Raw genomic sequence first — 56,849 nt, forward strand, 5'->3', positions numbered from 1 at the left:
GTCGGCGGCGGGGGTGAGCAGGGAGGCGAGGACGACGGCGTCCTCGATGGCCTGGCAGGCGCCCTGGCCCTGGAAGGGGCACATCGCGTGGGCGGCGTCGCCGAGGAGGGCGACCCGGCCGTGGTGGTGGGCGGGCAGCGGGTCGGCGAGGTCCCAGACGTCGTGGCGCAGGACGCGTTCGGGCTCGGCCAGGGCGAACAGCTGCGGTACGGGGGCGCACCAGTCGCCGAACCTGCGCAGGAGTTCGGCCCGTTCGTCCCCGTCGGCGGCCCGCTCGCCGGCCGGGGCGAGGGCGGCGCCGTAGACGTAGACCCGGCCGTCGGCGAGCGGGACGACTCCGGCGAGCCGGCCGCGGCCCCACACCTCGCCGACGGCGGCCGGGCGGCGGTCGGGGGTGACGACGGCGCGCCAGGTGGTGAAGCCGCTGTAGCGGGGGCCGGGGTGGCGGGGGAAGAGCAGGGCCCGGGTCGCGGAGCGGATGCCGTCGGCGGCGACGACCAGGTCGGCGGTCTCCTCCCCGTCGGCGGTGCGCAGGACGGTGGGTTCGGTGGCGCTGCCGGGGGTGACGAGGGTGGCGGGCGAGCCGGTGCGGACGGTGTCCTCCGGGAGTGCGTCGACCAGGGCGGCGATGACGTCGGCGCGGGCGACGGCGGCGATGGTGTCGCCGAAGCAGGCCTCGAAGGCCGTGGTGTCGAGGCGGGCGAGCCAGCGGCCGGAGGGGTGGCGCAGGCCGACGGCGGGGTGCGGGGCGGCGAGGGCGCGCAGGCGCGCGCCGACGCCGAGCCGGTCGAGGGAGCGCAGGGCGTTGGGGGCGAGGGCGAGCCCGGCGCCGACGGGTTCGAGGGATTCGGCGCGTTCGTGGACGCGTACGGGGATGCCCTGCCGGTGGAGGGCGAGGGCGGCGGTGAGGCCGCCGATGCCGCCGCCGATGACGATCGCCTGGTGCAGGCCCATGAGGGGGCTCCTCTTCTCGCGCGACCCGGGCACTACAGGTGTAGTGTCCGATGTCCTGCACGCTACTACATGTGTAGTGAGCCGTAAACTACGGCTGTAGTGAGTTGGGGGAGCCCGACTGGAAAGGCCATGATCGGACCCATGACACCCCCGCGCCCGACCCTGATCGCCGACGCCGCCATCGACCTGATCGCCGACGCCGGCCTGCGCGGGCTCACCCACCGCGCCGTGGACGACGCGTCCGGCCTGCCCGCTGGCTCGACCTCCAACCTCGCCCGGACCAGGGCCGCCCTGCTGGAGCTCGTGCTCACCCGGATCGTCGAGCGGGAGACCGCCGACTTCCCGGTCCTCGCCGAGGGCGAACTGCCGCGGGCCGCCGTCCCGCCGCGCGAACTGCTGGCCGAGGTCGGCGCCGAGGTGCTCTTCCGGGCGCTCACGGAGGGCCGCCGGCTCACCCTGGCCCGCCTGGAACTCGCCCTGGAGGCCACCCGCAGGCCCGAACTGCGCACCCTCTACGACCGCCTGGGCGCGCGCTTCGCCCAGCGCGCCGCCGAGCTGCTCGCCGCCTCCGGCTCGGGCGACCCCACGGGGGACGCCCGCCGGTTGATCCGCTGGTGCGACGGCGTGCTGTTCAACGCCACGGCCGGCAGCGGGCACTGGCACGTGCCGATGCCGGAGGAGCTGCGCGAGGAGATCGACCGCTACCTCGCCGTGCTGCTCGACCGGTAGGACCGGTGGGACCCGGTAGGGCCGGGGCCCGGGGGTGCCCGCCTATACTCCCTCTGCCCGATCAGGCAGGGGGAAGAAATGCTGAACACGCTCGACGTCGCGGTACTGGTGGTGGTCGGGGTGGCGCTGCTGGTGCGGCTGGCGACGCTGCCGGTGCTGGTCCGTGCCCAAGCGGCAACGCGCCGCCGGGCGTTGGCGGCCGCCGGCGCGGACCCGGCCGGAGGTGCGCGGGGCGGCACCGGCGCGACGATCGGCGAACTGACGGTGGGTCTGCTGACCGCCGTGGGAGTGCTGGCCGTCCTGCGCGCCTGGAGCAGTGTCCTCTTCGAGGGGCTGGGGCGGTCGTTCGACGTCTACAACGCGCGGTACCTCACGATCGTCTCGCACCTGCCCCTCCACTCGGCGCGGACCTGGTACATCACCTCCTTCGTCGTCTGCCTGCTGCTCTGGCTTCTGCTCTGGTGCCTGACCCAGCGCAACCTGTGGACCGTCGGCATGCCGCCTCGGCTGTGGCGGTCCGGCCGGGCCCGGGCCCAGATCGCCGGCCTGCTCGCCCTCCGCGCGGTGCTCGCCGTGTTCCTCCTGCCGGTCGGGCTGATCGTCGCCGCGCTGGTGTTCCAGGCCGTCGCTGTGGCGGCGAGCCGCCGGGCCAGGCCGGTCGGCGCGGAGGCGGTGCGCGCCGAAGAGGCCCGAGTGGCCCAGGCCGCCCAGGCGGTCCAGGCGTTCCCGGCGTCGCCGAACCCGTACGTGCCCACCGCGCCGGCGCGGGCGCCGTACGTCCCGCCGCAGACGCCGTACGCCCCGCCTCAGGCCCCGTACGTCCCCACGCAGTTCGCGCAGCCCGCCCCTCCGGTGCCGGCTGCCCCGGCCGCCCCGCCGGTGCTGCCGAGGCCGCCCGTCGGCAGCCCCCTCGGCGCTCACGAGCCCCGCACGATCGGCGGCTACCAGCTCCTCGGCCGGATCGGCTCCGGCGGCATGGGCACGGTCTACCTCGCCCAGCGCCAGGGCTCCGCCACCCAGGTCGCGCTCAAGACCATCAACCTCGAACTCCTCGACGACGCCGACCTGTTGCGCCGCTTCCAGCGCGAGTCCGAGGTGCTGGCGATGGTCCCCGGCGCCTACACCGCCCGGGTGCTCGACACCGGTGTGGACTCCGGACGCCCGTACCTGGCCATGGAGTTGCTGGACGGCCGCCCGCTGGACGCCCACCTGCGCGAGCAGGGGCCGATCCGCTCCGCCGAGGCGCTGCGGGCCCTCGCGCTGGCGCTGGCCGTGGCGCTGTCCGGGGTGCACCGGCTGGGGCTCGTCCACCGGGACCTCAAGCCCGCCAACATCATGCTGACCACGGCCGGTCCGCGCCTGCTGGACTTCGGCATCGCGGCGATCGTGGACGGCACCCGGCTGACCGCCACCGGCGGCGGGCCGGGCACCCTGACGTACATGGCGCCGGAGCAGTTCGGCGAGGAGCGGGTCGGTACGGCGGCCGATGTGTGGGCCTGGGCGTGCTGCGTGGTGTGCGCGGCGCACGGCGCCAGCCCGTTCGCGGCGACCAACACGGGAGCGGTGATCCGCCGGATCGTGGAGACCGGGCCCGAACCCGCGGCGCTGGCGGCGGTCCAGGCCCTCGACCCGGCGCTCGCCGCCGTCGTCACCCGCGCGCTGGCCATGGCCCCCGAGCAGCGCCCGGCGGACGGTACGGCCCTGCTGGCGGCGCTGGCGGCGGCCCAGCCGACGGCGCCGGACCCGGCGGCCGTCCACGACCAGATCACCCGGGGCTGGCAGACCCTCGCGCTGTAGCGGCGGCGACGGGCCCGGCGCCGGTGGCTCCGGAAGGGAGAGTGCGGCCTCAGCCGTCGGAGGTTGCCCGCCCGGCGACGAGCCGGGCGCAGTCGTCCACCGAGGCCCTCGAGGTGTCGACGACCAGGTCGTACGTGACGCCCTCGTGCACCAGCGAGGCCTGCGCGGCGGCCATCCCGGCCGCCCGGTCGCCGCGGGCGGCCTCCCGCTTCGCGGCCACCGCCGGATCGCAGCGCACCCCGACCCAGAGCACGTCCAGGCCCTCCAGCGCCGACCGCCACCGGGCCTGCGAAGCGGCGCCGCCGAGGAACACCTCGTCCACCACGATCCGGGCCCCGGCCCGGGCCATCGCCGCGACCCCGAGCGTCCAGGCGGCGTCCAGGGTGGCGAAGACCGGGCCGACCTCGACCGTCCCGTCCCCGTCCTCCAGCCCGCCGATGCCCTCGCCGCCGGTGCGCAGCGACGGCGGCAGCGCCTCGACCATGGTGTCCGCGCCGAGGTGCAGCCAGGGGTCCGGCAGCAGCTCCTGCAGGCGCAGGGCGATGCTCGACTTGCCGGAGCTGGACCCGCCGTTGAGAACGATCACATGCATGCGCGGAGCCTACGGCCGCACACCCCGCGACGTCGCGGCGTTATCCCGGGGGTGCCAGAGGGGTGCAGCCGTGGACCGCACGGCCCCGACCGCCCCCCATCAACGCCGCCCCCATCAACGCCGCCCCCCACCGCCGAAGCCCCGGGCTACGCCGCCCCCGCCGCGAAGGCCGCCGCCGCGGCGGTGAAGGAGGCGGCCACCGCCGGTGCGCCCGCCCAGTGCAGGTGCAGGTAGGAGGCGTGCACGTTGCCGCTCGCGAAGCCCTCGGTGCGGGGGCCGGTCGGCAGGCGCCAGCCCCAGGCGGGGAGTTCGCCCGCGCCGGGCTCGCAGACCGTGCGGTGGAACTCGTGGCCGCGCAGCCTGGTGCCGGCCGGGGCCAGCGGGGAGTCGTGCAGGGCGACCGCCTCCCGGTAGCCGAGGGTGAGGCGTTCGGTCATCCGGGCGTCGGTGGGCAGCACGCCGCACATCGGCAGGCCGTCCAACTCCCGTCCCAGGTAGAGCAGTCCGGCGCACTCGGCGGCGACCGGCCCGCCCGCGGCGGCGAACGCGGCGATGGCGGCGCGCAGCGGGGCGTTGCCGCTCAGCTCGCGGACGTACAGCTCGGGGAAGCCGCCGCCGATGACCAGGCCGGCCGTTCCGGCGGGCAGCGAGGAGGCGTGCAGCGGGTCGAACGGGACCACCTCCGCGCCCGCCGCGCCGAGCAGTTCGGCGTTCTCGGCGTACGAGAAGGAGAAGGCCGCGCCGCCCGCCACCGCGATCCGGGGCCGGCCGGCCACCGGGGTGACCTCGGCCGACGGGTCCCAGGGTTCGGCGTCCAGGTCCGGTGCCGTCCGGGCGAGTTCGAGCAGGGCGTCCAAGTCGACCGAGGAGGCGACCAGTTCACCCATGTCGGCGACCGCCCGGAGGGCCTCCGCCGAGCGTTCCACCGCCGGGATCAGCCCGAGGTGGCGGGAGGGTGTGGCGACCGCCGTCGAGCGGCGCAGCGCGCCCAGCACCGGCACGCCGGAGCCCTCCTCCAGGGCCTCGCGCAGCAGGTGCTCGTGCCGGTCGGAGGCGACCCGGTTGAGGATCACCCCGGCGAGCCGCACCTGCGGGTCCCAGGAGGCGAAGCCGTGCACCAGCGCGGCCACCGAGCGGGACTGCGAGGAGCCGTCCACGACCAGCACCACCGGCGCCCGCAGCAGCTTGGCGACGTGCGCCGTGGAGGCCAGTTCGCCGCGCCCGGAGGCCCCGTCGAACAGGCCCATGACCCCCTCGACGACGGCGACGTCCGCCCCCGCCGCGCCGTGCAGGAACAGCGGCGCGATCCGCTCCGGCCCGCACATGAAGGCGTCCAGGTTGCGGCCCGGGCGCCCGGCGGCGAGCGCGTGGTAGCCCGGGTCGATGTAGTCGGGGCCGACCTTGTGCGGCGACACCGCCAGCCCGCGCGCGGCGAGCGCCGCGATCAGGCCGGTGGCGACGGTGGTCTTGCCGGCGCCCGAGGAGGGCGCGGCGACGACGAGGCGGGGGATGTTGCTCAACGGTCTACCACTCGATACCGCGCTGGCCCTTGCGGCCGGCGTCCATGGGGTGCTTGACCTTGGTCATCTCGGTGACCAGGTCGGCGAAGCCGGTCAGCGCCTCGGGCGCGTACCGGCCGGTGATGACGACGTGCTGGCTGCCCGGGCGGTCCTTGAGCACGGCGACCACCTCGTCCGGGTCGACCCACCCCCAGTGCATCGGGTAGGTGAACTCGTCGAGCACGTAGAAGCGGTAGGTCTCGGCCGCGAGGTCGCGCTTGACCTGCTCCCAGCCCTCCTTGGCCGCCTCCTCGCTGGACATCTCCTGCTCGGCGGAGCGCTGGATCCAGGACCAGCCGGAGCCCATCTTGTGCCAGTCGACGGTGCCGCCCTCGCCGGAGGCGCCGAGCACGCGCAGCGCGTTCTCCTCGCCGACCTTCCACTTGGCGGACTTCACGAACTGGAACACCCCGACCGGCCAGCCCTGGTTCCAGGCCCGCAGCGCCATGCCGAACGCGGCCGTGGACTTGCCCTTGCCGGGGCCGGTGTGCACGGCGGTGATCGGCAGCGTGCGGCGCTGACGGGTCGTCAGGCCGTCGTCGGGGACGCTCTCGGGGACTCCCTTGGGCATGTCGGCTCAGGCCGCCTTTCGCATCGAAGTGGTCGAACGGTTCGCGGAGCGGTCCGCGGCGCGGTTCTCGCGGACGAGCGAGGCCACGCCCTCGGCGCGCAGCTCGTCCAGGCTGACGGCGGTGCCGCCGAGCAGCCCGGCCAGGGTGCGGGCCAGGCCCAGGCGGACCGGGCCGGACTCGCAGTCCAGCACCACGCTGGCCGTGCCCTGCGCCGCGAACAGCGCGGCCGCGCGGCGCGACTGGGCGAGCGCGTCCCGCCCGCCGGTGGCCCGGCCGTCGGTCACCACGACCAGCAGCGGGCGCCGGCTCGGGTCGCGCAGCCGCTCCACCCGCAGCACCTCGTGGGCGCGCAGCAGGCCGGCGGCCAGCGGGGTCCGCCCGCCGGTGGGCAGTGACTCCAGCCGGGTCGCGCCGACCTCCACCGAGGAGGTGGGCGGCAGTGCCAGCTCGGCGCCCGAGCCCCGGAAGGTGATCATGCCGATCTTGTCGCGGCGCTGGTAGGCGTCCATCAGCAGCGACAGCACCGCACCCTTGACGGCGGTCATCCGCTGCCGGGCGGCCATCGAGCCGGAGGCGTCCACCACGAACAGCACCAGGTTGGACTCCCGTCCCTGGCGCACCTGTTCGCGGAAGTCGTCCTTGTGCACCACCAGCGCCCGCCCGCTGCGCCCGCGCGCGGCCTGGTGCGGAGCGGCGGCCTGGAGGGTCGCGGTCAGGTGCAGCCGGGCGAGCGCGCCCTGCGGGCGGCGGGCGCGGATGGTGTGCCCGCCGGTGGTCTCGGCGGGGGAGCGGCGGCCCTGGGCGCCGTGCCCGGTGCCCTTCACGGTGAACAGCCGCGTCCGGTACGGGTCGCCGGCCGCGACCGGCGCCGACTCCCGCGCGGGGGCCGGATGTTGGGCCGGTACGGGCGGCTGTGCGGGTGCCTCGGGGCCATCGGAGGCGGGGTCCTCGGGGGAGGGCGCCTCGGGTGCCTCGGGGCCGCCGTCGGACGGCTCGGGCGCGCCGCCGCCGTCGGGGCCGCCCCCGTCCGGGCCGCCCTCCGGCCCGTCACCGTCTCCGTCGTCGCTGCCGCCACCGTCGCCGTCCGGGCCGGGCCCGTCGTCCTCGGGCTCCGGCTCCTCCTGCTGGGCGTGCTCCTCCAGCGTCCGGTCCAGCTGCTCCTCGTCCAGCCCGGGCGCGTCGAAGGGGTTGCGGCGACGGCGGTGCGGCAGTGCCAGCTGGGCGGCCTTGCGGACGTCCTCCTCCAGCACCTCGGTGCGCCCGTCCCAGGCGGCCAGCGCGACGGCGGTGCGGGCCATCACGATGTCCGCGCGCAGCCCGTCCACCTCGAACGCGGCGCACACGGCGGTGATCTGACGCAGCGCCACATCGGTCAGCTCGACCTTGGGCAGCAACTCCCGTGCGGCGGTGATGCGTTCGGCGAGCGCCCGCTCCTCCTCGGCGAACCGCGCGGCGAAGCCGGCCGGGTCCGCGTCGTACCCGAGCCGGCGGCGGACCACCTCGGCGCGCTCGGCCGGGTCCCGGGTGGCGGCGATCTCGACGGTCAGCCCGAACCGGTCGAGCAGCTGCGGCCGCAGCTCGCCCTCCTCCGGGTTCATGGTGCCGACCAGCAGGAACCGGGCCGCGTGCCGCACCGACACGCCCTCGCGCTCGACGTACGAGCGGCCCATCGCGGCGGCGTCCAGCAGCAGGTCCACCACGTGGTCCTGGAGCAGGTTCACCTCGTCGATGTAGAGCACGCCGCGGTGCGCCCGGGCGAGCAGTCCGGGCTCGTAGGCCTTGACGCCCTCGGCCAGCGCCCGCTCCAGGTCGAGCGAGCCGACGATCCGGTCCTCGGCCACGCCGACCGGCAACTCGACCAGCTGGGAGGGCCGTTCGGAGGAGGACGGGGAGTCGTGCGGCCCGTCCGGGCACTGCGGGTCGGGCGCGGCCGGGTCGCAGGCGAAGCGGCAGTCGTCCACGGTGGCGATGGACGGCAGCAGGCCGGCCAGCGCGCGCACCATGGTCGACTTCGCGGTGCCCTTCTCGCCGCGCACCAGCACGCCGCCCACGGCCGGGGAGACCGCGTTCAGCAGCAGTCCGAGCCGCAGGTCGGCCATGCCGACGATCGCGGTGAACGGATAGCGGACGTCACTCATGCCGTACCCCAGTCCTGTCGTGCCTGACTCTGTGATCGTGCCCGGCCCTGCTGCCCCGCCCGGTTCGGCGGTCCTGCCCAGCCCTGCGTCCGTGTCCGGCTCATGCGTCACTCCCAGGGGCCCCGGGCGGGAGGAACGGCAGTGATCCGGCCGCCGGCACCCCGCCCTCGATCAGCTTCCACAGCGCGTCGGTGTCCGCGTGCTCCTCGATCAGGTCGCCCAGCCGGTCCAGCCGGGCCTCGCGCGCCGCGGCGAAGGAGGTGTCCGGCGCCGGGACGAACGCCCGGCCGGACAACTCGGCGACCTCGCGCAGGAGTTCGCGGCGGAACCCGTCGTTCTCCAGCGCGCCGTGCCAGGTGGTGCCCCAGACCGGGCCGACCCGGCAGCCGTCCAGGAAGGGACTGCCCCCCTCCACGGTCACCACCCCGTGGTGGATCTCGTAGCCCTCGACCCGCTGCCCGAACGCCTCGCCGACCGGCCGCGCCAGCACCTTCTCGACGCCGAACCGCACCCGTGTCGGCAGCAGGCCGAGGCCGTCGACGGCGCCCGCCTTCGACTCGACCTCGTCCACGATCGAGTGCGCCAGCATCTGGTAGCCGCCGCAGACCCCGAGGACCGGCAGTCCGGCCGCCACCCGCGCCTTCAGGGCCGGCTCCAGGCCGCGCTCGCGCAGCCAGGCGAGGTCCGCGACGGTGGCCCGGGTGCCGGGCAGCACCACCAGGTCGGCGTCGGCCAGCTCCTCCGGCCTGGTCGCCCAGCGGACCAGCACGCCCGGCTCCTGCGCGAGCGCGTCCATGTCGGTGAAGTTGGACAGCCGGGGGAAGCGCACCACGGCCACCCGCAGCACGTCCGCGCCGAGCGGCCCGGGCCCGTCCGCCCGGTCCGCCACGGTGGACAGGTCCAGCGAGTCCTCGGCGTCCAGCCAGAGCCCGGGCAGCATCGGCAGCGTGCCCAGCACCGGACGGCCGGTCAGCTCGTGCAGCATCTCCAGCCCGGGCGCCAGCAGCCGCGCGTCGCCGCGGAACTTGTTGACGAACCAGCCCGCCACGTGCCGCTGGTCCTCCGCCGACAGCAGCGCCAGCGTCCCGTACATCGCCGCGAAGACCCCGCCGCGGTCGATGTCCCCGACCACCACCACCGGCAGGGCGGCGGCCGTGGCCAGGCCCATGTTGGCGATGTCGCGGTCGCGCAGGTTGATCTCGGCGGGCGATCCCGCGCCCTCGCAGACCACCACGTCGTAGCGGCCGCGCAGGTCGGCCAGGCACTCCAGGGCGCGCTCCAGCAGGACGGGCTTGCGCTCGCGGTAGTCCAGCGCGCCGACCTCGGCCACCGGCCGGCCGAGCAGCACCACCTGGCTGCGGCCGTCCGCGCCCGGCTTGAGCAGCACCGGGTTCATCGCCGCCTCCGGCTCCACCCGGGCGGCCTGCGCCTGCATCGCCTGGGCGCGGCCGATCTCGGCGCCGTCGGCGGTGACGAAGGAGTTGAGCGACATGTTCTGCGCCTTGAACGGCGCGACCCGTACGCCCTGGCGGGCGAGCCACCGGCAGATCCCGGCCGTCACCACGCTCTTGCCCGCGTCCGAGGTCGTCCCCGCGACCAGCAGTGCGTTGCTCATGCCCGTCCCCTCTTCTTCAGCAGTGCCCGCAGCAGGACGTGCCCCGCGACCGTCGTACCCAGCGCCAGTGCGCCCACCCGCCGGGAGAGCGCGCAGGCCCGCTCGATGTCGTCCACTGTCACCGGCCGCAGCTCCGCGCCCAGGACGGGCCGGTGCTCCACCCGCTCGCCGTACCGCAGCGTGCCGCCCAGTCGGGCGCCCACCGCGCCGGCGAACGCCGATTCGGCCTGGCCCGCGTTCGGGCTCGGGTGCGCGGAGCCGTCGCGCCGCCAGACCCGCCAGGCGGTCCGGGGCTCGGGGGCGGCGGCCACGGTCAGCAGCGCCGTCAGCCGGGCGCCCGGCCAGCCCGCCACGTCGTCCAGCCGGGCGGAGGCCCAGCCGAACCGGGCGTAGCGGGGCGAGCGGTGGCCGACCATGGCGTCCAGGGTGTTCACGGCGCGGAAGGCCAGCAGGCCGGGGGTGCCGGCCAGGGCGCCCCAGGTCAGCGCGTTCACCACGGCGTCGGCGGTGTTCTCGGCCACCGACTCGACCACCGCCCGGGCGATCTGCTGCCCGTCCAGGGCGCTCGGGTCCCGCCCGCACAGGTGCGGCAGCCGCTCCCGGGCGGCGGCGAGGTCGCCGGCGGCCAGCGAGCGGCCGATGGTGCGGGCCTCCCGGGTCAGCGAGGTGCCGCCGAGCACCGTCCAGGTCGCGGCCGCCGCCAGCGCCGCCCGGCCCAGCGGGCGCCGGCCCACCGTACGGTCCAGGGCGAACGCGCCCGCCGCGACCGCGCCCACGCACAGCGCGGTGTACCCGGCCCCGGCGGCGCGGTCGTCGCGCCACAGCCGCCGCTCCAGCCGGGTCGCGGCGCTGCCGAAGAAGGCCACCGGGTGGCCCCGGCGGGGGTCGGCGAAGCGGGCGTCGGCGGCGTAGCCCGCGGCGGCGCCGAGCGCGAACACGGCGGCTCGGGTCAGCGGGCGCGGAGCGGGGGAAGGCGCGCGCGGGGTCATCGGCCGCACGGCGGAGGGCAGCTCGGAGTCCGGCCGGGCGGGGCAGCCTGCATCGCGTGCGTGTCCTCACTCAGGGTCCGCGCCCTGGATCGACGTGACGGCGGCGAGAGTCTCCTGGCTTCCGGGTCGAACGCACCCCCGGAGCCTTCCAGCGGCCGTGGACGGCCCGCCGTGGCGATGTTCCGAGCGTGCTCCCCGGTGACAGTGGCGGGACCGCGCCGGACTTCCACCGGCTTCCTCTCCATGCCTCCGTTTGGCCCCAGGATCCCATCACGGGCCCGAACCGGGAGTCAACCGAGGTCACGGAGGGGTTGGTCACACGGGGACGCCGCTGACGCCCGGTCGGATCGCCCGGCGCGGCCCCGCCCCGACCCCCGCCACCGGCACCCCCTGAGTACCGCCCTGAGCACCCCGGGAGCGCCCGCCGGGTGACCCGGACGGCCCAGCCCGGTGGCCGGTCGGGCGGAGCGCCGGTGAACTGGGGCTCGAACACCGTCCGGTCCGTGAAGAACGTCCGTGAACAACGTCCGTGAACGACGTCCGTGAACAACAGAGCGGGGAGCGAGATGCGTTGGGGAACCGCCGCCGTCGTGGCGGCCGCCGCGGTGGGGGCCGCCGTGCTGGTGGTCGGCCGCCGGGCCTCCGAGCGGATGGTCCGTCCGGTGACCGCCGTCCAGGAGTCCGGGCCGGTCCAGGTCCGCGCCCTCGCCGCCGGCCGGGTCACCTTCACCCGCGGCCCCGCGAGCCTGCGCCCCGGCCGCTGGGCGGTGGAGTGGGCGGACGGCGGGCACGCGGTCGTCGAGGAGGTGCTGCACGCGGACGAACAGGGCGTCACCCGCCGACTGGTCCGCGCCGACCGGGGCACCCTCGCCCCCGGCACCGAGGTCCGCTTCACCCCGCGGGTCCACCTCGGCGACCCCACCGAGGCGCTCGGCCTCGCCTTCGCCGACACCACCGCCGACGGCGAGCTCGGCGCCCTCCCCGCCTGGCGGCTCGACGGCAAGCGCGGCACCTGGGTGATCCTGGCGCACGGCCCCGGCGACGACCGCCGGCAGACCCTCCCGGTGCTCCCCGTCCTCGACCGGCTCGGCCTGCCCGCCCTCGCCGTCACCTACCGCGGCGACCGGGGCGCCCCCGCCTCCCCGGACGGGCTCAGCCACTTCGGCGAGACCGAGTGGCGCGACATCGAGGCGGCGGTACGGCTGGCGCTCGACAGCGGCGCGGGCAAGGTGATCCTGTACGGCTGGTCCGTCGGCGCGACCATCGTGCTGCAGACCGTGGCCCGCTCCGCCTGGTCGCACGCCGTCCGCGGTCTGATCCTCGACTCGCCCGTGCTCGACCTGCCCGCCTCCGCCCGCCGGGACGCCGCCCGGGCCGGCTTCCAGGGCGTCGCCGCCGAGCTCGGCGCCCTCGCCGCCGAGGGCCGCACCGGGGTCGACCTCGCCGACTTCGGCCGCATCGCCGACGGCACCGACCTGCGGGTGCCGACCCTCCTCCTGCACAGCCCCGAGGACCGGATCGCGCCCTTCGGCGCCGCCGAGAAGCTGGCCGCCGCCCGCCGCGACGTGGTGAGCCTCCAGCCCTTCCCCGGCGCCGACCACGCCACCCTCTGGAACACCGCCCCCGACCGCTACACCGAACTCCTCCGCCGCTGGCTCACCCCGCTGCTCTAGGGCCTGTCTTCGGGCTCCCGTCGTTCGCCCCGCAGAGGCGAGTCCGAAGACCGGCCCTGGCCCCTCAACCACCCCCCCTGTGCGCGAGGGCGTTTTCGGCTGGTCCCCGCCGCTTTTCCCGGTGCGATTCCCCCCGTCCGAGAATGAACGTTCCTCCCATTCCTCCGGGCCCGCGTGAAAAGTCGGCCCGGCCGACTTCCGGTGCAGCTCGATCCCGATCACGCCGCCCGCCATCCGTCCGGATTCGGGCTGGACAGTCCCGCCGGGCGTCGCCGGGCCGAAACGCCCCCGTACGGGCCCCTCGGCTGTCAGGAGCAATATTTGGCCCGGCCCCTTACCCCCCCACCCGTACGCACGGTGACCGCCCGAGCATTCCCGGCAACCGGGCCGCCCCCTGTGGCATGGGCAGGTCACACGTTTCCGGCCAGGCGGTTTGCCGTTGTTGCCCGATCTTGCGGAGGTGCCACCGGCGGTCGCCCGGTCGTACGGACAACCGGATGTGACAGAAGGCCGGTACAAGGGGAAGACTGCTCGACGTGACGTCTCGGAACCCGCGCGACCGTGATGCCCCGCTCCCGCCGACGATCGGTACCGGTGCGACGGTGACCCGTCTCCCCGGAACGGCCCAACGGCCCGCCGGTGGCAGGCCGGGCGGGGCGGGAGTCCCCCGTAACGCAGTACCCCGGCGACGAGGGCCCGCTCCGGCTCCCGGGCGGGGCAGGGTTCCCGTGCCGGAGGGCTTTCCGGCACCCTCCGAGCTGGCGCCGCTGGCCCGCCGGATGCTGGTGGACGCCGTCCGGGTCGCCCGCTGGGCCGGTGAGCTGGCCGAGGTCGACAAGCGCGGCGAGCTGCTCCCGGACGACGCCCGCGCGGCGGGCCGGGCCCTGGCCATGACGGTCGGTGCCGCCGCCAAGGCCTGGGGGCAGGCGCTGCTGGTGGGCCTGGTGGAGGCCCGGGACGGCGGAGCCGGCCCCGGCTGGCGCCTGCACGCCTGGGAGCACGACGACGAGGCCGTGGTGCGCGGCTGGTCGGCGCTGTTCGACGCCTGGACCCTGCTCGCCCCGGTGCCGCCCGCGGCGCTGCGCGGCGTCTTCGCCGTCCTGGCCGGGCAGGCCGTGGACCAGGCCCCGCAGCTGCTGTCCTTCCTGCACCTGGTGGACGGCCCGGTCGCCGAGAGCGAGCTGCTGGAGCTGCTGCGCCGCGGCCTGGACGAGCGCCGGGTCGGCACCGGCCTCGGCGGACCCGGCCTGTCGCCGGTGCCGCACGCGGCCTCGGCCGTCTCCGCCGTCCGCGGCACCTGCCGTGCGCCGCAGATCGACACCCCGGCCGCGCCCTCGGACGTGGCCGCCGTCCTGGACTGGATGCTGGACGGCCTGGCGGCCGTCGGCGCCCTGGTGCGCAGGAACGACGCCGCGGAGCTGTCGCCGCTCGGCCACTGGGCGGTGCGGGCGAAGCTGGAGGAGATCTGCACGGTCGCGCAGACCGCGGCCGGGCACATCGAGCAGAGCGCCTTCGAGCTGCTGAACGCCTGCGCGGACTACTCGCCGGGCCCGGCCCGCGCCGAGTTCCGGGCCTGGGTCGCGGCCCGGCCGGCCGACCGGGCGGTGGGCGAGCTGCTGGACGCCGCCCAGGGCGACGACGCGCTGGTGCGCGGGCTGGCCTTCGAGGCGCTGCGGGTGGCCGGCGGACCGGCCGAGCAGGCGGTGCGCGCGGCGGTGGACGAGCCGGTGCTGCGCCCGTACGCGCTGCTGTGGCTGGCGGAGCGCGCGGACGAGGGCGTCGCCCCGGCGGACGTGCTGGGCGCGGAGGACGCGGCTTGGCTCTGGGTGGACACCGCGGCCGCGGTGCTCGACCACGGCGAGACCGAGCTGCTGGTGGGCCACGTCGAGGGCGCCGCGGCGGGCGACCCGGTCCGGCTGTTCGCCCGGGCCCGGCAGTCCGGCCACCCGCGGGCGGCCTCGGTGCTGACGGCGGTCTCGAGCGTGCACCCGGACCCGGGCGTGGCCCGGGCGGCCCGCCGCTCGGCGTTCAGCGTGCACACCGGCGGCGCCTGAGCCGCACAGGCGCACGGGAACACGGGCGCACAGGAACACGGAAACACGGAGACACGGAAAGGGCCCGGAACCACCAGGTTCCGGGCCCTTCCCCATGCCGGTCGTGGGACGGCTCAGCCGAGCCGCGACTCCGCCCGCCGGGCGCGGACGTCGCCGACCTTCTGCCCCACCTTGCGGCGGATGACCAGCAGCGGCGCCATCGCGGCGAGCGTGATCTGGGCGAACGCGCCGACGTGCATCAGGCTGTCGCCGCCGGGCAGCCCGGTCGCCCAGGCGGCCAGGCAGCCGATCGCGACGACGACCCAGCAGAGCGTGGCGGTGGCCAGCAGCCCCTGCGGCTTCGGGTACTCGATCCGGCTGACCATCAGGTACGCGGCGCCGAAGATGGCGAGCAGACCGGGCAGGAACGGCGGGTCGAGCAGCACGATGGCGATCACCGTCATCGCGCCCATCGGGCAGGGCATGCCCTGGAACACCCCGGGCCGCATCTTGACGGCCGAGAAGCGGGCCAGCCGCAGGACCACCGCGAGCAGTACGGTCAGCGCGATCAGCGCCGACAGCTTGCTGTTGGAACCCGGGGAGACCATGCCCCAGACCGCGACGAAGTAGGCCGGTGCGATGCCGAAGCTGATCAGGTCCGCGAGGTTGTCCAGTTCCGCTCCGAGGGCGGAGGAGCGCAGCTTGCGCGCCACCAGCCCGTCGAAGAGGTCGCACATCGAGCCGATCAGCAGCAGCGTGACCGCGGTGGCGGCGCTGTGCCGGTCCGGAGCGGCGTCCGGGTTGGTGATGTGCGGGACCAGGACCCCGGTGGTGATCGAGTAGATCGCCAGGAAGCCGCAGACGGCGTTCCCCAGGGTCAGGAAGTCGGCCGTGGACAGGTGCTGGGGAGAGCGCGGGGCACGCAGCTCGCGGTCCCGTGCCCAGCGGCGGCGGCGCAGGGCCGTCTCCTCGTCGTCCAGGCCGACGATTGTCTCAGGATCAGTCACGGTCAAGGCGCGTCACCCCGGCTGTGGTCTTCTGGCCGACCTCGACGCCGACCTCGACGCCGGCCGGCAGGTAGGTGTCGACGCGGGACCCGAACCGGATCAGACCGATCCGGTCGCCCTGCTCGACCTTGGTTCCGGCGTCCACGTACGGCACGATGCGGCGGGCCACGGCCCCCGCGATCTGGACCATCTCGATGTCGCCGAGCTCGGTGTCGAAGTGCCAGACGACCCGCTCGTTCTGGTCGCTGTCCTTGTTGAACGCGGGGACGAAGCCGCCCGCGACGTGCTCGACCGACGTCACGGTGCCCGGCAGGGGCGCGCGGTTGACGTGGACGTTCAGCGGGCTCATGAAGATCGCGACCCGGGTGCGGCCGTCCGGCCAGGCGTCGATGCTCTGCACCACGCCGTCGGCGGGGGAGATCACTCTGCCCGTGCCGATCTCACGCTCGGGGTCGCGGAAGAACCACAGCATGCCCGCGCCGAGGGCGCAGGCGGGTACCGCAGCCAGGGCCCACTTGCCGCTGCGCCGGGTGAGGGCGGTGGTCACGGCGGCCGTGGCGAGGGTGGGGACGAACCAGGGGGTGGCTCCGCGCGCGATGGTCACGCGGGGTCGCCGACCGGCCGTCGGGGCTGCGAGGGCATCGCGGTCCGTGACGGAGGTGTGAGGGGACGGGCTGATGGGCATCGAAGACCTTTGTCGCGGGGGATCATGGCCGCTGGACGGGGGCCACCGCGGAATCGGTAATAGAGGGACGGCTTGCTGTCCCGGTGGATGCTATCGGGAGCAGACGGTGGGTGGGCAACCCGCCTGCTCGTTCACGTGTCCGGTGGCGGCGCGTGTGCGCGTCCACTCCTACGACCGTAGCTCGGCCCGGTCCGGTTCCCAAGGGACCCGACAGGGCTGGTGACTCTTGTCTCAACGGGTGCGCGGACGGAACCCGGCGGACGAAACGGCCGTAGCGGCCGGAAGCGGGTGTGCGGAAGCGGCCGCAGGGCGCGTCGTTGCAGCTGTACGCCCTGCGGCCGCTTCCGGCGGGCCGTGCCGGACCCAGGCGGACCAGGCCGGGCCCGTGACGGGGCACGGCCCCGCGCCGGGACGGGCCCGCACGCCCGTCGACCGGCGGTTCGAGGGGGCCGCCCGGCGACGGGGTGCGTCGGCGGGCGGCCCGGGGGTCAGTCGGCGATCCGGTACTCCTCGAGGAGCCGGCGCCCGACGATCATCTTCTGGATCTCCGCAGTACCTTCACCGATGAGCAGCATCGGGGCCTCGCGGTAGAGGCGCTCGATCTCGTACTCCTTCGAGAAGCCGTAGCCGCCGTGGATGCGGAAGGCGTCCTCGACGACCTCCTTGCAGTACTCGGAGGCGAGGTACTTGGCCATGCCGGCCTCGAGGTCGTTGCGCTCGCCGCCGTCCTTCTTGCGGGCGGCCATGACCATCATCTGGTGGGCGGCCTCGACCTTGGTGGCCATCTCGGCGAGCTTGAACTGGATCGCCTGGTGCTCGGCGATCTTCTTGCCGAAGGTGGAGCGCTGCTGGGCGTAGGCGATGCCGAGCTCGAAGGCGCGGCGGGCGACGCCGCAGCCGCGGGCGGCGACGTTGACGCGGCCGACCTCGACGCCGTCCATCATCTGGTAGAAGCCGCGGCCCGGGACGCCGCCGAGGACGCGGTTCGCCGGGACGCGGACGTCCTGGAGGACCAGCTCGGTGGTGTCGACGCCCTTGTAGCCCATCTTCTCGATCTTGCCGGGCACGGTCAGGCCGGGAACCGAGGGGTTCGGGCCGAAACCGGCCTCCTTCTCGATCAGGAAGGTGGTCATGTTCTTGTACGGGCTGCTGCCGCCCTCGTCGGTCTTGCAGAGGACCGCGACCAGGGTGGAGGTGCCGCCGTTGGTGAGCCACATCTTCTGGCCGTTGAGGACGTAGAACTCGCCGTCCTTGACGCCCTTGGTGGAGATGGCCGAAACGTCGGAGCCGAGGCCCGGCTCGGACATCGAGAAGGCGCCGCGGATCTCGCCGGCCGCCATCCTCGGCAGGAAGTGGTCCTTCTGCTCCTGGGTGCCGTGGGCGTTGATCATGTGCGCCACGATGAAGTGGGTGTTCACGATGCCGGAGACCGACATCCAGCCGCGGGCGATCTCCTCGACCACCAGGGCGTAGGTGAGCAGCGACTCGCCGAGGCCGCCGTACTCCTCGGGGATGGTGAGGCCGAACAGGCCGAGCTGCTTCATCCCCTCGACGATGGCGGTCGGGTACTCGTCCTTGTGCTCCAGCTCGGTCGCGACCGGAATGATCTCCTTGTCGACGAAATCCCGCACGGTGGCGAGGATGTCCCGCTGGATCTCGGTGAGGCCGTCGGTCTGTGCGAGGCGTCCCATCGTGCGGCTCCGAAAGGTCTGAGGGTCTGCGGAAAAGTCGGGGAATCCCCCGGGGGGGGGATTGCGGGGGCCCTGCCGGCGTGGCTGCGGCAGCAGGGCCCCCGGGCCGGGTGGGGCGCGGCCGATGACGGCGGCCTGCCCGTCCGGGGTCTCTCGAGGGGCCCGCGGTGAAAAGCGGGCCCCTATAGAGGGGAGGGGCTCAGGAGAGCGGGGTCGGGCGGCCGGGCTGCTCGCCGCCGCGCTCCTCGGTGTACGTCGCGGTCGGCACCATCACCTTGCGGCGGAAGACGCAGACGACCGTGCCGTCCTGCTTGTACCCCTTGGTCTCGACGTACACGATGCCGCGGTCGTCCTTGGACTTGGACGGCCACTTGTCGAGCACGGTGGTCTCGCCGTAGATCGTGTCGCCGTGGAAGGTCGGCGCGATGTGGCGCAGCGACTCGATCTCCAGGTTGGCGATCGCCTTGCCGGAGACGTCCGGGACGGACATGCCGAGCAGCAGCGAGTAGACGTAGTTGCCCACCACGACGTTCCTGCCGAAGTCGGTCGTCTTCCCGGCGTAGTTGGTGTCCAGGTGGAGCGGGTGGTGGTTCATGGTGAGCAGGCAGAAGAGGTGGTCGTCGTACTCGGTGACCGTCTTGCCGGGCCAGTGCTTGTAGACCGCGCCGACCTCGAACTCCTCGTAGGTGCGTCCGAACTGCATGGCTGCTCAGGCCTCCGGGATCTCGAACTTGGTGGTGCGCTGCAGGCCCGCGGCCCGGCCCTTGCCGGCGACGACCAGCGCCATCTTGCGGCTGGCCTCGTCGATCATCTCGTCGCCGAGCATCGCGGAGCCCTTGGCGCCGCCCGCCTCGGAGGTGCAGTAGTCGTACGCGTCGAGGATCAGCTCGGCGTGGTCGTAGTCCTCCTGCGAGGGCGAGTAGATCTCGTTCGCGGCGGCGACCTGGTCCGGGTGGAGCACCCACTTGCCGTCGAAGCCGAGGGCGGCCGAGCGGCGGGCGACCTCGCGGTAGCCCTCCTGGTTGCGGATCTGGAGGTAGGGGCCGTCGATCGCCTGGAGGTCGTTGGCGCGGGCGGCCATCAGGATGCGCATCAGGATGTAGTGGTAGGCGTCGGCGCCGTAGCCGGGCGGCTGCTCGCCGACCACCAGCGACTTCATGTTGATGGAGGCCATGAAGTCGGCGGGGCCGAAGATGATGGTCTCCAGCCGGGGCGAGGCCTCGGCGATGGCGTCGACGTTGATCAGGCCCTTGGCGTTCTCGATCTGCGCCTCGATGCCGATCCGGCCGACCTCGAAGCCCATGGTCTTCTCGATCTGGGTGAGCAGCAGGTCGAGCGCCTTGACCTGCTCGGCGTCCTGCACCTTCGGCAGCATGATGCAGTCGAGGTTGGGGCCGGCGCCCTCGACCACGGTGATCACGTCGCGGTAGGTCCAGTGGGTGGTCCAGTCGTTGACGCGCACGACGCGGGTCTTGCCGCCCCAGTCGCCGTTGTTGAGGGCGTCGACGATGTTGTGGCGGGCGCTCTCCTTGACCAGCGGGGCGCAGGCGTCCTCCAGGTCGAGGAAGACCTGGTCGGCCGGCAGGCCCTGGGCCTTCTCCAGGAAGCGCGGGTTGCTGCCCGGTACGGCGAGGCAGGAGCGGCGCGGGCGCAGTCGGTTGACAGCAGTCATCAGAATCGAGGGTTCCTTCCCAGTGGTCAGCTGGTCAGCTGGTCAGTTCGTGGCCGCGGTCGGTGCGGACGTCCACGGCTGGAGCTTGTTGGCCAGCCGGATCTCGTCCACGATCCGGCCGATGATGGTGGTGATGCCGAAGTCCTTCGGGGTGAACACGGCGGCGACGCCGGCGGCCTTGAGGGCCTCGCCGTCCGCTGCCGGGATGATGCCACCCACGATCACCGGGACATCCTCCACCCCGGCGCGGCGCAGCCGCTTCAGGACGTCGGGCACCAGCTCGCTGTGCGCGCCGGAGAGGATGGACAGGCCCACGCAGTGGACGTCCTCCGCGACGGCGGCGGAGACGATCTGCTCCGGGGTCAGCCGGATGCCCTGGTAGACCACCTCGAACCCGGCGTCGCGGGCCCGGACGGCGATCTGCTCGGCGCCGTTGGAGTGCCCGTCCAGGCCGGGCTTGCCGACCAGCAGGCGCAGCTTGCCGGCACCCAGCTCCGCGGCGGTCGCGGCGACCGCGGCGCGGACCTGCTCCAGCTCGCCGCCGGGCTCGGCGGCCACCGCGACGGGGGCGCCGCCGACGCCGGTGGGCGCCCGGTACTCGCCGAAGACCTCGCGCAGGGCGAAGGCCCACTCGCCGGTGGTGACGCCGGCCCGGGCGCAGGCGAGCGTGGCCGGCATCAGGTTGGCCTCGGTGGCGGCGACGGCCTTGAGCTCGGCCAGCGACGACTGGACGGCGGCCTCGTCGCGCTCGGCGCGCCAGGCCTCCAGGGCGGCGAGCACGGACTGCTCGGAGGCCGGGTCGACGACCATGATCGCGGTGTCGAGGTCGGCGGTGAGCGGGCTCGGCTCGGTGGTGTCGAAGCAGTTGACCCCGATGATCTTGTCCTCGCCGGACTCGATCCGGGCCCGGCGGGCGGCGTGCGAGGCGACCAGGTTGGACTTCAGGTAGCCGGACTCGACGGCCGGGATCACCCCGCCCATCTCCAGCACCTTGGCGATCTCCGCCTCGGCGCCGGCCAGCAGCTCCTCGGTCTTGGCCTCGATCACCTGGGAGCCGTTGAAGATGTCGCCGTACTCCAGCAGGTCCGACTCGTACGCCAGCACCTGCTGGATGCGCAGCGACCACTGCTGGTCCCAGGGCCGGGGCAGGCCGAGCGCCTCGTTCCAGGCGGGCAGCTGGACGGCCCGCGCGCGGGCGTCCTTGGAGAGGGTGACGGCCAGCATCTCCAGGACGATCCGCTGGACGTTGTTCTCCGGCTGGGCCTCGGTCAGGCCGAGCGAGTTGACCTGGACGCCGTACCGGAAGCGGCGCTGCTTGGGGTCGGTGACGCCGTAGCGCTCCAGGGTGACCTTCTCCCACAGCCGGGCGAAGGCGCGCATCTTGCACATCTCCTCGACGAAGCGCACGCCGGCGTTCACGAAGAAGGAGATCCGGGCGACCACCTCGCCCATCCGCTCGGCCGGCACCTGGCCGGAGTCGCGCACGGCGTCGAGCACCGAGATGGCGGTGCACATCGCGTAGGCGATCTCCTGGACGGGCGTCGCCCCGGCCTCCTGCAGGTGGTAGCTGCAGATGTTGATCGGGTTCCACTTGGGGATGCTGCCGACCGTGTAGGCGATCATGTCGGTGATCAGCCGCACCGACGGGCCGGGCGGGAAGACGTGCGTCCCGCGGGACAGGTACTCCTTGACGATGTCGTTCTGGGTGGTGCCGGTGAGCGTGGCGATGTCCGCGCCCTGCTCCTCGGCGACCACCTGGTAGAGCGCCAGCAGCCACATCGCGGTGGCGTTGATCGTCATGGAGGTGTTGGTCCGTTCGAGCGGGATGCCGTCGAACAGGGTGCGCATGTCGCCGACGTGCCCGACCGGGACGCCGACCCGGCCGACCTCGCCGCGGGCGAGGACGTGGTCGGAGTCGTAGCCGGTCTGGGTCGGCAGGTCGAAGGCGACGGACAGGCCGGTCTGGCCCTTCGCCAGGTTCCGCCGGTAGAGCGCGTTGGAGTCGCTCGCGGTGGAGTGGCCGGCGTAGGTGCGCATCAGCCAGGGGCGGTCGCGCTTCCGGGGCTCGGTCATCAGATGTTCCTGAAACGGTTGATGGCGTCGAGGTGCTTGGCGCGGAACTCCGCGTCGTGCACGCCCAGGCCCTCCTCGGGGGCCAGGCAGAGCACGCCGACCTTGCCCTGGTGCCTGTTGTGGTGCACGTCCAGGGCGGCCTGGCCGGTCTCCTCCAGGGAGTAGACCTTGGAGAGGGTCGGGTGGATCTTCCCCTTGGCGATCAGGCGGTTGGCCTCGAAGGCCTCGCGGTAGTTGGCGAAGTGCGAGCCGACGATCCGCTTGAGCGACATCCACAGGTACCGGTTGTCGTACTGGTGCATGTAGCCGGAGGTGGAGGCGCAGGTGACGATGGTGCCGCCCTTGCGGGTGACGTACACCGAGGCGCCGAAGGTCTCCCGGCCCGGGTGCTCGAAGACGATGTCCACGTCCTCGCCGCCGGTGAACTCGCGGATCTTCGCGCCGAGGCGCTTCCACTCGCGCGGGTCCTGGTTGTTCTCGTCCTTCCAGAACCGGTAGCCCTCGGCGGAGCGGTCGATGATCGCCTCGGCGCCCATGGCGCGGCAGATCTCGGCCTTCTGGTCGCTGGAGACCACGCAGATCGGGGTGGCGCCGCCGGCCAGCGCGTACTGGGTGGCGTACGAGCCGAGGCCGCCGCTGGCGCCCCAGATCAGCACGTTGTCGCCCTGCTTCATACCGGCGCCGTTGCGCGAGACCAGCTGGCGGTACGCGGTGGAGTTGACCAGGCCGGGGGAGGCGGCCTCCTCCCAGGTGAGGTGCCGGGGCTTGGGCAGCAGCTGGTTGGTCTTCACCAGGGCCAGCTGCGCCAGGCCGCCGAAGTTGGTCTCGAAGCCCCAGATGCGCTGCTCCGGGTCCATCATCGTGTCGTTGTGGCCGTCCGCGGACTCCAGCTCGACCGAGAGGCAGTGCGCGACGACCTCGTCGCCGGGCTTCCAGGCGTTGACCCCGGCGCCGGTGCGCAGCACCACGCCGGCCAGGTCGGAGCCGACCACGTGGTACGGCAGGTCGTGGCGCTTGGTCAGCGGCGACAGCCGGCCGTACCGCTCCAGGAAGCCGAAGGTGGAGACCGGCTCGAAGATCGAGCTCCAGACGGTGTTGTAGTTCACCGCGCTGGCCATGACGGCGACCAGGGCCTCGCCCGGGCCCAGCTCGGGCAGGGCGACCTCGTCGAGGTGAAGGGACTTGCGGGGGTCCTTGTCGCGGCTCGCGAGGCCCGCGAACATCTGCTCGTCGTCCTTGTGGAGCGTCACCGCCCGGTAGGACTCGGGGAGCTTGATCGCCGCGAAGTCCGCCGACGTGCTGTCGGTGCTGAGGATCGCGTCGAGGATTTCCTGCATGGCTGCCTCCGAAGGCGTACCTGTGCGAGGGTCACAGGGCGTCTGGGGGAGCCGGGAGCGGACACCGGCTTCGCTGAGGTGGGTGGTGGGCGGGTCAGACGGGGCACCCGGGGTGGACCGGGCCGTTCTGGCTCTCTGCTCCCGGGGTGTGGGAACGCCGGACGACGGCGCGCCGAGGTGGGGAGCCGCGGCGCCGCGACTGGTGAGTAACAAGGTAGTGGCACCCTGTGCCACTCGTAAAGACACCGGGTGCCAGGAATTCCAGTCGGTTCAGAGGCCGCGTGACGCGCGTTGCGCGGGCATGCGAAAGGCCCGCGCCGACATCCCGGCGCGGGCCCTCGATACCGCTCTGACCTGCGTGAATACTGGGTCTACGACTCCCGGGAGCCACTCAGCGCGGCCCGGATGCTGTCCACCACGACGTCCAGCGGAGCGTCCGTCCGGGCGACTGTGATGAGCACCTCACCTCCGGGACTGGCACTCAGTGCGCTCTCGACCCCGGCGTCCCCCGGGGTCCCGTTGGCACCCGGTGCCACCACCGATCCCCGCCTCCTGGCACCCGGGGCACTGGAGGCCCAGAAGGTCCGCCGGATCACCTCGAAGGAGTGGTCCAGCTGCGCCTCCACGTCGCCCCGGCCGCCGGCCCGCAGCCAGCGCCGCAGCACGTGGTTGTGCGCCGCGACCACCGCCGCCGCCGAGACCTCGGCCAGCATCGAGTCGTCCTCGCCGCCGCGCTGCCAGCCGGACGGGATGGACTCGCCGGTGTCGAAACGGCCCAGCAGGTAACGGGTGAACAGCCGCTCGTAGCGGGCCACCACGGCGATCTCCCGCTCGCGCAGTGCCGGGACCTGACGGATCAGCTGGTACCGCGCCACCGACACCCCCGGGGTGGAGGCGTACATCCGCAGCACCTCCTTGATGCCGCGGCAGACCACGTCCAGCGGGTGCTCCTCCGGCTCCGCGCTGGCCAGCAGGTCGGCCACCCGCACCAGGGTGTCGTCGTGGTCCGGGAAGATCGCCTCCTCCTTGGACCGGAAGTACCGGAAGAAGGTGCGCCGGGCCACCCCGGCGGCGGCCGCGATCTGGTCGACCGTGGTCTCCTCGTAGCCCTGCGAGGCGAACAGCTCCATCGCGGCCGTGGCCAGGTCCTGGCGCATCTGCTGGCGCTGCGCCGCCGCCCGGCGGCTGCCCGGCCCGCCCTCCGGCCCGGTGCCCCCGGTCGAGGGGCTGGTCCGGTCGGCGCCGCCGTGCGGCCCGGCGGGGTGCTGCGGGGAGGTTGACTGAACCCGATCCATGTCCGGAACGCTACACGGCCCGGACGGCGCGCCCGCGGCCCTTCCCCGCCGCACCGGCACCACCGGTCCGGTCACGGCCGGGCGGGGCCAGCGGGAGGTCGCCGTCCCGGGGCTCCAGGCGGGGCGCGGGGAGGCCGCGGAGCCCGGTGGCGGCGCGGCGTGCGGTCCGGCCGGGGGTGGCTCGTACGGCAGCTCGTACGGGCCGCCCCCGGCCTGCGGGGTGGTCACCGGCGCGCGTGGTCGCGGAAGCCGCGGCCGGTCTTGCGGCCCAGGCAGCCCGCCGCGACCAGGTGCTCCAGCAGCGGCGCGGCCGCCAGACCGGGCTCGCGGAACTCCTGGTGCAGCACCCGCTCGATCGTCAGCGAGACGTCCAGGCCGACCACGTCCAGCAGCTCGAACGGGCCCATCGGGTAGCCGCAGCCCAGCTTCATCGCGGTGTCGATGTCGTCCACCGTCGCGTAGTGCTCCTGGAGCATCCGCACCGCGTCGTTCAGGTAGGGGAAGAGCAGCGCGTTGACGATGAAGCCGGCCCGGTCGCCGCACTCCACCGGGTGCTTGCGGACCTTCGCGGTCAGCTCCAGCACCGTCGCGGTGACGTCCGGCGCGGTCAGCACGGTGGAGACCACCTCGACCAGCTTCATCGCCGGGGCCGGGTTGAAGAAGTGCATGCCGATCACGTCCTGCGGCCGCGAGGTGGCGGTCGCGCAGCTGATCACCGGCAGCGAGGAGGTGGTGGTGGCGAGCACCGCGCCCGGCCGGACGATCTTGTCCAGGGTGGCGAACAGCTCGCGCTTGACCGCCAGGTCCTCGGCGACCGCCTCGACCACCAGGTCCACCTCGGCCAGCTCGGTGTACTGGCCGACCGGGGTGACCAGCGCCAGCGCGGCGTCCCGCGCCTGCGCGGACAGCCGGCCCTTGGCCACCGAGCGCTCCAGCGACCTCGCCAGCTGCGCCTTGGCCGCCTCGGCCTTCTCCTGGCTGCGGGCGGCCAGCAGCACCGGGTGCCCGGCCTTGGCGAACACCTCGGCGATGCCGGTGGCCATCGTCCCGGAGCCGCAGACGCCGACGGTGCGCACCTCCCGGCCCGGCACCTTCGGCAGGGCCGGCCCGGTCGCCGCGTCCACGGCGCGGGACGAGCCCGGCGCCTCGTAGGTGTAGAAGCCGCGGCCGGTCTTGCGGCCCAGCAGCCCGGCCGCGACCAGCTGGCCGAGGATCGGGGCCGGTGCGTGCAGGCGGTCCCGGGACTGCTCGTACATCGCCTCCAGCACGGTGCGCGCGGTGTCGACGCCGATCAGGTCGAGCAGCGCCAGCGGGCCCATCGGCAGGCCGCAGCCGAGCCGCATCGCGGCGTCGATGTCCTCCCGGGAGGCGTACTTGGACTCGAACATCGCGGCGGCCTGGTTCAGGTAGGCGAACAGCAGGCCGTTCACCACGAAGCCGGCCCGGTCGCCGGCCGCCACCGGCTCCTTGCCGAGGTCGCGGGCGAAGGCGGCGGCGTCCTCGGCGGTCCGCGGGGAGGTCAGCACCGTGCGGACCACCTCGACCAGCTTCATGCCGTGCACCGGGTTGAAGAAGTGCAGGCCGAGCACCCGCTCCGGACGGGCGGTCGCGGCGGCGATCCGGGTCACCGACAGCGCGGTGGTGCCGGTGGCCAGCACGGTGCCCTCCGGGCAGATCCGGTCCAGCTCGGCGAAGACCTCCCGCTTCAGCTCCAGCTGCTCGGGGACCTCCTCGATCACCAGGTCCGCCCCGGCGGCGGCCGCGAGCTCGTGGCCGACCGAGATCCGGGCCAGCAGCCCGGTGCGCTCCTCGGCGGTGAGCCGCTCCCGGCCGACCGCGTGGGCGGTGGCCTCCTCGATCCGGGCCAGCGCCCGGGCGGCCGAGTCCTCGGTGGCCTCGATGCCGATCACCCGGCGGCCGCTCTTGGCGACGGCCACCGCGACGCCGGCACCCATCGTGCCGAGGCCGACGACGGCGACAGTGGGGAAGGGACGCTCCATCTGTCCTGTACTCCTAGTCATGAAGGGCCCGCGCGTGCTCCGGCGGGCACGCCGCCGCGCCCGTACGCCGGGGGCGGCCGCCGCCGGAGGAGGGTCCACGCGCGAGGGCTGGGGAGATGACGGGGTGTCGGCACACCGGGGCGGGGGCCGGTCCGCTCCGGCCCGATCGCGGGTGTGCCGTGGTGCTCAGGCGCTCGAAGGTGAAGGAGACGGCCCTGATACGAGGAGGAACCCGGCCCGCCGCGATCCGCGGCACCGGCCGGTGAAGGTGAAGGCGCACCGCGCGGGCGCCGGAGAAGCGGCGACCGCGGCCTGCCGCCGGTGCGGCTCCCGAAGCCCGGCGGTGGTGCGTGCCCGGCCACTGTAGCGAAGCTACTGGCGAGTAGGAAGAGGGCGGGGACGGAAAACCGTTCGGGGCCGCGGGCGTTCGCCGCCCCGGTGCCCGCCGACCTGCCCGCCGACGTGCCCGCCGACGTGCCCGCCGACGTGCCCGCCCCGAACGGGTGAACGGGTGAACGGGGGCGCCCGCAGGACCACCCGATAGGGGAGTTACCCGACCCCGACCGGCGGGGCAGCATGACGGCATGACCACCGGAACCGCCGCCGTCGACCCCACCGCGCCCGGGCCCGCCGAGCCGCCCGTCACCGCCGAACGGCTTGCCGCCGCCGCGGTGGCGGCCGTCGCGCTGCCACCGCGCGAGGAGCGGGCCGCCCGGGCGGCGCAGGCCGTCGACCGGCTGCGCACCGAGGCCGTCGAGGCGGTGGCCGTCACCTGGGTGGACAACGCGGGCATCACCCGGGTCAAGGCCGTGCCGCTCGGCGGCCTGCTGCACGCCGCGCAGTGGGGCGTCGGCACCGCGCCCTGCTTCGACGTCTTCCTCGCCGACGACGCGATCACCACCAGCCCGATCATCGGCGGCCCCACCGGGGACCTCAGGCTCTACCCGGACCTCGACCGGATCGTCCCGCTGGCCGCCCAGCCCGGCTGGGCCTGGGCCCCGGGGGACAGGTACACCCAGGCCGGCGCCCCGCACCCCGGCTGCCAGCGGCTGTTCGCCCGCCGGGCCCGGGCCGTGGCGGCCGCGCGCGGCCTGAGCCTCAAGGCGGGCATCGAGGTCGAGTGGACGGTCGCCCTGGCCGGCGCCCCGGGGGAGGAGCCGCAGTACCCGACGCACGGCCCGGCGTACGGGATGCACCGGGTCACCGACCTCTCCGACTACCTGCGGGACGTCCTGCGCGCCCTCGGCCGGCAGGGCCTGAGCGTCCTCCAGATCCACCCCGAGTACTCCCCGGGCCAGTTCGAGGTCTCGGTCGCCCCCGAGGACCCGGTCGCCGCCGCCGACACCTCCGTCCTGGTCCGGCACACCGTCCGGGCCGTCTCCGCCCGGCACGGCCTGCGGGTCTCCTTCGCCCCGGTGGTGGAGGCCGGCGCCGTCGGCAACGGCGGGCACCTGCACGTCAGCCTCTGGCGCGACGGGCGCAACCTCGGCCACGGCGGCCCCGGCCCGCACGGCCTGACGGCCGAGGCCGAGGGCTTCCTCGCCGGGGTGCTCGACGCGCTGCCCGAACTGCTGGTGCTGGGCTGCTCCAGCCCGGCCGGGTACCTGCGGCTGGTGCCCTCGCACTGGGCGGGCGCCTACCAGTGCTGGGGCCTGGAGAACCGGGAGGCCGCGCTGCGCCTGGTGACGGGCTCCACCGGGGAGCGGTCCGCCGCCGCCAACGCCGAGGTCAAGTGCTTCGACGCGAGCGCCAACCCGTACCTGGCGGTCGGCGGGGTGATCGCGGCCGGCCTCGCCGGGCTGGAGCAACGCCGCGCGCTGCCACCGGAGTTCACCGGCGATCCGGCGGCCGCCGAGCCCGGCACGGTGCCCCGGCTGCCGGCCTCCCCGGCCGAGGCGATCGCCGCGTACGAGCGCTCGGCGGTGCTGCGCGAGGCCCTCGGCGAGCCGCTCTACCAGGCGGTGCTGGCGGTGCGCCGGGCGGAGCGGGAGCAGTACGCGGCCGTCCCGCCCGAGGAGTTGGTCGCGGCCACCCGCTGGCGGTACTGAGCGGTGGCCCGGCCGGAGGGGCCCGCGCTGGTCGACCACCACTGCCACAGCGTGGTGGCGGCCGAGCTCGCCGACGACGCCCTGGCCGGGCTGCTCACCGAGTCCGACCGCCCGCCCGCGCCCGGCTGTTCGCCCTTCGACAGCGCGCTGGGCCTCGCGGTGCGGCGCTGGTGCCCGCCCGTGCTCGGCCTGCCGGCGCACGCCCCGGTCGCCGACTACCTGGCCCGGCGGCGGGAGTTGGGCGCGGCCGGGGCCACCGGGCGGCTGCTGGCGGCGGCCGGGCTGGACACCTGCCTGGTGGACACCGGGCTGACGACCGCCGCGGGCCACGAGCTGCTGCCGCCGGCCGAACTCGCCGGGGCCACCGGGGCGTCGGTGCGCGAGGTGGTCCGGCTGGAGTCGGTCGCCGCGGCGGTGACGGCCGGCGCCGGGGACTGGCCGGGGGCCGTCGCGCAGGCGCTCGGGTCGGCCGCCGCCGGGGCCGTCGCGGTCAAGTCGGTGCTCGCCTACCGGCACGGGCTGGCGGCCCCCGCCGAACGCCCCGCCACCGCGGCCGTGGTGGCCGCGGCCGGCGCCCATCTGCGCGCCGGGCGGGGCCGGCTGACGGATCCGGTGCTGCTGCACCACCTGCTCTGGACGGCCGTGGACGTCTGCGCCGAGCTCGGCCTGCCGCTCCAACTCCACACCGGCTTCGGCGATCCGGACCTCACCCTGCACCGGGCCGACCCGTCGCTGCTGACGGACTTCGTGCGGGCCGCCGAGCCCAGTGGCGTCCCGCTGGTGCTGCTGCACGGCTACCCGTACCACCGGCAGGCCGCCTGGCTGGCCCAGGCCTTCCCGACGGTGTACACCGACCTCGGGCTGACGGCCTCCTACACCGGGCCGCGGGTGGCCGCGGTGCTGGGCGAGATGCTGGAGCTGGCCCCGTTCGGAAAATTGCTGTTCTCCACCGACGCCTACGGGCTGCCCGAACTCTTTCTGGTGGGGACCTGTCAGTTCCGGTACGGACTGGGCGCGGTGCTGGCGGACTGGCGGGCCGACGGCGCCTGTTCCGCGGCCGACGCCGAGCGGGTGGCGGGCCTGGTCGCGGGCGGCAACGCGCGTCGGTTGTACGCGTTGTAGCGGCGCGATCCGCGCTGGTGGCCGAGGTTCCGAGGGGTGTGGCCGCACGTCGGCGAACCATCACTTTTTAACACTCTTGACCTCTGTTTCCCTGTTGACCCCCGAACGGTCGCATCCCGGTTTCTGGTTCAGATGTGACGATTAGATGACTACCTCTTGCGCTTATAAGCAAATATTCATTAGCGTCCCGGTCATTCCCAAGCGCACCTGCCACCGCAGCTGCCGCCTTGACGACTCGGGAGGCCAACCCTCATGCGTGTTCCTCGGATCAGCGGTACCCGGTACGCGGCAGTGGGCGTCGTGCTCGCCACTGCCGGCGCCCTCGCGCTGCCGGCCGGCACCGCCGTCGCGGCCCCCGCGGCCGACCCGACGACCGGTCCGGTGATGAGCTACGTCGTCAACACCAAGGCCAACCACGGTCAGGTGCAGAAGGTCGAGAAGGCCATCACCGGCCTCGGCGGCACGGTGGTCCAGTCGTACGAGCAGGTCGGCGTCGTGGTCGCCCGCTCGAACGACACCAAGTTCGCCGAGAAGCTGCGCCTGGCCAAGGGCGTCGACTCGGTCGGTGCCAGCCGCACCAAGGGCATCCAGGCCTCCGACCAGGGCAAGGCCGACGTCGCCGCCGAGCCGGCCGCCGCGGCCGCCCCGGGCCAGGAGCCCTACGACGCCTACCAGTGGGACATGCGTCAGATCGGTGCCGACAAGGCCCACAAGATCTCGCTCGGCAGCCGCAACGTCACCGTCGGCGTCCTGGACTCCGGCATCGACGCCACCCACGAGGACCTGGCCGCCAACGTGGACGCCTCGCAGTCGGTCTCCTGCATCGACGGCAAGACGAACACCGACTGGAAGGCCTGGCAGCCGACCACCAGCGACCACGGCACCCACGTGGCCGGCACCATCGGCGCCGCCAAGAACGGCAAGGGCATCGTCGGTGTCGCGCCGAACGTCAAGCTGGCCGCCGTCAAGGTCGTCGACGACGGCGGGTTCATCTACCCGGAGAACGCGGTCTGCGGCTTCGTCTGGGCCGGCGAGCACGGCTTCAAGGTGACCAACAACAGCTACTTCGTCGACCCGTGGATGTTCAACTGCAAGACGGACAAGGACCAGGCCGCCATCTCGGACGCCGTCCGCAAGGCCGTCGCCTTCTCGCAGCGCAAGGGCGTCCTCAACGTCGCCGCCGCCGGTAACGAGAACCTCGACCTGGCGCACAAGACCGTCGACGTGGCCAGCCCGGACGACACCACCCCCGCCTCCCGCCCGGTCACCAACGACTGCCTGTCGCTGCCGACCGAGCTGCCCGGCGTCGTCGCCGTCTCCGCGGTGGGCTCCGAGGGTGTCAAGGCGTACTACTCCAGCTACGGCAAGGGCGTCGTCTCCGTCACCGCGCCCGGTGGCGACCGCCGCTTCCAGCTCCCGGACACCCCCGACAAGGACGGCCGCATCCTGTCCACCATCCCCGGTGGCAAGTACGGCTACATGCAGGGCACCTCGATGGCCACCCCGCACGTCGCCGGCGTGGTCGCGCTGCTCGCCAGCACCTTCCCGTGGGCCAGCCCGGACGAGCTGACCGAGATGCTGACCAGCCACGCCGAGTCCGTCCCGTGCCCGAAGGGCGAGTTCAACCCGGGCGGCGCCGGTGCCTGGAAGGCCACCTGCGAGGGCACCACGAACGACAACGGCTTCTACGGCGCCGGCCTGGTCAACGCCGAGAAGGCGGTCCAGTGGTGGCGCTGACGCGCTGACCGCGGACAGCACTGAACAGTAGAACCGGGGAGCGGGCCCACAGGGTCCGCTCCCTGGTCGCGTTCCCACCCGTCGGCGTTCCGGCCGCGTCGGGCCCGAACCCGGCTAGCCCTCGTCGGCGTACTGCTCCCAGGCCGTCTCCACCGACGGCTTGCCGTGCAGGTCCGGTACGTCCCGCAGCCAGGCCGGCCGCCCGGCCCTGGTCCGGGCCGCCCGCCGCCGCTCCGCCTCGCGCAGCTGCTCGGGCGTGGCGAAGCCCTCCGGCAGCCACTCCTCGGAGAGCACCACCCGGGCGGCGAGGTGGGCGACGTAGGCGTGCCGGACGGCGTCCACCGAGTCGAAGCCGGGCTCGCCGGCCAGCCACTCGTCCGGGACGAGCGCCGCCACCTCCTCCAGCAGCGGCACGGTGACCAGCGGCCCGAGCTCCTCGTCGGCCAGCCGGACGTCCGGGGCCGAGCCGCCGAGCGCGTGCGCGCTGAGGTCGTACCGCTTGCCGACCGAGGCCTCTGCCCCCGCCCAGCGGTGGTGGAAGATCAGCGCGGCGCCGTTGTCGATCAGCCAGAGCCGCCCGTGCCAGACCACCAGGTTGGGGTTGTGCACGGTGCGGTCGACGTTGCCGGTCAGGGCGTCCAGCCAGACCACCCGGCCGGCCTCGGCCGAGTCCACCGTGATCATCCCCGGCCGGAAGTCCCGCGCGCCGGGCAGCAGGTCCATCCCGAGGTTGACCCCGGCGCTGGCCTTGAGCATGTCCTGGATCTCGGCGTCCGGTTCGTCCGCGGCGACGGCCGGGTCGAAGTCCACCAGCCGCAGCTCCGGCACCCGCAGGCCCAGCCGCCGGGCCAGCTCACCGACGATGACCTCGGCGATCAGCGCCTTGCGGCCCTGCGCGGCCCCGGTGAACTTGACCACGTACGTGCCTAGGTCGTCGGTCTCCACCACGCCCGGAACGGAGCCGCCGGCCCGCAGCGGGTCGACGTAGCGCACAGCAGTCACCAGATCGAGCACACCGGCCACCCTATCCCGCCGCGTCGCGGGCGGGACCCTGTGATTGGCTTGCCGGACAGAGCGGTTCCCACCACATGAGGAGAGCAAGGTCATGGGACAGGTGCAGGCCACCACCGAGCGGGTCTACGACGCCGCGCCCGAGCGGGTGTACGAGGCGCTGGCCGACTACCAGGTGACCCGCCCGAAGCTGCTGCCCGCGCAGTACAGCGAGTACGAGGTGCGGGTCGGCGGCACCGGTGCCGGCACCCAGGTGCACTGGAAGCTCCAGGCCACCGAGAAGCGGGTGCGCGACTGCCTCTTCACCGTCTCCGCGCCCGAGCCCGACCAGCTGGTCGAGAAGGACGCCAACTCCAGCATGGTGATCACCTGGACCGTCTCGGCCGTCGGCGAGGGCCGCGCCAAGGTCACCGTGACCGCCACCTGGCAGGGCGCCACCGGCATCGGCGGCTTCTTCGAGCGCACCTTCGCCCCGAAGGGCCTGAACCGGATCCACGACCAGGTGCTGGCCAACCTGGCCGCCGAGGTCCGCTGAGGCCCACCGAGGTCCACTGAGGTCCACTGAGGTCCACTTGGGCCGCCGGGACCGCCACGGTCCGCTGGCCCCGCGGATTCGCCAACCGCGCGATTCGCGCGCGTAGATCCATCGAACCGCTCGAATCGCCCGGGGATTCGAGCGGTTCGGTCTCCCGTACGAGCCGAAAGCCGTACGGGTGGCCGAACCGCCACCTGCGGGTGACGGGGGCCGCCCGGCACCGGTGGGCCACCCTAGGCTCGCCGCCGTGCATATGACGATCCTTCACATTTCCCAACCGGTGGACGGCGGGGTCGCCCGCGTCGTCGCCGATCTGGTCCGGGGCCAGCGGGAGGCCGGCCACCGGGTGCTGGTCGCCTGCCCGCGCGGCGGGCGGCTGGCCGCGGAGGCCGCCGCGGTGGGCGCGCTGGTCCAGGACTGGCCCGCCCGGCGCCCGCCCGGCCCGGGCACCCCCGCCGAGGCCTGGCGGCTGCGCCGGATCGTCCGGGCGGCCGCGCCCGACGTGGTCCACCTGCACAGCGCCAAGGCCGGGTTGGCCGGGCGGCTCGCGGTGCACGGCACGGTGCCGACCGTCTTCCAACCGCACGCCTGGTCCTTCGCCGCCGTCGACGGCGCGCTGGCCGCCGCCACGCTGCGCTGGGAGCGCTTCGCCACCCGCTGGTCGCACCGGCTGCTGTGCGTCAGCGTCCAGGAGCGGGCCGACGGCGTGGCGGCCGGGCTGCACGCCGACTGGGCGGTGGTGCCCAACGGCGTGGACGTGCGCCACTACGCGCCCGCCGACCGCCGCGCCGCCCGGATCGCGCTCGGCCTGGACCTGGAGGCCCCGCTCGCGGTGTGCGTCGGGCGGCTGTGCCGGCAGAAGGGCCAGGACGTGCTGCTGGCCGCCTGGCCGGAGGTGCTGCGCCGGGTGCCGCGGGCCCGGCTGGCCCTGGTCGGCGGCGGGCCGGAGGAGCAGCGGGTCGCGGAGCTGGTCCGGCAGACCGCCGAGCCCGCCCGGATCCGGCTGGTCGGGGACGTGCCGGACCCGCGCCCGTGGCTGGCGGCGGCCGACCTGGTGGTGCTGCCGTCACGCTGGGAGGGCATGGCGCTGGCCCCGCTGGAGGCGATGGCGGCCGCCCGTCCGGTGCTGCTGACCGACGTGCCCGGTGCCCGGGAGTGCCTGCCGCCGTCCGAGCTGGCGCACGCGGTGGTCCCGCCCGAGGACGCGCGGGCCCTCGCCACCCGTATGGGGGACGCGCTGTCAGATCCGATCGAATGCGAGCGGCGCGGCGCCCGGTTGCGCGAGCACGTGGTGGGCCGGCACGACGTGCGCACCGTGGTCGAACAGGTTGACGTCCTCTACCGCCACCTGCTGGGCGCGGGACCGGCGGCGGGGCGGCGCCGGGCCCGTGTCCCAGAGCGGATCTGATCGTTTCACATGCCGTGAATGCCCGCCGTTTCCGGCGTTGTCGTATTCGCACCCTCGGCCGGATAGGGAGGCGAGGCGTCAAATCCGAAATACCTATTAATAGGCGGCTGGAATGAATCGGCAAGTCAACTTCCGGCCTGTACCGCCCGGTTCTGTATTGTCGGATTTTGCCTGCTTCGTTCGGATTTCATGTCGGGAATTCACGGCTGGGCCCCTCGCGACCGACTTCTTCGTGACCAGTTCCTTTGCGATCGGCCCCGCCGCCGGACATCCGGAAGCCGCGAGCGGCAGCAGGTGCTGTCAGGACCGCGCCCACCGGGCCGGGACGGCCGCCCCGCGCCAACCGGTGCCGGGGCACCGTCACCCCGGGCACACAGCAGGGGAGATCGTGCGCTGATGACCATTGACCACGAGAGTGTGCCGCGATCGAGCGGACCCCTGTCCGGCCCCCGCCGGCCCGGCACCGGGCTGCTCGACCGGCCGGCGGGGGCGGCGCACCTCCGGACGGTCCCGCCGCAGCACCGGTCCCGTGGGACGGTCCGCTCCCGGCTGGCCCTGTCACTCGCCCTGGTCCAGGCCGACGTCATCGCGCTGTGCTCCGCCGGCGGCATCGCCAACCGCGCCTTCGACCCGGCCGCCCCGCTCGACCCGCTGCTCGGCGTCCCCGCCGTCCTGCCCCTGCTGCTCCTGCTCAACCTGGCCGGCGGCCTCTACCGCCCCCGGCTCACCCTGTCCGTCCTGGACGAACTGCCCGCGCTGTCCGCCCGGGCCGTGGTCGCCACCGCCTTCGCCGTCACCCTGTCCGGCGGCCTCGGCGGCCACTGGCCCGACTGCGGCCCGGCCAGCCCGGCCCGGCTCACCGTCCTGCTCGGCGCCCAGCTGCTGATCGTGGCCGTCGGCCGCGCCGTCCTCTACCACCTGGTCCGGCGGATCCGCCGCAGTCGCCCCAGCCCCGTCCTGGTGCTCGGCGCCGGCCGGCTCGGCCGCCGGGTCGCCGCCGCCCTCCGCGCGCACGGCGAGTACGGGATGCGCCCGGTCGGCTTCCTCGACGCGGACCCGCCGCTGCTGCCCGGCGACACCGACCTGCCCGTGCTCGGCGGCCGCGAGGCACTGGAGCGCGAGGTGCGCCGGCACGGCGTCCAGCACGTGATCGCCACCGCCGGCGCCGCCGACGAGGCCGAGACCGCCGCCACCCTGCGCGACGCCGCCCGGCTCGGCTGCCAGGTCTGGCTGGTGCCCGCGCTACGCGAGTACGGCTCGCTGCCCGCCGCCCCGATCACCGGCGGCGACCACCTGTGGGGCTTCCCCTGCCTGCGGCTCGGCAGCCCCGCGATGCGCCGCCCCGGCTGGGCCGCCAAGCGCGCCCTGGACGTCACCGCCGCCGCGGTCGGCCTGCTGCTGCTCGCCCCCGTCCTGGTGCTCTGCGCCCTCGCCGTCCGCTTCGACACCGGCCCCGGCGTGCTCTTCCGCCAGCAGCGCACCGGCCTGGACGGCCGGGTCTTCACCGTCCTCAAGTTCCGCACCCTGCGCCCGAGCAACGAGCACGAGTCCGCCACCCGCTGGAACATCTCCCAGGACCACCGGATGGGCGCCGTCGGCCGGCTGCTGCGCAAGAGCTCGCTGGACGAGCTGCCCCAGCTGTGGAACGTCCTGCGCGGCGACATGAGCCTGGTCGGCCCGCGCCCCGAACGGCCGTACTTCGTCATGCGGTTCGGCCAGGCCTACCCCGAGTACGCGGACCGCCACCGCGTCCCGGTCGGCCTCACCGGCCTGGCCCAGGTCAACGGCCTGCGCGGGGACACCTCCATCGAGGACCGGGCCCGCTTCGACAACCGCTACATCGAGAGCTGGAGCCTCTGGCAGGACGTCAAGATCCTGTGCCGCACCGCGGCCCTGATGCTCCACCCGGACGGGAGCTGACCCCTTCGTGGCCCTGACCCTCCCCGCCTTCCCCCGCCCGGCCTTACGGGCGGCCCTACCCGCGCTCACCGAGCGCACCAGCCCGCTGGCCGCCGCCACCGTCCTGCTGGTCTGCGTGCCCACCGGGGAGAAGGACGTCGCCGCCGCCGTCCACGTCACCGCCGCCGACCTCGCCTCGCTGGCCCTGGTCGCCCTCACCGCGCTCAACCTGCTGCGCGGGCGGCTGCCCGCGGTCAGCCGCACCACCTGCGCGCTGTTCGGCGGGATCGTGGTCGCCGCCGCCGTCGCCACCCTCGGCTCGACCGACCCGGCCGCCAGCGTCACCGGCTTCGTCCGGCTCGCCCAGGTGTTCGTCCTGGTCCCCGCCGCCGTCCTCTGCGCCCTGCGCGACCGCACCGACCAGCGCCTGGTGCTCGGCTCCTTCGTGCTCGCCGCGCTGGTCCAGGGCGTGGTCGGCGCGAAGCAGTACCTCACCCACACCGGCGCCTCCTACACCGGCCAGCCGATCCGGGCCGTCGGCACCTTCGGCGCGCTCGACATCATGGCGATGTCCAGCGTGGTCAGCTTCGGCCTGCTCGCCGCCCTCGCCCTGGCCCTCGGGGAGCGGGGATCCGGGGGAAACGCCCGGCTGCGCCGCGCGATGTTCGCCGCCGCCGCCTTCCTCGCCTTCCCGCTGGCCGTCTCCTTCAGCCGGGGCAGCTGGATCGCCACCGGCCTCGCCGCCACCGTCCTGCTGCTGCGCGTCGACGCCCGGCTGCTGCTGCGCGGAGCCGTCCTCGGCCTGGCCGCCGCGGTCGTCCTGGTCGGCGGCCTCGGCCTCGGCGGCTCCGGCGTCACCAAGCGGCTCAGCTCGATCGGCTCCGTCTCCGCCGCCCCCGACCAGTCCGTCTCCGACCGGTACGACCTGTGGTCCACCGCCGGACGGATCTGGCAGGACCACCCCGTGCACGGCGCCGGCCCCAAGGCCTTCCAGCAGCTGCGCGACAGCCATGCCCCGCTGCGGCTGTCCTCCGGCAGCGACGCCGCCGACGCCACCATCGGCTTCCAGCGCGAACCGCTGCTCTCCCCGCACAACATGTACTTCCTGGTGCTCAGCGAGCAGGGCCTGATCGGCATCACCGCCTACGCCGCGCTCTTCCTCGCCCTGCTGATCGGCTGCCTGCGCCACCGCCGCGGCCCCGGGCTCGCCGCCCTCGCCCTGCTCACCTGGGTCCTGGTCGACTTCCTGTACTCCGACATCGGCGGCACCACCACCGTGCTGACCTCCGTCGTCCTCGGCCTCGCCGCCCGCGCGGCCGCACAGCACCCCGGGCACCCCGCCGCCGGTCCGGCGACCACCGGAGCGGCCCGGTGACCACCGACCGGCCCGCCGCCGTCGCCTCCCCCCTCCCCGCCCCCCGCGGCGCCCCCGGCGGGGACCCGTCCGCCGGGCCCCACCCGGCCCCCCGGCGCGGCTTCCTCGCCAAGGCCTTCGGCATCACCGCCGTGCTCAGCGCCGCCGGCTCCGGCCTCGGCCTGCTGCGCGACCTCCTGCTGGCCCGCTACTTCGGCGCCAACCAGGGCACCGACGCCTTCCTGGTCGCCTGGACCGTCCCCGAGACCGCCGCGCCGCTGCTGATCGAGGACGCCATGTCCTTCCTCATGGTGCCCGCGTTCGCCCTCGCCCTGGTGCTGCGCGAGGAGGACCCGGACGCCCCCGACCCGGTCCGCCAACTGGTCCGCGCCACCCTGCCCTGGCTGCTGCTCGCGCTCAGCGGCCTCGCCCTGGCCGTCGCCCTGGGCGCCCCGGAACTGGTCGACCTGCTCGCCCCCGGCCTCACCGACCCCGGCCTGGCCGTCACCTGCACCCGGATCACCGCGGTCACCGTGCTGCCCTTCGGAGTGGCCGGCTACCTGGCCGCCGCGCTGCGCGCCCACCACCGCTTCACCGCCCCGGCCGGCATCTACGTCGCCTACAACCTCGGCATCCTCGCCGTCCTGCTCTGCCTCCACTCCTACCTCGGCGTGCGCTCCGCCGCCCTCGGCGTCGCGGGCGGCAGCCTGCTGATGGCCGGTCTGCTGGTCGGCCCGTTCCTGCGCCGGCTGCGCCAGGGCCCGCCCGGCACCGGCCGGGGCCGCCGCTCGCGCCGGGCCCTGGTGCTGATGCCGCTCGCCCTGCTGCCGGTGGCCGCCTTCACGCTCACCCGGCAGTCCCAGGTCTTCGTCGAGCGCTACCTCGGCTCGGCCCTGCCGCCCGGCACCATCTCGCACCTCAACTACGCCGCCAAGGTCTCCCAGCTCGCCATGACGGCGGGCCTGCTGATCTGCACCGTCACCTTCCCGCTGGTCGCCCGGGCGCTGGCCGCCGGGGACCTCACCGCCGCCCGCGACCGGGTGGAGAAGGACCTCGGCCAGGCGGCGGCCGTCGTCCTGTTCGGCACCGCCTTCCTGATGGCCTGCGCCCCCTCGGTGGTCTCGCTGCTGTTCGAGCGCGGCGCCTTCGGCCCGCACGACACCGCCGCCACCGCCGACGTCATCCGGGTGTACAGCTTCGGCCTGCCCGCCCAGGCGCTGATCGGCGTGATGGTCCGCCCGTACTTCTCGCTGCGCCCGGTGGTCCGCCGGGCCGACGACCCGGGCGCCGAGGACGGCCGCCGGCTGCTGGACTGGTACCCGGCCGCCGCGATGGTGCTCGGCCTCGGCGTCACCGTCGCCACCGGCCTGCTCGCCACGCCCCGCTTCGGCGCCCTGGGACTGGCCGCCGGCAACGCGGCCGGGATCACCGCCGCCGCCGCACTGCTGCTGCACGGCCTGGTGCTGCGCGGCATCCCGCTGCGGCTGCACCGGGTGCTCGGCGGCCACGGCCGGCTGGTGGCCGCCGCCGCCGGGGCCACCGTGCTCGGCACCGCCGCCGCCGGGCTGGCCGCCGACCCCCTGCTGTCGACCCTCCTCGGGGGCCTCACCGTGGCGCTGGCCTTCGCGGCCCTCGGCACCGGGCTCGGCGCCCGCGAGGTGCGCGGCCCGGTCCTCGCCCTCGCCCGGGCCCTGGGGCCCGTCCGGAACCCGCCAACCGCCGCCGAAGAAGGGAAGCGTCCCGATGGACAATGAACGGGGAACCGTCCGTTCGGCCCGGGCCGGCCTCCAGAGCGCACCGCCGGACCGGGCACGACCGCCCAGGAGCCGCCACCCGCTCGGCGCACCGCCGGTCCCCGGCTCCGCCTCGCCGTGGATCCTGATGTACCACTCGGTGGCGGTCGAGCAGGAGGACCCCTACCGGCTCACCGTCAGCCCCGAGCGGTTCGCCGAACAGATCGGCTGGCTGTACCGGAGCGGCCGGCGCGGCGTCTCCGTCCGCGAGCTGATGCGGGCCCACGCCCTCGGCCGGGACGACAGGCTGGTCGGCCTGACCTTCGACGACGGCTACGCCGACATCGCCCGGTACGCGGTGCCGACCCTCCAGGCGTACGGCTTCACCGCCACCGCGTACGTGGTCGCCGACCTGCTCGGCCGGGACAACGGCTGGGACACCGAGGGCCCGCGCAAGCGGCTGCTCACCGTCCAGGAGGTCACCGGGCTCGCCGGCGCCGGCTGGGAGATCGGCTCGCACGGCCTCGGCCACCGGGCGCTGCCCGGCCTGCCGCCCGAGGCCCTCGCCGTCCAGGCCCGGGAGAGCCGGCGCCTGCTGGAGGAGGCCGTCGGCGGCCCGGTCACCGGCTTCTGCTACCCGTACGGCGCCGTCGACCTGCCCGCCGCCCTGGCCGTGCGCGACGCCGGGTACGACCACGCCTGCGCCATCGCGCACTCCCCGCTCACCGGCCGCTTCGCCCTGCCCCGCTGCTACGTCGGCGACCGCGACGGCGCCTGGCGGCTGCGCGCCAAGCAGGGCCGGCACCGGTTGCGGGACGCCGTCACCGGGCTGCGCCACGCCCGCCGGGAGCCCCGGCCATGAGGGTGCTGCACATCGTCACCGGCCTGGCCGCCGGCGGCGCCGAGCGCCAACTGCACCTGCTGCTGCGGCACCTGCCGGCGCACCAGCAGTGCGAGGTGCTCGCCCTGACCAACCCCGGCACGGTCGCCGAGGCGCTGCGCGCCGACGGCGTCACCGTCCACCACCTCGGCATGCGCGGCAACCGGGACCTCGGCGCGCTGCCCCGGCTGGTCCGGCTGGTCCGGGCCGGCCGCTACGACCTGGTGCACACCCACCTGTACCGGGCCCAGCTGTACGGCCGGACGGCCGCCCGGCTGGCCGGGGTGCGCGCGGTGGTCTCCACCGAGCACTCGCTGCACGCCGGGGTGATCGAGGGCCGCCCGGTCACCCGGGGCGTCAAGGGCCTCTACCTGGCGGCCGAACGGCTCGGCAGCACCACCGTCGCGGTCTCCCGCCAGGTCGCCCAGACACTGCGCTCCTGGGGCGTCCCACCGGCCCGGATCGAGCTGATCCCGAACGGCATCGACACCTCCCGCTACCGCCTCCCGCCCGCCGAACGGGCCGCCGTCCGCCGCCGGCTGCGGGCCGAGCTCGGGCTGCCGTACGGGGGCTGGGTGGTCGGCGGGGTGGGCCGGCTGGTGCCCGGCAAGCGCTTCGAGGTGCTGGTCGAGGCGCTCGCCGAGCTCGACCCGGCCACCCGGCTGGTGCTGGTCGGCGAGGGTCCGGAGCGCGCCGCGCTGGAGCGCCGGGCCGCCGAACTCGGCGTGCGGGACCGGCTGGTGCTCACCGGGGAGCGCGACGACGTCCCCGAACTGCTGGCCGCCCTGGACGTGCTGGCCGCCCCCTCCACCGCGGAGACCTTCGGCCTCGGCGTCCTGGAGGGCCTCGCGGCCGGGCTGCCGGTGCGCTACAGCGCCTGCCCGGCGCTCGACGAACTGCCGCCCAGGGCCGCCCCGCAGGCCCGCCGCGTCCCCTCCGAGCCCGCCGCCTACGCCGCCGCGCTGCGCGACCTGCGGCCGCTCAGCGGGCACACCGCCGACCCGCTGCCGCACCCCCCGGCCGTCGGCCACTACGACATCGTCCGGGTCGCCGCCGACCTGGGCGCCCTCTACGACCGGCTGGCCCGCGTCTGACCGCCCGCCACCGCCGGAACCGCCGTACCAGACCCAAGGAGCAACACCCATGACCACACCGCGCCGAAGCGCCCGCCGCCTGGTCCGCCGCTGGTGGCCGGTGGTGCTCGCGGTTCCGCTGGGCGCCGCGGTCGGCGCCGGGTACGCCGTCGCCGCGGACCCGTCGTACGCCGCGAACGCCTACGTCCTCGTGGTCGCGCAGAACCCCGGGGAGGCCGCGATCGCGACCAACTTCGCCCAGGCGTACGGCCGGCTGGCCGGGCAGCCGCAGGTGCTCGGGGTGGCGGCCGCCGAGACCGGCCACACCCGGTCCGAGCTGGAGGCCCTGGTGCACGGGACGACCTCCCCGGACGCCCCGATGATCGAGATCACCGGGACCGGGGAGCGCCCCCAGGAGGCCGCCCGGACGGCCGACGCGGTGGCCCGCTCGCTGGTCGCCTTCGCCAACACCAGCAGCAAGGACACCAACGTCCGGCTGGTGACGCTCTCCCCGGCCGCCGCGCCGGACAGGCCGACCACGCCGTCCGGGAAGCTGGACGTCGCGGTCGGCGGCGCGACCGGGCTGCTGCTGGGCGCGCTGGTGATGATGACCCGGCGCCGGGGTGCCCCGGCGGCGCCGGAGGCCGTCGAGAGCCCCGCGACGCCGCAGGAGCCGCAGGTGCCGCAGGTGCCGCGGGCCGCGCGGGTGCCGCAGGCCCCCGCCGCGTCCGCGCCGGTGGCCGTCCCGACGACCCCGCGCCCGCGCCGCGAGGAGCCGGCCGGGGCCGGGACCGAGCCCAAGCCCGACGCCGGCCCCAAGGCCGCGCCCAAGACCGAGGCCGAGCCCAAGGCCGAGCCCAAGGCCGGGACCAAGAGCGTGAAGGCCCCGGTGAAGGCCCCGGAGAAGGCCGAGAAGAAGCCCGCTGGGAAGCCCGTCGGGAAGGCCGACACGCAGGCCGCCGCCGAGCCCCCGGCGGCGGAGCAGCCCCCGGCCGAGGCGCCGGCCCCGGCCACCACTGAGCAGGCCCCGGTCGGGGGCGGTCGATGAGCACCGAGACCCGCAGAGGCGGCCTGCCCGCCCAGGCGACGGCGCCGGCCTGGACCACCGAGCTGCGCTGCGAGGACGACGCCCTGGACGCCCTCGCTGAGGAGTGGGACGACCTGGCCGCCCGCTGCCGGACCGCCACCTTCTTCCAGGCCGCGGACTGGCAGCGCTCCTGGTGGCGCCACTACGGCCGCCCCGGCGGCCTGCTCGTGGTGCTGGTCCGCCGGGACGGCCGGCTGGTCGGCGCGGGCGCCTTCGTGCGCCGCGGCGGGCCGCTCGGCGGCCTGACCGGCCTCGGCGGCGGGTTGGTCGACTACACCGACGTCCTGCTCGACGACGAGTGCGCCGACCGGGCCGCCGCCGAGTTCGCCGCCGCGCTCCCGCTCACCCGCCCCTGGCACTGGCTGGAGCTGCGCGAGGTGCACCCCGAGGCGGCGGTGCACCGGGTGTACGGGCACTGGCGCGGCAGCCGCCGCCGCTACCAGGACTCGCTCTGCCAGTACCTGCCGGCCGTCCCGATGGACCGGCTGCTCAAGCGGGTGCCCGGCAAGACCGCCCAGCGCAGCCGGGTGAAGCTCCGCAAGATCGCCGAGGCCGGGGTGGAGGTCCGCTCGACCCCGGTGGCGGAGGTGCCGCAGGCGCTGGACGCGATGCTGCGGCTGCACTTCCTGCAGTGGCAGGCGCGCGGCGTCACGCCCGAGCACCGCACCGAGCGGTTCGCCCGGCACCTGGCCGAGTCCAGCACCGGACTGGTCGCCGCCGGCCGGGCCGCCGTCCACCAGTTCCACCTAGACGGCCAGCTGGTCGCGGTCAACCTGCTGCTGCTCTGCCCGTCCTTCGGCGGGCTGTACATGTACGGGGCGCACCCGGTGCTGCGCGAGCGGCTGGACATCGCCGGACTGCTGTTCAGCGCGGCGCTGGACGAGACGGTCGGCGCCGGCGTCCCGCTGCTCGGCCTGCTGCGCGGCCAGGAGCCGTACAAGCAGCGCTGGCGGCCGGACCAGCTGGCCAACCAGCGGCTGCTGCTCGGCCCGGCGGGGGCGGCACCAGCGGCCGCCGTCCGGGCCGGGGCGGTGCGCGCCCGGCAGGCGGCGGCGCACCAGCTGCGCACCCGCTTCCCCCGCCTCAAGGAGGCGCTGCTGGCCCGCCGCCGCAGCTGACCGCTCAGTGCCGGGCGTGCCGCGCGCCGCCCGTCGGTTTGTGCGTCGGCTTGGGGGCCGTCGGACGGGTCGACGGGCTCGCCGCCCGGCTCGGGGTGGCGCCACCCCCGGGTACGGCGGGGGCGGCGGGTACGGCGGGCGCGTCCGGCGGGTCCTCCGGAGCCGGTGCCGGGGCGGTGGGCGGCGCCGGCACCCCTTCCGGCGCCGGGGCCCCCTTCGAACCGGACATCAGCTGCTTGAACGTCGTCGCCGAGCGGGGATTGCGGTCGCACTCGAAGAAGCCGTGCGGACAGTAGTCGGTGACGGTCTGGTAGGCGGTGTCGTGGGTGCGGATCCAGTCGACCATCCGGCGCACGTACTCGGGGTTGTCGCCGTTGCGGAACAGCCCCCACTCCGGGTAGGAGACCGGCTTGCCGCGCTTGGCGGCGAACTCCACCTGGTCCTGGAGGCCGTATGGCTCGCGCACGTAGTCGTCGAAGGTGCCGCCGGCGGGCTGGTCGTAGCTGTCCATGCCGATGATGTCGACCACGTCGTCGCCGGGGTAGCACTTGGTCCACGGGACGGCGTCCAGGCCCCGGCTGGGGGCGAAGTCGAAGCGGAAGCGCTGGCCGGGCACCGAGCGCATCACCCCGACGATCCGCCGCCAGTACGCCTTCCACGCAGACGGGTCGGGCTTGCAGCGGTGGGTGTAGGTGGTGCCGTTCATCTCCCAGCCGAGCGTGAGCACGGTGTCCGCGCCGCCCAGCGCGACCAGCCGGCGCGCGAGCTTGAGGAAGTGCGCGTCGAAGTCCCCGCGCTCCCCCTGGGCGAGCAGCCTGGCGACCTCGCCGTCCGGCACGTTCGCCTCGTTGGGCACCAGCATCGGCACGCCGAGCACCAGCAGCCGGGACGGGTCGGCCTGCCGCCACTGCGACCAGAGGCCGAGCACCATCGCCTCGCCCTCGATGTCGCTCCAGTCGTTGCCCGCCAGATAGGTGTGGCCGACCTGCATGTTCGCGTCGCCGAGCCACTGCGCGTACTGGCGGATCTGCGGGATGTGGTTGTCCCAGGAGCCGACGAAGGCGCCGAACGGCGGCTCGTGGTTCGGCCGCTGGACCGGAGGGCGGGGGGCCGCGCCGCGCGGCTCGACGGCGTCCGAGGAGAGGGTGTGCCGTTCGGTCTGGCTGAACGGCGTCCCCGCCGGGACGCTGGCCGTGGCCATCAGCAGCAGGGTGGCGGCGGCCAGCGTCAGGCGGCCGATTCGCATGGTGCTCTCCTCCGGACGTCGCGTGGGCGGGGCGCACGGTCTCGGCGTGGACGGACCGTGACGCCCCGCTGGCCGACAGTAGGCCCGAAGGGGGATGAAAAAGCCGAATGTCACCCTAAAGTGGGCGCCATTCGAACGCCGTCTGCCGCAACGACCGGCGGCCGGTGCTCAGGTATCAGATCTGTAACGGTCCGGCCGGGCCCGTCCGGCCCGCTCCGGCGGACCCGGCGGAGCGGCCACGGCCCCGACGGCGCAGGTGGGCGGGCGGGCGCGCGGGGCCCGGTGGACGCCCGGCGGGGCCCGGCGGCGGCGGAACCGGGCTGACTCGCGTACCCGGTGAAAGGTACGCTCCGGCCGTGTCCTGGAAGCCTCTGCGTGTACTGACCCCCCGCTCGATCCTGCCTGCCTCGGCGGTGGTGCTGGTCCTTGCGGCCGGGGCGGCGGCGCACGCGAACAAGCCGGTGCCGTTCGGCGACCGGGTCGCGGGGCCGGGCGACGCGGGGGCGACGCCGGTGAACTCCGAGTCGCTCGGCTCGGCCGACCTCGACCTGCGGGTGGGCCCGGGCCTGGAGGCCTTCCACCAGCAGACCGGCGAGCAGGCCTGGTCCTACCGCCGCGAGGGCGTCGAGGCGCTCTACCTGGCGATGGCCGGCGACAACGCGATCGTGGTCTGGGACGACGGCATGGTCACCTCGGTGCGCCCCGGCGACCACGAGGTGCGCTGGCACCGGGTGGTGCCCGGCCTGGCCGACTGGCTGCACGGCGACGGCGAGCCCGGCGCCGACAAGCGGACCGACGCCCAGCGCAAGGCGCTCGCCAAGCAGCGGGCCGCGGCCGCGCTGCACACCGTCCAGCGGGACGGCTCGCCCTGGCTGGCCCTGGTCACCCCGAACCTCACCATGGGCCTGCGCGACGCCGACGGCGACCTGCGCTACAACGACAAGCCCTCCGGCGGCTGCGTCTACGACCCGCTGCGCGCCGTCCACACCGACTACGCCGTGCTGATCCCGCGCACCTGCACCAACAGCGGCGGGCAGGCCGTCTCCGGCGGCATCACCGGCTACCGGCTGGACAGCAACGGCTGGTCGACGAGCACCGGCCCGACGGCCACGGTCAAGGTGCTGGACCGCAGCCGGGTGGAGATCACCGACGGCCCGGTCGTCCCGCCCCGGGTGTTCGACACCAAGGCGGCCGCGCCCGAGACGGCCTGCGGCAGTGTGGGGGCGCCGTTCGCGGCGGTCCGGCCGCAGGGCGGCTGCGCGGCGGACCCGGCCGCCGGCCAGGACCCGGCCGGGAACCCGGCCCCGGACGCCCCGGCGGCCGCCGGAGCCCCCGCGGGGGACCAGCCGGCCGGGCAGCCCCAGTAGCCGGGACGGCCCCCGGTCGGTGGGCCGGCGGGCCGGTGGATACCCCTGGGCGGTACTTCCCCGGGGGCGGTACGGGGCCCGGTAGACTTGCCGCCATGGCTATCTTCTCCGGGCAATAGCGGGCGGCGGCGCCGCGAGGGCCGCGCCGACCGCCGATGAAGCCCCCCTCATGCCAACCCGGCCCCGGGTCCGTCGCACCCGGCCGCCCGCCCACGTCCCAGGAGTAGTCCCCAGCCATGATTTCCGCCAACGCCCTCGAACTGCGTGCCGGTGCCCGGATCCTGATCGAGTCCGCGAGCTTCAAGGTCGCCGCCGGTGACCGGATCGGCCTGGTCGGCCGCAACGGCGCCGGCAAGACGACGCTCACCAAGGTGCTGGCCGGCGAGGGCCTGCCGGCCGCCGGAACCGTCACCCGTTCGGGCGAGGTCGGCTACCTCCCGCAGGACCCGCGCACCGGCGACCTGGACGTCCTCGCCAAGGACCGCATCCTGTCCGCCCGCGGCCTCGACACCGTGCTGAGGAAGATGCGCGAGAACGAGGACCGGATGGCCAACGGCCAGGGCGCCACCCGGGACAACGCGATGAAGAAGTACGCCCGGCTGGAGACCGAGTTCCTCACCAAGGGCGGGTACGCCGCCGAGGCCGAGGCCGCCACCATCGCCGCCGCGCTGGGCCTGCCGGACCGCATCCTCGCCCAGCCGCTGCACACCCTCTCCGGTGGTCAGCGCCGCCGCGTCGAGCTCGCCCGGATCCTCTTCTCGGACTCCGACGTGCTGCTGCTCGACGAGCCCACCAACCACCTGGACGCGGACTCGATCGTCTGGCTGCGGGACTTCCTGAAGACGTACAAGGGTGGCTTCATCGTCATCTCGCACGACGTCGACCTGGTCGAGACGGTCGTCAACAAGGTCTTCTACCTGGACGCCAACCGCTCCGCCATCGACGTCTACAACATGGGCTGGAAGCAGTACCAGCAGCAGCGCGAGGACGACGAGAAGCGCCGCAAGCGCGAGCGGGCCAACGCCGAGAAGAAGGCCGCGACCCTGAACGCGCAGGCCGACAAGATGCGCGCCAAGGCGACCAAGACGGTGGCCGCGCAGAACATGGCCCGCCGCGCCGACAAGCTGCTCTCCGGCCTGGAGCAGGTCCGGGTGAACGACAAGGTCGCCAAGCTGCGCTTCCCCGACCCGGCCCCCTGCGGCAAGACCCCGCTGACCGCCAGCGGCCTGTCCAAGTCCTACGGCTCGCTGGAGATCTTCACCGACGTCGACCTGGCGATCGACCGGGGCTCCCGGGTCGTCGTGCTGGGCTTCAACGGCGCCGGCAAGACCACCCTGCTGCGGATGCTGGCCGGGGTGGAGGCGCCGGACACCGGCGAGGTGATCCCGGGCCACGGCCTGAAGATCGGCTACTACGCCCAGGAGCACGAGACGCTCGACCCGGACCGCAGCGTCCTGGAGAACATGCGCTCGGCCGCGCCGGACACCGACCTGGTGCAGATCCGCAAGATCCTCGGCTCCTTCCTGTTCTCCGGGGACGACGTGGACAAGCCGGCCGGGGTGCTCTCCGGTGGTGAGAAGACCCGTCTGGCGCTGGCCACCCTGGTGGTCTCCTCCGCCAACGTGCTGCTGCTCGACGAGCCCACCAACAACCTCGACCCGGCCAGCCGCGAGGAGATCCTGGGCGCGCTGCGCGAGTTCTCCGGCGCCGTCGTGCTGGTCACCCACGACGAGGGCGCGGTCGAGGCGCTCGACCCGGAGCGGATCATCCTGCTGCCGGACGGCGTGGAGGACCTGTGGAACCCGGGCTACGCCGATCTGGTCTCGCTGGCCTGACCGGAAGTAGACGCGAGATCCGCTTTTTGGATGAGAATATCTAGTCCTTTCGGCGTGTCCGGGAATGAAGTAGACCTGGATTCCGTTTAAGGACTTTCCGTCGGCCCGCCACTCGATCGTGGTCGGGCCGACGCTGCTGATCAGCTCTTTTTCGGCAAACGGCGGCATCAGTCCGGGGGCGCGCACTCTGTGTGAGCGCCCTGCTGCGCTCGGATCACCACCGGTGGACCACGCAATTCCGACATCGACCTTGTCGAATGGGTGGCCAGGACGCGGTGGATGGGTGATCATGGGAATCTGACCGAGCAACGCTACGAGGAGGCACGGGTGGCCGAGACTCTGAAAAAGGGCAGCCGGGTGACCGGTGCCGCGCGTGAGAAGCTCGCGGCCGATCTCAAGAAGAAGTACGACTCCGGGGCGAGCATTCGCGCTCTCGCGGAGGAGACCGGTCGTTCGTACGGCTTCGTGCACCGGATGCTGAGCGAATCCGGAGTCATTCTCCGGGGCCGCGGCGGTGCCACGCGGGGCAAGAACAAAGCGACTGCCGGGGCCAGTTCCTGACGGTTCGTCAGCCATTGGCTGGATGACGCGGCGGCAGGACGCCGACCGAGGAGACGACGGTTGACCATTCAGCCGGGCGTCCGCCCTCGGGTCGTGTGGACCGGCCGCCGATCGTCATGTCCGGGGTGTCGTCCGTCCCCCGTTTTCCGAAGTCCGTTCATTTCTCCCGGGACCGTCTCCTTCGTTCCCCCGCCGAGTGCCCCGGGCCCCGTCGATCCTTCCCGGTCGGGGCCCCTGCCCTTGCGCGTCGAGGTTTGTTACTCTCCGGTAGCCACGTCCCTCGCCACCGGAGGTTCCCCGCATGACCGCTCCCGCCACCGACCCGCAGGCCCCGAGCTGGGAGCGGGACGGCGTCCGCCTGGAGATCCACGGTGAACTCGCCGTCGTCACCCTGTGCCGACCCAAGCGGCGCAACGCCCAGTCGCCCGCGCTCTGGCGCGCCCTCGCCGCCGCCGGGTGCGACCTTCCCGGCAGCGTCCGGGTGGTGCTGCTGCGCGCGGAGGGGGTCTCCTTCTCCGCCGGGCTGGACCGGGCCATGTTCACCCCCGAGGGCATCCCGGGCGAGCCCACCTTCCTCCAGCTCGCCGCCTCCTCCGATCAGGAGCTGGACGCCGCCATCGCCTCGTACCAGGAGGCCTTCACCTGGTGGCGCCGTCCGGACCTGGTCTCCGTCGCGGCGGTCCAGGGCCACGCCGTCGGCGCGGGCTTCCAGCTGGCCCTCGGCTGCGACCTGCGGGTGGTCGCCGAGGATGTCCAGTTCGCGATGAAGGAGACCTCGCTGGGCCTCGTCCCGGACCTGGCCGGCACCAAGCCGCTCACCGAACTCGTCGGCTACGCGCGGGCGCTGGAGATCTGCGCGACCGGCCGCTGGGTGGGGGCCGAGGAGGCCGCCGCGATCGGACTGGCCAACCTGGTGGTGCCGGGCGAGGAACTGGACGCCGCCGCCCGGGACCTCGCGGCGGCGCTGCTGGCCGCTCCGCGCGGCGCGGTGATCGAGACCAAGGCGCTGCTGCAGGGCGCCGCCGGGCGCTCCTTCGACGAGCAGCGTTCGGCCGAACGGGCGGCGCAGGCCCGTCGGCTGCGGGAGCTCGCCGGGATCGGCGACTGACCGCACGGTGATGACGCGGGGCCCGGCCCGGGGGGATTCCCCGGGGCCGGGCCCTTTCCCGTGCCCCCGGCGGGCCGCCGGTGCTCGCCGGGCGGGGATCGTGGCGAAATGCCAGAGTTGGGGAGGTTTGCGATATAGCTGGTGCCGTACGACGGGAGAAGCACCCATGCCTGACACTCCGACGCCCGCGACCATGCCCAAGCACACCGGCAGCGGCAGCGCCCCGAACCCCGGTCCGCCGGGGGCCGGCGGCGGTGCCAAGCCGGTGGGGGAGCGTGGCCGCACCGCGCTGGCCGTCGGCGTGGTGGAGAAGATCGCCGGGATGGCGGCCCGCGAGGTCGCCGGGATCCACGCGCTCGGCTCCGGGCTCGCCCGCACCTTCGGCGCGATGCGGGACCGGGTGCCCGGCGGCAAGCCCAGCGTCGGGCGGGGCATCAAGGCGGAGGTCGGCGAGAAGCAGACCGCGATCGACATCGCCCTGGTGGTCGAGTACGGCGTGGTCATTCCCGAACTCGCCCGCCAGGTGCGGGAGAACATCATCAACGCGGTGGAGCGGATGACCGGCCTGGAGGTCGTCGAGGTCAACATCGCGGTCAACGACGTCCACCTCCCGGACGAACCGGAGTTCGAGGAGGAAGAGGAGCCGGTGGCGCCCTCCGGGCAGCGGCCGAAGCTCAAGTAGCGCGTTCGGCGGCGGACCGACGGCGGACCCGACGAGGCAGCGGGACACGAGGGAGTAGCGGATGAACCTGGCCATCGTCGGCCTGGTGGTGGGCATGGCCCTCGGCTTCGCCGGGTACTTCGGCGGGTTCGCGGCCTTCCTGCTGGTGGCCGCGCTCGGGCTGGTCGGATTCGTGCTCGGGCGCCTGCTGGAGGGCGACATCGAGCTGGGCGAACTCGGGGACCTGCTCCGCGGCCGCGACCGGCGCCGCTGATGGCGGGCCCCGCGTCGGCTCCGGCCGCGCTCTCCGGGTCGGGTTCCGTACCGGGCCGCGGCCCGGGTTCCGGTTCTGGTTCCGGTTCCGTGCCGGGGCGCCGGGGGCGGCTCCGGGTCGCCGACCGGGTGTACGCGCGGATCGCGGCCCGGGCCGTCCGGGAGGTGCTGACCGAGGCCTGGCCCGCCGGGCGGGCGAAGGGGGCGCCGCCGCACGTCTCGGTGACCGTACCGGGGAGCACGGTGACGGTCCGGGTGGCGGTCGAGCTGCCGTTCCCCTCGGACATCGCGGCGCTGGCCGGGGCCGTTCGGACGCGGATCGCGGAGCGGGTGGTGGGGCTGACCGGGACGAGGGTGTCGGAAGTCGTCGTCGTGGTCGAGAAGTTGGTGACGGGGGGCGCCTCGTGACCGAGGAGGTGCCCGGGCCGGAGGCGGTGCCGGGGGCCCGGCCGGAGAAGGTCAGGCGGCTGCGGGCGCCCCGTACGGCCGCGGCGGCCCTGGTGGCGACGGCGGTGCTGGTGGTGGCGGGGGCGCTGCTGTACGACGTGGTCGCCGTACGGGTGGGGCAGCCGGCGCGGCGGTGGCGGGCGCAGATCGCGGACGAGCTGGCGACCCGCCACCTCGACGACCTGGCGGTGCTGGTGGGGGCCGGAGCGGCGACCGCGCTCGGCGGGTGGCTGCTGTGGCTCGCCGTCGCGCCCGGGCTGCGACGGTGGCTCGTGCTGCGGCCCTACGGGGGGACGACCGCGGCCGTCGACCGGGCCGGGGTCGGACACCTGCTCGCGGACCGGGCGGCGGGCCTGGACGGGATCGACCGCCTGCGGATCCGGGTCGGGCGGCGGCGGGTCCGGATCTCGCTGGAGGGGGTGGCGGACCCGGCGCTGGTGCAGCGGCAGTTGCGGGACGAGCTGGAGCGGGTGGGGCTGGGGCGGCCGCTGCGGCTGGACGTGCGGACGGGGCGGGGGACCGGGGACGTGGTGGGGGAGGACCCGGGGGCGGGGACCACCGGTTCCGGGACGGGGGCCGGGGCGGCCGGCGGCGAGGGGGCGGCCGGGTGAGGAGGACGGTCGTCAACCGGGTGGTGCTGGGGGTGGTGGGGGCGGTGCTGCTGGCGGCCGGGGTGCTGGTGCTGGCGGGCGGGCTCGACCTGTACCGGCGGCTGGGCGTCCACCCGCCGCAGTGGTGGCCGCTCACCTCACCCGACCAGCCGGTGGTGAGCGCGCGTTCCCGGGGGCGGTGGGTGGCGTCGTCGTGGTGGTGGCCGACGGTGATCGGCGGACTGACCGCCCTGGTGGCGGGGATGGCGTGGTGGCTGGTGGCGCAGCTGCGGCGCAGCGGGCTGTCGAGCATCGCGGTGCCGACGCCGGGGGTGAGCGGGCTGCGGCTGCGGGTCGGTGCGCGGGCGCTGGAGGAGGCGCTGGAGAACGGGACGGCGGTGCTGCCGGACGTCGAACGGGCCGGGGTGCGGCTGGTGCGGGCGCCGGGGCACCCGAGGCTGCGCGGGGCGGTGCGGCTGCGGCCGGGCGGGGATCCGGCCGCGCTGGTGGAGCACTTCGAGGACGGGCCCCGGACGGACGCGTGCGGGAGCCTGCGGCTGGCGGAGCTGCCGGCCGACCTGCGGATCCGGGTCCTCCAGGCGGCCCACGCCGAGCCGCGGCCCGGGCGGGGGCGGCGCGGTCGGCGGGGGCGCGGGCAGGCGCGGGTGGAGTAGGCGGGTCGGGCTCAGAGGCCGCGGAGGGCGCCGCCGTCGACGGGGACCATGATGCCGGTCAGGTAGGAGGCGGCGGGGGAGAGCAGGAAGGCGGCGACCTTGCCGAACTCCTCGGGGGTGCCGTAGCGGCCCAGCGGGATCGAGGCGGTGGCCTGGGCGCGGGCCGCGTCGGGGTCGGCGGCGAGGCCGTCGAGCTCGCGGACCCGGTCGGTGTCGATCCGGGCCGGGAGCAGGCCGAGCACCCGGATGCCGCGGGGGCCGAGCTCGTCGGCGAGGGCCTTGGCGGCCATGGCGAGACCCGGGCGCAGACCGTTGGAGATGCCCAGGCCGGGGATCGGCTGGCGGACCGAGCTGGAGAGCACGAAGGCGATCACCCCGCCGTCGGGGAGCGCGGCGGCGGTGGCGCGGGCGAGGCGCAGGGCGCCGAGGAAGACGGACTCGAAGGCGTCCCGCCAGGCCTCCTCGGGGGTGGTCTCCACGGGGCCGGCCTGGGGGCCGCCGACGCTGATCAGGATGCCGTCGAGCCGGCCGAAGCGGTGCCGGGCCTCGGAGATGAGGCGCTCGGGGGTGTCGGGGTCGGCGTTGTCGGCGACGAGGCCGTGGGCGGTGCCGAGGGTCTCGAGTCCGGCGACGGCGGTGTCGACGGCTTGCCGGGTGCGGCCGCTGACGAGCACGCGGGCGCCGTCGGCGACGAGTTCGCGGGCGCTCGCGAGGCCGAGGCCCCGGGTGGCGCCGGTGACGATGTAGGCCTTGTCCTTCAGTCCGAGATCCATGGGGACATAGTGCCCGGTGTGGAGGGTGGGGAGCGGGTCGAGGGGGCTGGCGTTGACGCCGGGGGGAAGGTTTACGGTCGTCGTCGGAAGTGCGGGAGGAGTGGTCCGGCATGCGGATCGGGGAGTTGGCGGAGCGGGCGGGGACGACCACGCGGGCGTTGCGGTACTACGAGCAGTTGGGGTTGTTGCCGGCCCGGCGGGCGGGCAACGGGTACCGGGCGTACGACGAGGCGGACCTCAGGCTGCTGCGCGAGATCCGGATGCTGCAGGACTTCGGGTTCGGGCTGGAGGAGACCAGGCCGTTCGTGGAGTGCCTGCGGGCGGGGCACCCGGAAGGGGACTCGTGTCCGGCCTCGCTGGAGGTGTACCGGCGGAAGCTGGGGGAGCTGGACGAGTGCATCGCCCGGCTCCAGGACGTAAGGGCGCAGGTGGCGGGGCAGTTCGACCGGGCCGTACGGGCGCGGGACGAGCTGGCCGCCGTCGAGGAACCGCCCCATTGTGAACTGGCGAAGGAGTAGACGGTGGTGGAGATCGCGGGTGTGCCGGCGGTGACGGACGAGACGTTCGCCGCGGAGGTGCTGGCGGCCGAGGGTCCGGTGCTGGTGGACTTCACGGCGGACTGGTGCCCGCCCTGCCGGATGATGGCGCCGGTGCTGGCGGACATCGCGCGGGAGGAGGCGCACCGGGTGCGGGTGGTGAGCCTGGACGTGGACCACAACCCGCGGACCCAGGCGGCGTACGGGGTGCTGTCGATGCCGACGCTGATGGTGTTCCGGGGCGGGCAGCCGGTGCGGTCGGTGGTGGGGGCGCGGGCGAAGGCGCGGTTGCTGCGGGAGCTGGAGGACGTCCTCTAGGCGGGGACGGCGTCGAGCGGGACCTCGGCCTCGGCGGCCTGCTTGGCGCGGTCCTTGGCCTCGCGGCGGGCGAGGACCCAGACGCCGACCGGGATCATCGCGGTGAACAGCCACCACTGGATGGCGTAGGCCATGTGCGGGCCGATGTCGGAGTGGTTGGGCTCGGGGACCAGCTGGGGCTGGTCGGCCGGGGCCGGGGTGGTGCCGGCGAGTTCGAGGTAGCCGCCGAGGAGGGGGGCGCCGGTCCGCTTGGCCTGCTCGTCGGTGTTGATCAGGTTGAACTGGCGGTCGGGCAGGCCGGTGCGGTCCTTGATGCCGCTGGCGCCGTAGGTCTCCTCGGCGCGCAGGCGGCCGGTGAGGGCGACCTCGCCGGCCGGGGTGGCCGGGACGGGCGGGTACTCGGTGGCGCCGTTGCCGGAGGCGACCCAGCCGCGGTTGACCAGGAGGGTGCCCTTGCCGTCGGCGAGCCGGAACGGGGTCACGACGAAGTAGCCGATGGTCCCGCTGGAGTCGGTCCGCTTGCGGACCACGAACTCGTGTGCCGGGTCGTACTGTCCGGTGGCGGTCACCGTGCGCCAGGTGAGGTCCTTGGGGACCGCGAAGCCGGGGGTCGGCGACAGGGTGTCGAAGGGGACCGGCGCGGCCGTGAGGGCCTGGCCGATCAGCTCGTTCCGGGCCACCCGTGCCTCGTGGCGGTGAAGCTGCCAGAAGCCCAGCTTGATCGTCGCGGGGATCAGCAGCAGCGCGACCAGCATGGTGATCAGCCACTGTCGGGTCAGCAGAAAACGGTACACATGGGAACGGTACGCCGACCTCACAACGGGCTCACGCACCGGGGTGCGGGGCGACCTCGCGCAGCAGTTGGAGGAAGGCGTCCTCGCCGACGACGGGGGTGCCGACCTCGCGGGCCTTGCGGGCCTTGCCGCTCCAGCTGTCCGGCTCGTTGGTGACCAGCAGGCTGGTGAGGCGGCTCACCGAGGTGGCGATGTGCAGGCCGGCCTCGACCGCGCGGTCCTCCAGGACCTCGCGGTCGGTGGCGGTGTCGCCGGTGATGGCCACCCGCATGCCCTGGACCAGCGGCTTGCCGTCCTGCCAGCGCCCCGGGTTGGGGTACGGGCAGGGCGGGCGCTTCTTGGCCTGGCGGTACGAGGCGCCGGTCCAGTTGCCGCGGCCTGGGGTGGTGGGCTCCTCCTCGCCGAGGTCGGTGACCGCGACGCAGTTCTGCAGCGGCAGCGGCACGCCGCCGTCGCGGGCGAGGTGCAGGCTGGGGCGGAAGGCCTCGGCGAGCACCCGGGCGTCGTCCAGGGCGTTGTGGGCGTGGCGCTGCCGGACGCCGAAGTGGGCGGCGAGCGAGGACAGCTTGCCGTTGGGCAGCGGCAGGCGCAGGTCGCGGGAGAGGACCATGGTGCACAGCCGCTGCTCGACCGGGGCGCGCAGGCCGGCCCGGGAGAACTCGCGGGAGATCATGTTCCAGTCGAAGAGCGCGTTGTGCGCGACCAGGACACGGTCGTGCAGGCGTGCGGCGAACTCCTCGGCGATCTGCGGGAAGGTCGGGGCGGTGGCGAGCAGCTCGGCGGTGAGGCCGTGGATCCAGACCGGGCCGGGGTCCCGCTCGGGGTTGACCAGGGTGTACCAGTGGTCGACGACCTCGCCGTCCGGGTCCAGCTGGTAGACGCCCGCCGAGATGACGCGGTCCGAGCGGCCGAGACCGGTGGTCTCGACGTCGACGACCGCGAAGCCCCCGGCGGGGGCGGCGGAGCGCTGCGCGGGGACCGGGGCGGTCCGCGGCGCTCCGTACGTCTCGGGCTGGATCGGTTGCATGGTCCAACAGGATAAGGGGCCGGGCGGGGGGCTCCGGCCGGAATGTTCCGACCGACCGGCCGGAATAGAGTGGTCAGCGGGGGTGTCGTACACCTGGTCGAGACCGTTCAGCTAAGGAACAGCGCATGCGTGCCACCGTGATTCACGGCCCCAACGACATCCGGATCGAAGAAGTCCCGGACCCGGTGATCCAGTACCCGACGGACGTGGTGCTCCGGGTGGTGAACGCCTGTATCTGCGGCAGCGACCTGTGGGCGTACCGCGGGGTCGCGCAGCGGGTGGCCGGGCAGCGGATCGGGCACGAGTTCCTCGGCGTGGTCGAGGAGGTCGGCGCCGAGGTGCGCGGCTTCGCCAAGGGCGACTTCGTGGTGGCGCCGTTCGTCTGGTCGGACGGCGTGTGTGACTTCTGTCTCGAAGGCCTCCAGACCTCCTGCCCGCACGGCGGGTTCTGGGGGCAGGTCGGTTCGGACGGCGGCCAGGGCGAGGCGGTGCGGGTGCCGTTCGCGGACGGGACGCTGGTGAAGCTGCCGAAGGAGGCGGCGGGCGACGAGAAGCTGCTGCCCGGGCTGCTGGCGCTGTCCGACGTGATGTCCACCGGGCACCACGCGGCGGTCTCGGCGCGGGTGCGGCCCGGGGCGACGGTCGCGGTGGTCGGCGACGGCGCGGTGGGCCTGTGCGGCGTCCTGGCGGCGCACCGGCTGGGCGCGGGCCGGATCATCGCGCTGGGCCGGCACACGGCCCGCACCGAGCTGGCCCGCCGCTTCGGTGCGACGGACGTGGTGGCGGAGCGCGGCGAGGCCGCGGTCGAGGCGGTGAAGGAGCTGACCGGCGGGCAGGGCGCGCACGCGGTGCTGGAGGCGGTCGGCACCGAGGAGTCGATGCGGACGGCCGTCTCGATAGCCCGGGACGGCGGCGCGGTGGGCTACGTCGGGGTGCCGCACGGCGGCAGCGCGGGCGTCGACATCGGTCAGATGTTCGGCCGGAACGTTTCGCTGAACGGCGGCGTCGCCCCGGCCCGCGCGTACATCCCCGAGCTGCTGCCGGACGTCCTCTCGGGCGCCATCGAGCCGGGCCTGGTCTTCGACCGGACCGTCGGCCTGGACGGCGTTCCGGACGGCTACCGCGCGATGGACGACCGCTCGGCCCTGAAGGTGCGGATCGCCTTCTGAGGCGTCGGCCTCCCGGCTCCGGCCCGTGCCGCCCCGTTCGGGGCGCGGCACGGG

The 56,849-nt window shown here is 74.6% G+C and carries 49 protein-coding genes and 1 riboswitch; of the genes, 28 read left to right on the forward strand and 21 right to left on the reverse strand.

The genetic code is table 11. The features are described from left to right. Window positions 1-954, reverse strand: a 954-nt coding sequence (locus ACWDCZ_RS15415; RefSeq protein WP_449816140.1) for an FAD-dependent monooxygenase, incomplete at its 3' end; no start/stop codon positions are given. A 141-nt stretch (window positions 955-1,095) separates the two neighbouring features. Between ACWDCZ_RS15415 and ACWDCZ_RS15420 the strand changes: the two genes are divergently transcribed. Further along, on the forward strand, window positions 1,096-1,683 hold the full coding sequence (locus ACWDCZ_RS15420; protein WP_181970709.1) for a TetR/AcrR family transcriptional regulator: 588 nt from the start codon (window positions 1,096-1,098) through the stop codon (window positions 1,681-1,683). A 78-nt stretch (window positions 1,684-1,761) separates the two neighbouring features. Next, on the forward strand, window positions 1,762-3,480 hold the full coding sequence (locus ACWDCZ_RS15425) for a serine/threonine-protein kinase (protein WP_449816141.1): 1,719 nt from the start codon (window positions 1,762-1,764) through the stop codon (window positions 3,478-3,480). A gap of 49 nt (window positions 3,481-3,529) precedes the next feature. Here the strand turns inward: ACWDCZ_RS15425 and cpt are convergent, their stop codons facing one another. The 6 genes from cpt to ACWDCZ_RS15455 form a co-directional block, all read right to left on the reverse strand. Then, entirely contained in the window at window positions 3,530-4,066 is a 537-nt protein-coding gene (cpt, locus tag ACWDCZ_RS15430) for a chloramphenicol phosphotransferase CPT (protein ID WP_074001628.1), read from the reverse strand. Window positions 4,067-4,218: 152 nt separating this feature from the next. Further along, the gene (locus ACWDCZ_RS15435; RefSeq protein WP_449816142.1) at window positions 4,219-5,592 is read right to left on the reverse strand and encodes a cobyrinate a,c-diamide synthase; all 1,374 of its coding nucleotides are present in this window, start codon (window positions 5,590-5,592) and stop codon (window positions 4,219-4,221) included. Window positions 5,593-5,596: 4 nt separating this feature from the next. Further along, complete coding sequence (gene cobO, locus ACWDCZ_RS15440) at window positions 5,597-6,202, reverse strand: cob(I)yrinic acid a,c-diamide adenosyltransferase (protein WP_049655361.1); 606 nt, start codon at window positions 6,200-6,202, stop codon at window positions 5,597-5,599. Window positions 6,203-6,208: 6 nt separating this feature from the next. Beyond that, window positions 6,209-8,341: a putative cobaltochelatase gene (locus ACWDCZ_RS15445; RefSeq protein WP_449816143.1), complete on the reverse strand. Its 2,133-nt coding sequence runs from the start codon at window positions 8,339-8,341 to the stop codon at window positions 6,209-6,211. Window positions 8,342-8,441: 100 nt separating this feature from the next. Further along, window positions 8,442-9,956: a cobyric acid synthase gene (locus ACWDCZ_RS15450; RefSeq protein ID WP_074001625.1), complete on the reverse strand. Its 1,515-nt coding sequence runs from the start codon at window positions 9,954-9,956 to the stop codon at window positions 8,442-8,444. Continuing rightward, window positions 9,953-10,945, reverse strand: a complete 993-nt coding sequence (locus ACWDCZ_RS15455) for a cobalamin biosynthesis protein (RefSeq protein ID WP_449816144.1) — start codon at window positions 10,943-10,945, stop codon at window positions 9,953-9,955. Before ACWDCZ_RS15455 ends, ACWDCZ_RS15450 begins: the two co-directional genes overlap by 4 nt. Before the next feature lie 108 nt (window positions 10,946-11,053). Next, a riboswitch (cobalamin riboswitch) is annotated at window positions 11,054-11,184 on the reverse strand. Between the two features lie 327 nt (window positions 11,185-11,511). On the opposite strand from ACWDCZ_RS15455, the gene ACWDCZ_RS15460 reads away from it, so the two are divergent. Then, the gene (locus ACWDCZ_RS15460) at window positions 11,512-12,618 is read left to right on the forward strand and encodes an alpha/beta hydrolase family protein (protein WP_449816145.1); all 1,107 of its coding nucleotides are present in this window, start codon (window positions 11,512-11,514) and stop codon (window positions 12,616-12,618) included. 728 nt (window positions 12,619-13,346) lie between these two features. Beyond that, window positions 13,347-14,672 (forward strand): hypothetical protein, encoded by a 1,326-nt coding sequence (locus ACWDCZ_RS15465; protein WP_074001623.1) that lies wholly within the window; start codon window positions 13,347-13,349, stop codon window positions 14,670-14,672. Between the two features lie 113 nt (window positions 14,673-14,785). Here ACWDCZ_RS15465 and ACWDCZ_RS15470 read toward each other — a convergent pair whose 3' ends face one another. From ACWDCZ_RS15470 to ACWDCZ_RS15510, 9 genes are all read right to left on the reverse strand, one after another. Further along, entirely contained in the window at window positions 14,786-15,664 is an 879-nt protein-coding gene (locus ACWDCZ_RS15470) for a CDP-alcohol phosphatidyltransferase family protein (RefSeq protein WP_369808332.1), read from the reverse strand. Next, a complete protein-coding gene (locus tag ACWDCZ_RS15475) occupies window positions 15,651-16,343 on the reverse strand; it encodes a phosphatidylserine decarboxylase (RefSeq protein ID WP_049655656.1) in 693 nt (230 codons plus the stop codon). Before ACWDCZ_RS15475 ends, ACWDCZ_RS15470 begins: the two co-directional genes overlap by 14 nt. A 488-nt stretch (window positions 16,344-16,831) precedes the next feature. Continuing rightward, window positions 16,832-18,034, reverse strand: coding sequence for an acyl-CoA dehydrogenase family protein (locus ACWDCZ_RS15480; protein WP_074001622.1), 1,203 nt, complete (start codon window positions 18,032-18,034; stop codon window positions 16,832-16,834). Window positions 18,035-18,233: 199 nt separating this feature from the next. Next, window positions 18,234-18,737: a MaoC family dehydratase gene (locus ACWDCZ_RS15485; protein ID WP_049655661.1), complete on the reverse strand. Its 504-nt coding sequence runs from the start codon at window positions 18,735-18,737 to the stop codon at window positions 18,234-18,236. Window positions 18,738-18,743: 6 nt separating this feature from the next. Beyond that, window positions 18,744-19,706 carry an HpcH/HpaI aldolase/citrate lyase family protein gene (locus tag ACWDCZ_RS15490; RefSeq protein ID WP_049655662.1) on the reverse strand — a complete coding sequence of 321 codons (963 nt, stop codon included), beginning with the start codon at window positions 19,704-19,706 and terminating at the stop codon, window positions 18,744-18,746. Between the two features lie 42 nt (window positions 19,707-19,748). Continuing rightward, window positions 19,749-21,779 (reverse strand): protein meaA, encoded by a 2,031-nt coding sequence (locus ACWDCZ_RS15495; protein WP_049655664.1) that lies wholly within the window; start codon window positions 21,777-21,779, stop codon window positions 19,749-19,751. Continuing rightward, complete coding sequence (gene ccrA / locus ACWDCZ_RS15500) at window positions 21,779-23,116, reverse strand: crotonyl-CoA carboxylase/reductase (protein ID WP_049655667.1); 1,338 nt, start codon at window positions 23,114-23,116, stop codon at window positions 21,779-21,781. Before ccrA ends, ACWDCZ_RS15495 begins: the two co-directional genes overlap by 1 nt. A gap of 371 nt (window positions 23,117-23,487) precedes the next feature. Then, window positions 23,488-24,411, reverse strand: coding sequence for a TetR family transcriptional regulator (locus ACWDCZ_RS15505; RefSeq protein ID WP_449811971.1), 924 nt, complete (start codon window positions 24,409-24,411; stop codon window positions 23,488-23,490). Window positions 24,412-24,635: 224 nt separating this feature from the next. Further along, a complete protein-coding gene (locus tag ACWDCZ_RS15510) occupies window positions 24,636-26,411 on the reverse strand; it encodes a 3-hydroxyacyl-CoA dehydrogenase family protein (protein ID WP_375873289.1) in 1,776 nt (591 codons plus the stop codon). Between the two features lie 584 nt (window positions 26,412-26,995). Here ACWDCZ_RS15510 and ACWDCZ_RS15515 point away from each other — a divergent pair. The 3 genes from ACWDCZ_RS15515 (at window position 26,996) to ACWDCZ_RS15525 (ending at window position 31,318) form a co-directional block, all read left to right on the forward strand. Beyond that, a complete protein-coding gene (locus ACWDCZ_RS15515; RefSeq protein ID WP_449816146.1) occupies window positions 26,996-28,459 on the forward strand; it encodes a glutamine synthetase in 1,464 nt (487 codons plus the stop codon). A gap of 3 nt (window positions 28,460-28,462) precedes the next feature. After that, window positions 28,463-29,581, forward strand: coding sequence for an amidohydrolase family protein (locus tag ACWDCZ_RS15520; RefSeq protein WP_449816147.1), 1,119 nt, complete (start codon window positions 28,463-28,465; stop codon window positions 29,579-29,581). 252 nt (window positions 29,582-29,833) lie between these two features. Next, the gene (locus tag ACWDCZ_RS15525; RefSeq protein ID WP_049659264.1) at window positions 29,834-31,318 is read left to right on the forward strand and encodes a S8 family peptidase; all 1,485 of its coding nucleotides are present in this window, start codon (window positions 29,834-29,836) and stop codon (window positions 31,316-31,318) included. A gap of 114 nt (window positions 31,319-31,432) precedes the next feature. On the opposite strand, the gene ACWDCZ_RS15530 is transcribed toward ACWDCZ_RS15525, so the two are convergent. After that, on the reverse strand, window positions 31,433-32,332 hold the full coding sequence (locus tag ACWDCZ_RS15530) for a HipA family kinase (RefSeq protein WP_049659266.1): 900 nt from the start codon (window positions 32,330-32,332) through the stop codon (window positions 31,433-31,435). A 91-nt stretch (window positions 32,333-32,423) separates the two neighbouring features. On the opposite strand from ACWDCZ_RS15530, the gene ACWDCZ_RS15535 reads away from it, so the two are divergent. The 9 genes from ACWDCZ_RS15535 (at window position 32,424) to ACWDCZ_RS15575 (ending at window position 43,416) form a co-directional block, all read left to right on the forward strand. Further along, the gene (locus tag ACWDCZ_RS15535) at window positions 32,424-32,864 is read left to right on the forward strand and encodes an SRPBCC family protein (protein ID WP_074001617.1); all 441 of its coding nucleotides are present in this window, start codon (window positions 32,424-32,426) and stop codon (window positions 32,862-32,864) included. Window positions 32,865-33,117: 253 nt separating this feature from the next. Further along, window positions 33,118-34,272, forward strand: coding sequence for a glycosyltransferase (locus tag ACWDCZ_RS15540; RefSeq protein ID WP_117490060.1), 1,155 nt, complete (start codon window positions 33,118-33,120; stop codon window positions 34,270-34,272). Window positions 34,273-34,668: 396 nt separating this feature from the next. Then, window positions 34,669-36,192, forward strand: coding sequence for a sugar transferase (locus ACWDCZ_RS15545; protein WP_074001615.1), 1,524 nt, complete (start codon window positions 34,669-34,671; stop codon window positions 36,190-36,192). Window positions 36,193-36,199: 7 nt separating this feature from the next. Next, window positions 36,200-37,546, forward strand: coding sequence for an O-antigen ligase family protein (locus tag ACWDCZ_RS15550; protein WP_449816148.1), 1,347 nt, complete (start codon window positions 36,200-36,202; stop codon window positions 37,544-37,546). Continuing rightward, complete coding sequence (locus tag ACWDCZ_RS15555) at window positions 37,543-39,279, forward strand: lipid II flippase MurJ (RefSeq protein WP_074001613.1); 1,737 nt, start codon at window positions 37,543-37,545, stop codon at window positions 39,277-39,279. The genes ACWDCZ_RS15550 and ACWDCZ_RS15555 overlap by 4 nt, the downstream gene beginning before the upstream one ends. Further along, window positions 39,269-40,120: a polysaccharide deacetylase family protein gene (locus ACWDCZ_RS15560; RefSeq protein WP_079271934.1), complete on the forward strand. Its 852-nt coding sequence runs from the start codon at window positions 39,269-39,271 to the stop codon at window positions 40,118-40,120. Before ACWDCZ_RS15555 ends, ACWDCZ_RS15560 begins: the two co-directional genes overlap by 11 nt. Next, window positions 40,117-41,232 carry a glycosyltransferase gene (locus tag ACWDCZ_RS15565; protein ID WP_049660228.1) on the forward strand — a complete coding sequence of 372 codons (1,116 nt, stop codon included), beginning with the start codon at window positions 40,117-40,119 and terminating at the stop codon, window positions 41,230-41,232. Before ACWDCZ_RS15560 ends, ACWDCZ_RS15565 begins: the two co-directional genes overlap by 4 nt. 49 nt (window positions 41,233-41,281) lie before the next feature. Beyond that, entirely contained in the window at window positions 41,282-42,259 is a 978-nt protein-coding gene (locus ACWDCZ_RS15570) for a Wzz/FepE/Etk N-terminal domain-containing protein (RefSeq protein ID WP_449816149.1), read from the forward strand. Further along, the gene (locus ACWDCZ_RS15575; protein WP_079271932.1) at window positions 42,256-43,416 is read left to right on the forward strand and encodes a GNAT family N-acetyltransferase; all 1,161 of its coding nucleotides are present in this window, start codon (window positions 42,256-42,258) and stop codon (window positions 43,414-43,416) included. The genes ACWDCZ_RS15570 and ACWDCZ_RS15575 overlap by 4 nt, the downstream gene beginning before the upstream one ends. 4 nt (window positions 43,417-43,420) lie before the next feature. On the opposite strand, the gene ACWDCZ_RS15580 is transcribed toward ACWDCZ_RS15575, so the two are convergent. Further along, on the reverse strand, window positions 43,421-44,662 hold the full coding sequence (locus ACWDCZ_RS15580) for a glycoside hydrolase family 26 protein (protein ID WP_375873298.1): 1,242 nt from the start codon (window positions 44,660-44,662) through the stop codon (window positions 43,421-43,423). Window positions 44,663-45,018: 356 nt separating this feature from the next. Between ACWDCZ_RS15580 and ACWDCZ_RS15585 the strand changes: the two genes are divergently transcribed. From ACWDCZ_RS15585 to ACWDCZ_RS15625, 9 genes are all read left to right on the forward strand, one after another. Beyond that, window positions 45,019-46,029: a PQQ-binding-like beta-propeller repeat protein gene (locus tag ACWDCZ_RS15585; RefSeq protein WP_117490068.1), complete on the forward strand. Its 1,011-nt coding sequence runs from the start codon at window positions 45,019-45,021 to the stop codon at window positions 46,027-46,029. A 236-nt stretch (window positions 46,030-46,265) separates the two neighbouring features. Further along, window positions 46,266-47,864, forward strand: a complete 1,599-nt coding sequence (locus ACWDCZ_RS15590; protein ID WP_449816150.1) for an ABC-F family ATP-binding cassette domain-containing protein — start codon at window positions 46,266-46,268, stop codon at window positions 47,862-47,864. A 327-nt stretch (window positions 47,865-48,191) separates the two neighbouring features. Continuing rightward, window positions 48,192-48,425, forward strand: coding sequence for a helix-turn-helix domain-containing protein (locus ACWDCZ_RS15595; protein WP_049658450.1), 234 nt, complete (start codon window positions 48,192-48,194; stop codon window positions 48,423-48,425). A 301-nt stretch (window positions 48,426-48,726) separates the two neighbouring features. Next, window positions 48,727-49,533, forward strand: coding sequence for an enoyl-CoA hydratase/isomerase family protein (locus ACWDCZ_RS15600; protein ID WP_449816151.1), 807 nt, complete (start codon window positions 48,727-48,729; stop codon window positions 49,531-49,533). A 193-nt stretch (window positions 49,534-49,726) separates the two neighbouring features. After that, entirely contained in the window at window positions 49,727-50,215 is a 489-nt protein-coding gene (locus tag ACWDCZ_RS15605; RefSeq protein ID WP_074001607.1) for an Asp23/Gls24 family envelope stress response protein, read from the forward strand. Window positions 50,216-50,276: 61 nt separating this feature from the next. Beyond that, the gene (locus ACWDCZ_RS15610) at window positions 50,277-50,468 is read left to right on the forward strand and encodes a hypothetical protein (protein ID WP_049658455.1); all 192 of its coding nucleotides are present in this window, start codon (window positions 50,277-50,279) and stop codon (window positions 50,466-50,468) included. Between the two features lie 89 nt (window positions 50,469-50,557). Beyond that, complete coding sequence (locus ACWDCZ_RS15615; RefSeq protein WP_241852790.1) at window positions 50,558-50,875, forward strand: Asp23/Gls24 family envelope stress response protein; 318 nt, start codon at window positions 50,558-50,560, stop codon at window positions 50,873-50,875. Further along, window positions 50,872-51,525 (forward strand): DUF6286 domain-containing protein, encoded by a 654-nt coding sequence (locus ACWDCZ_RS15620; protein ID WP_449816152.1) that lies wholly within the window; start codon window positions 50,872-50,874, stop codon window positions 51,523-51,525. Before ACWDCZ_RS15615 ends, ACWDCZ_RS15620 begins: the two co-directional genes overlap by 4 nt. Beyond that, window positions 51,522-52,178: an alkaline shock response membrane anchor protein AmaP gene (locus ACWDCZ_RS15625; RefSeq protein WP_143204497.1), complete on the forward strand. Its 657-nt coding sequence runs from the start codon at window positions 51,522-51,524 to the stop codon at window positions 52,176-52,178. The genes ACWDCZ_RS15620 and ACWDCZ_RS15625 overlap by 4 nt, the downstream gene beginning before the upstream one ends. Window positions 52,179-52,189: 11 nt before the next feature. Here the strand turns inward: ACWDCZ_RS15625 and ACWDCZ_RS15630 are convergent, their stop codons facing one another. Next, entirely contained in the window at window positions 52,190-52,951 is a 762-nt protein-coding gene (locus ACWDCZ_RS15630) for an SDR family oxidoreductase (protein ID WP_375873303.1), read from the reverse strand. Window positions 52,952-53,061: 110 nt separating this feature from the next. On the opposite strand from ACWDCZ_RS15630, the gene ACWDCZ_RS15635 reads away from it, so the two are divergent. Both ACWDCZ_RS15635 and trxA read left to right on the forward strand, forming a co-directional pair. Continuing rightward, a complete protein-coding gene (locus ACWDCZ_RS15635; RefSeq protein ID WP_049653502.1) occupies window positions 53,062-53,469 on the forward strand; it encodes a MerR family transcriptional regulator in 408 nt (135 codons plus the stop codon). Window positions 53,470-53,472: 3 nt separating this feature from the next. Beyond that, complete coding sequence (trxA, locus tag ACWDCZ_RS15640) at window positions 53,473-53,805, forward strand: thioredoxin (RefSeq protein WP_049653505.1); 333 nt, start codon at window positions 53,473-53,475, stop codon at window positions 53,803-53,805. Here trxA and ACWDCZ_RS15645 read toward each other — a convergent pair. Then, entirely contained in the window at window positions 53,802-54,599 is a 798-nt protein-coding gene (locus tag ACWDCZ_RS15645; protein ID WP_074001604.1) for an SURF1 family cytochrome oxidase biogenesis protein, read from the reverse strand. The genes trxA and ACWDCZ_RS15645 overlap by 4 nt on opposite strands. A 31-nt stretch (window positions 54,600-54,630) precedes the next feature. Then, complete coding sequence (locus ACWDCZ_RS15650; RefSeq protein ID WP_449816153.1) at window positions 54,631-55,626, reverse strand: DEDDh family exonuclease; 996 nt, start codon at window positions 55,624-55,626, stop codon at window positions 54,631-54,633. A 125-nt stretch (window positions 55,627-55,751) separates the two neighbouring features. Between ACWDCZ_RS15650 and ACWDCZ_RS15655 the strand changes: the two genes are divergently transcribed. Continuing rightward, a complete protein-coding gene (locus ACWDCZ_RS15655; protein ID WP_049653512.1) occupies window positions 55,752-56,795 on the forward strand; it encodes a zinc-dependent alcohol dehydrogenase family protein in 1,044 nt (347 codons plus the stop codon). Window positions 56,796-56,849 lie beyond the last annotated feature (54 nt).

The sequence above is a fragment of the Kitasatospora sp. NPDC001225 genome (assembly GCF_053597855.1).

Bases quoted from the DNA above. Each gene is read 5' to 3' on its own strand.
- ACWDCZ_RS15655 (WP_049653512.1), top strand. From the start codon at position 55,752: ATGCGTGCCACCGTGATTCACGGCCCCAACGACATCCGGATCGAAGAA.
- ACWDCZ_RS15460 (WP_449816145.1), top strand. From the start codon at position 11,512: ATGCGTTGGGGAACCGCCGCCGTCGTGGCGGCCGCCGCGGTGGGGGCC.
- ACWDCZ_RS15445 (WP_449816143.1), bottom strand. From the start codon at position 8,341: ATGAGTGACGTCCGCTATCCGTTCACCGCGATCGTCGGCATGGCCGAC.
- ACWDCZ_RS15575 (WP_079271932.1), top strand. From the start codon at position 42,256: ATGAGCACCGAGACCCGCAGAGGCGGCCTGCCCGCCCAGGCGACGGCG.
- ACWDCZ_RS15505 (WP_449811971.1), bottom strand. From the start codon at position 24,411: ATGGATCGGGTTCAGTCAACCTCCCCGCAGCACCCCGCCGGGCCGCAC.
- ACWDCZ_RS15475 (WP_049655656.1), bottom strand. From the start codon at position 16,343: ATGCCCATCAGCCCGTCCCCTCACACCTCCGTCACGGACCGCGATGCC.
- ACWDCZ_RS15605 (WP_074001607.1), top strand. From the start codon at position 49,727: ATGCCCAAGCACACCGGCAGCGGCAGCGCCCCGAACCCCGGTCCGCCG.
- ACWDCZ_RS15535 (WP_074001617.1), top strand. From the start codon at position 32,424: ATGGGACAGGTGCAGGCCACCACCGAGCGGGTCTACGACGCCGCGCCC.
- ACWDCZ_RS15450 (WP_074001625.1), bottom strand. From the start codon at position 9,956: ATGAGCAACGCACTGCTGGTCGCGGGGACGACCTCGGACGCGGGCAAG.
- ACWDCZ_RS15510 (WP_375873289.1), bottom strand. From the start codon at position 26,411: ATGGAGCGTCCCTTCCCCACTGTCGCCGTCGTCGGCCTCGGCACGATG.
- ACWDCZ_RS15560 (WP_079271934.1), top strand. From the start codon at position 39,269: ATGGACAATGAACGGGGAACCGTCCGTTCGGCCCGGGCCGGCCTCCAG.
- ACWDCZ_RS15515 (WP_449816146.1), top strand. From the start codon at position 26,996: ATGACCACCGGAACCGCCGCCGTCGACCCCACCGCGCCCGGGCCCGCC.
- ACWDCZ_RS15570 (WP_449816149.1), top strand. From the start codon at position 41,282: ATGACCACACCGCGCCGAAGCGCCCGCCGCCTGGTCCGCCGCTGGTGG.
- ACWDCZ_RS15580 (WP_375873298.1), bottom strand. From the start codon at position 44,662: ATGCGAATCGGCCGCCTGACGCTGGCCGCCGCCACCCTGCTGCTGATG.
- cobO (WP_049655361.1), bottom strand. From the start codon at position 6,202: ATGCCCAAGGGAGTCCCCGAGAGCGTCCCCGACGACGGCCTGACGACC.
- ccrA (WP_049655667.1), bottom strand. From the start codon at position 23,116: ATGCAGGAAATCCTCGACGCGATCCTCAGCACCGACAGCACGTCGGCG.
- ACWDCZ_RS15630 (WP_375873303.1), bottom strand. From the start codon at position 52,951: ATGGATCTCGGACTGAAGGACAAGGCCTACATCGTCACCGGCGCCACC.
- ACWDCZ_RS15545 (WP_074001615.1), top strand. From the start codon at position 34,669: ATGACCATTGACCACGAGAGTGTGCCGCGATCGAGCGGACCCCTGTCC.
- ACWDCZ_RS15635 (WP_049653502.1), top strand. From the start codon at position 53,062: ATGCGGATCGGGGAGTTGGCGGAGCGGGCGGGGACGACCACGCGGGCG.
- ACWDCZ_RS15650 (WP_449816153.1), bottom strand. From the start codon at position 55,626: ATGCAACCGATCCAGCCCGAGACGTACGGAGCGCCGCGGACCGCCCCG.
- ACWDCZ_RS15420 (WP_181970709.1), top strand. From the start codon at position 1,096: ATGACACCCCCGCGCCCGACCCTGATCGCCGACGCCGCCATCGACCTG.
- ACWDCZ_RS15590 (WP_449816150.1), top strand. From the start codon at position 46,266: ATGATTTCCGCCAACGCCCTCGAACTGCGTGCCGGTGCCCGGATCCTG.
- ACWDCZ_RS15485 (WP_049655661.1), bottom strand. From the start codon at position 18,737: ATGCAGTTCGGACGCACCTACGAGGAGTTCGAGGTCGGCGCGGTCTAC.
- ACWDCZ_RS15610 (WP_049658455.1), top strand. From the start codon at position 50,277: ATGAACCTGGCCATCGTCGGCCTGGTGGTGGGCATGGCCCTCGGCTTC.
- ACWDCZ_RS15540 (WP_117490060.1), top strand. From the start codon at position 33,118: ATGACGATCCTTCACATTTCCCAACCGGTGGACGGCGGGGTCGCCCGC.
- ACWDCZ_RS15455 (WP_449816144.1), bottom strand. From the start codon at position 10,945: ATGACCCCGCGCGCGCCTTCCCCCGCTCCGCGCCCGCTGACCCGAGCC.
- ACWDCZ_RS15480 (WP_074001622.1), bottom strand. From the start codon at position 18,034: ATGGGACGCCTCGCACAGACCGACGGCCTCACCGAGATCCAGCGGGAC.
- ACWDCZ_RS15425 (WP_449816141.1), top strand. From the start codon at position 1,762: ATGCTGAACACGCTCGACGTCGCGGTACTGGTGGTGGTCGGGGTGGCG.
- ACWDCZ_RS15525 (WP_049659264.1), top strand. From the start codon at position 29,834: ATGCGTGTTCCTCGGATCAGCGGTACCCGGTACGCGGCAGTGGGCGTC.
- ACWDCZ_RS15490 (WP_049655662.1), bottom strand. From the start codon at position 19,706: ATGACTGCTGTCAACCGACTGCGCCCGCGCCGCTCCTGCCTCGCCGTA.
- ACWDCZ_RS15600 (WP_449816151.1), top strand. From the start codon at position 48,727: ATGACCGCTCCCGCCACCGACCCGCAGGCCCCGAGCTGGGAGCGGGAC.
- ACWDCZ_RS15495 (WP_049655664.1), bottom strand. From the start codon at position 21,779: ATGACCGAGCCCCGGAAGCGCGACCGCCCCTGGCTGATGCGCACCTAC.
- ACWDCZ_RS15565 (WP_049660228.1), top strand. From the start codon at position 40,117: ATGAGGGTGCTGCACATCGTCACCGGCCTGGCCGCCGGCGGCGCCGAG.